Annotated in this window: 56 protein-coding genes and 1 pseudogene (2 of these 57 cut by a window edge); 27 read left to right on the top strand and 30 right to left on the bottom strand. The window is 38.9% G+C overall.

Annotation, left to right across the window (positions count from 1 at the left end; translation table 11 throughout):
• Nucleotides 1–660, top strand: partial view of an AMIN domain-containing protein gene (locus PL8927_RS26955; protein ID WP_083626987.1) — the 3' portion only. It extends 1,674 nt beyond the left edge of the window; only the last 660 of its 2,334 coding nucleotides appear in the window; its start codon lies off the left edge, out of view; it ends in the stop codon at nt 658–660.
• A gap of 185 nt (nt 661–845) precedes the next feature.
• Here PL8927_RS26955 and PL8927_RS26950 read toward each other — a convergent pair whose 3' ends face one another.
• Nucleotides 846–1,718, bottom strand: coding sequence for a type IV pilin-like G/H family protein (locus PL8927_RS26950; RefSeq protein ID WP_197047568.1), 873 nt, complete (start codon nt 1,716–1,718; stop codon nt 846–848).
• 676 nt (nt 1,719–2,394) lie between these two features.
• On the opposite strand from PL8927_RS26950, the gene PL8927_RS26945 reads away from it, so the two are divergent.
• Both PL8927_RS26945 and cobD read left to right on the top strand, forming a co-directional pair.
• Nucleotides 2,395–2,700, top strand: a complete 306-nt coding sequence (locus tag PL8927_RS26945) for an HU family DNA-binding protein (RefSeq protein WP_083626985.1) — start codon at nt 2,395–2,397, stop codon at nt 2,698–2,700.
• A gap of 9 nt (nt 2,701–2,709) precedes the next feature.
• A complete protein-coding gene (gene cobD, locus PL8927_RS26940) occupies nt 2,710–3,801 on the top strand; it encodes a threonine-phosphate decarboxylase CobD (RefSeq protein WP_083626984.1) in 1,092 nt (363 codons plus the stop codon).
• Here the strand turns inward: cobD and PL8927_RS26935 are convergent.
• The gene (locus PL8927_RS26935) at nt 3,798–5,282 is read right to left on the bottom strand and encodes a BCD family MFS transporter (protein ID WP_083626983.1); all 1,485 of its coding nucleotides are present in this window, start codon (nt 5,280–5,282) and stop codon (nt 3,798–3,800) included. The two genes, cobD and PL8927_RS26935, sit on opposite strands and share 4 nt — an antisense overlap.
• Nucleotides 5,283–5,375: 93 nt before the next feature.
• On the opposite strand from PL8927_RS26935, the gene PL8927_RS26930 reads away from it, so the two are divergent.
• On the top strand, nt 5,376–5,978 hold the full coding sequence (locus PL8927_RS26930; RefSeq protein WP_083626982.1) for an alpha/beta fold hydrolase: 603 nt from the start codon (nt 5,376–5,378) through the stop codon (nt 5,976–5,978).
• A gap of 127 nt (nt 5,979–6,105) precedes the next feature.
• A complete protein-coding gene (locus PL8927_RS26925; protein WP_083626981.1) occupies nt 6,106–6,654 on the top strand; it encodes a cyclic nucleotide-binding domain-containing protein in 549 nt (182 codons plus the stop codon).
• Nucleotides 6,655–6,675: 21 nt separating this feature from the next.
• Here the strand turns inward: PL8927_RS26925 and PL8927_RS26920 are convergent, their stop codons facing one another.
• The 7 genes from PL8927_RS26920 to PL8927_RS26890 all read right to left on the bottom strand — a co-directional run bounded on the left by PL8927_RS26920 (nt 6,676) and on the right by PL8927_RS26890 (nt 13,412).
• Complete coding sequence (locus tag PL8927_RS26920) at nt 6,676–7,074, bottom strand: hypothetical protein (RefSeq protein WP_083626980.1); 399 nt, start codon at nt 7,072–7,074, stop codon at nt 6,676–6,678.
• 40 nt (nt 7,075–7,114) lie between these two features.
• Nucleotides 7,115–7,315, bottom strand: a complete 201-nt coding sequence (locus tag PL8927_RS26915) for a hypothetical protein (RefSeq protein WP_156093350.1) — start codon at nt 7,313–7,315, stop codon at nt 7,115–7,117.
• Between the two features lie 301 nt (nt 7,316–7,616).
• On the bottom strand, nt 7,617–9,377 hold the full coding sequence (locus PL8927_RS26910) for an ABC transporter ATP-binding protein (RefSeq protein WP_083626978.1): 1,761 nt from the start codon (nt 9,375–9,377) through the stop codon (nt 7,617–7,619).
• A 117-nt stretch (nt 9,378–9,494) separates the two neighbouring features.
• Nucleotides 9,495–11,897, bottom strand: coding sequence for a GH116 family glycosyl hydrolase (locus PL8927_RS26905; RefSeq protein ID WP_083626977.1), 2,403 nt, complete (start codon nt 11,895–11,897; stop codon nt 9,495–9,497).
• 147 nt (nt 11,898–12,044) lie between these two features.
• Nucleotides 12,045–12,437, bottom strand: a complete 393-nt coding sequence (locus PL8927_RS26900) for a VanZ family protein (protein ID WP_083626976.1) — start codon at nt 12,435–12,437, stop codon at nt 12,045–12,047.
• Between the two features lie 104 nt (nt 12,438–12,541).
• Nucleotides 12,542–12,943 carry a hypothetical protein gene (locus tag PL8927_RS26895; protein ID WP_083626975.1) on the bottom strand — a complete coding sequence of 134 codons (402 nt, stop codon included), beginning with the start codon at nt 12,941–12,943 and terminating at the stop codon, nt 12,542–12,544.
• A 49-nt stretch (nt 12,944–12,992) separates the two neighbouring features.
• Nucleotides 12,993–13,412, bottom strand: a complete 420-nt coding sequence (locus PL8927_RS26890; RefSeq protein ID WP_083626974.1) for a hypothetical protein — start codon at nt 13,410–13,412, stop codon at nt 12,993–12,995.
• A 437-nt stretch (nt 13,413–13,849) separates the two neighbouring features.
• On the opposite strand from PL8927_RS26890, the gene PL8927_RS26885 reads away from it, so the two are divergent.
• On the top strand, nt 13,850–14,065 hold the full coding sequence (locus tag PL8927_RS26885) for a hypothetical protein (RefSeq protein WP_083626973.1): 216 nt from the start codon (nt 13,850–13,852) through the stop codon (nt 14,063–14,065).
• A gap of 3 nt (nt 14,066–14,068) precedes the next feature.
• Nucleotides 14,069–14,431 (top strand): endoribonuclease MazF, encoded by a 363-nt coding sequence (gene mazF, locus PL8927_RS26880; protein WP_083626972.1) that lies wholly within the window; start codon nt 14,069–14,071, stop codon nt 14,429–14,431.
• A gap of 77 nt (nt 14,432–14,508) precedes the next feature.
• On the opposite strand, the gene polA is transcribed toward mazF, so the two are convergent.
• On the bottom strand, nt 14,509–17,394 hold the full coding sequence (gene polA, locus PL8927_RS26875) for a DNA polymerase I (protein ID WP_231506157.1): 2,886 nt from the start codon (nt 17,392–17,394) through the stop codon (nt 14,509–14,511).
• Nucleotides 17,395–17,486: 92 nt separating this feature from the next.
• On the opposite strand from polA, the gene PL8927_RS26870 reads away from it, so the two are divergent.
• A complete protein-coding gene (locus PL8927_RS26870) occupies nt 17,487–17,975 on the top strand; it encodes a J domain-containing protein (RefSeq protein ID WP_083626971.1) in 489 nt (162 codons plus the stop codon).
• A gap of 574 nt (nt 17,976–18,549) precedes the next feature.
• Nucleotides 18,550–19,896 (top strand): P-loop NTPase fold protein, encoded by a 1,347-nt coding sequence (locus PL8927_RS26860; RefSeq protein WP_083626969.1) that lies wholly within the window; start codon nt 18,550–18,552, stop codon nt 19,894–19,896.
• 136 nt (nt 19,897–20,032) lie between these two features.
• Here the strand turns inward: PL8927_RS26860 and PL8927_RS26855 are convergent, their stop codons facing one another.
• Both PL8927_RS26855 and PL8927_RS26850 read right to left on the bottom strand, forming a co-directional pair.
• Complete coding sequence (locus PL8927_RS26855; protein ID WP_083626968.1) at nt 20,033–20,689, bottom strand: HNH endonuclease family protein; 657 nt, start codon at nt 20,687–20,689, stop codon at nt 20,033–20,035.
• Entirely contained in the window at nt 20,676–22,046 is a 1,371-nt protein-coding gene (locus PL8927_RS26850) for an AAA family ATPase (RefSeq protein ID WP_083626967.1), read from the bottom strand. The genes PL8927_RS26855 and PL8927_RS26850 overlap by 14 nt, the downstream gene beginning before the upstream one ends.
• A gap of 165 nt (nt 22,047–22,211) precedes the next feature.
• On the opposite strand from PL8927_RS26850, the gene PL8927_RS26845 reads away from it, so the two are divergent.
• Nucleotides 22,212–23,072, top strand: a complete 861-nt coding sequence (locus PL8927_RS26845; RefSeq protein ID WP_083627080.1) for a shikimate dehydrogenase — start codon at nt 22,212–22,214, stop codon at nt 23,070–23,072.
• Between the two features lie 4 nt (nt 23,073–23,076).
• Complete coding sequence (locus tag PL8927_RS26840) at nt 23,077–23,508, top strand: hypothetical protein (protein ID WP_083626966.1); 432 nt, start codon at nt 23,077–23,079, stop codon at nt 23,506–23,508.
• Between the two features lie 42 nt (nt 23,509–23,550).
• Here the strand turns inward: PL8927_RS26840 and PL8927_RS26835 are convergent, their stop codons facing one another.
• Nucleotides 23,551–25,731, bottom strand: a complete 2,181-nt coding sequence (locus PL8927_RS26835; protein ID WP_083626965.1) for a serine/threonine-protein kinase — start codon at nt 25,729–25,731, stop codon at nt 23,551–23,553.
• Nucleotides 25,732–26,066: 335 nt separating this feature from the next.
• Here PL8927_RS26835 and acs point away from each other — a divergent pair, with 335 nt between their 5' ends.
• Together acs and PL8927_RS26825 are read left to right on the top strand one after the other, a co-directional pair.
• Nucleotides 26,067–28,034, top strand: a complete 1,968-nt coding sequence (gene acs / locus PL8927_RS26830) for an acetate--CoA ligase (protein ID WP_083626964.1) — start codon at nt 26,067–26,069, stop codon at nt 28,032–28,034.
• A 95-nt stretch (nt 28,035–28,129) separates the two neighbouring features.
• Nucleotides 28,130–30,946 (top strand): hybrid sensor histidine kinase/response regulator, encoded by a 2,817-nt coding sequence (locus PL8927_RS26825; RefSeq protein WP_197047567.1) that lies wholly within the window; start codon nt 28,130–28,132, stop codon nt 30,944–30,946.
• 89 nt (nt 30,947–31,035) lie between these two features.
• Here PL8927_RS26825 and PL8927_RS26820 read toward each other — a convergent pair whose 3' ends face one another.
• The 4 genes from PL8927_RS26820 to PL8927_RS26805 all read right to left on the bottom strand — a co-directional run bounded on the left by PL8927_RS26820 (nt 31,036) and on the right by PL8927_RS26805 (nt 33,639).
• A complete protein-coding gene (locus tag PL8927_RS26820) occupies nt 31,036–32,211 on the bottom strand; it encodes an endonuclease NucS domain-containing protein (protein ID WP_083626962.1) in 1,176 nt (391 codons plus the stop codon).
• A 46-nt stretch (nt 32,212–32,257) separates the two neighbouring features.
• Entirely contained in the window at nt 32,258–32,833 is a 576-nt protein-coding gene (locus tag PL8927_RS26815) for a Uma2 family endonuclease (protein ID WP_083626961.1), read from the bottom strand.
• A 248-nt stretch (nt 32,834–33,081) separates the two neighbouring features.
• Entirely contained in the window at nt 33,082–33,393 is a 312-nt protein-coding gene (locus PL8927_RS26810) for a helix-turn-helix domain-containing protein (protein WP_083626960.1), read from the bottom strand.
• A 21-nt stretch (nt 33,394–33,414) separates the two neighbouring features.
• Nucleotides 33,415–33,639 carry a type II toxin-antitoxin system RelE/ParE family toxin gene (locus PL8927_RS26805; protein ID WP_083626959.1) on the bottom strand — a complete coding sequence of 75 codons (225 nt, stop codon included), beginning with the start codon at nt 33,637–33,639 and terminating at the stop codon, nt 33,415–33,417.
• 146 nt (nt 33,640–33,785) lie between these two features.
• Here PL8927_RS26805 and PL8927_RS26800 point away from each other — a divergent pair, with 146 nt between their 5' ends.
• The 3 genes from PL8927_RS26800 to PL8927_RS26790 are packed head-to-tail and all read left to right on the top strand — an operon-like array spanning nt 33,786 to nt 35,888.
• Complete coding sequence (locus tag PL8927_RS26800; protein WP_083626958.1) at nt 33,786–34,736, top strand: thermonuclease family protein; 951 nt, start codon at nt 33,786–33,788, stop codon at nt 34,734–34,736.
• Nucleotides 34,737–34,749: 13 nt separating this feature from the next.
• Nucleotides 34,750–35,331: an NADPH-dependent FMN reductase gene (locus PL8927_RS26795; protein ID WP_083626957.1), complete on the top strand. Its 582-nt coding sequence runs from the start codon at nt 34,750–34,752 to the stop codon at nt 35,329–35,331.
• Between the two features lie 41 nt (nt 35,332–35,372).
• Nucleotides 35,373–35,888: a heme-binding protein gene (locus tag PL8927_RS26790; RefSeq protein ID WP_407947434.1), complete on the top strand. Its 516-nt coding sequence runs from the start codon at nt 35,373–35,375 to the stop codon at nt 35,886–35,888.
• A 34-nt stretch (nt 35,889–35,922) separates the two neighbouring features.
• On the opposite strand, the gene PL8927_RS26785 is transcribed toward PL8927_RS26790, so the two are convergent.
• The 3 genes from PL8927_RS26785 to PL8927_RS26775 form a co-directional block, all read right to left on the bottom strand.
• Entirely contained in the window at nt 35,923–36,729 is an 807-nt protein-coding gene (locus PL8927_RS26785) for an RNA-guided endonuclease TnpB family protein (protein WP_331281865.1), read from the bottom strand.
• A 123-nt stretch (nt 36,730–36,852) separates the two neighbouring features.
• Entirely contained in the window at nt 36,853–37,104 is a 252-nt protein-coding gene (locus tag PL8927_RS26780; RefSeq protein ID WP_083626956.1) for a hypothetical protein, read from the bottom strand.
• 68 nt (nt 37,105–37,172) lie between these two features.
• Nucleotides 37,173–37,733 (bottom strand): GNAT family N-acetyltransferase, encoded by a 561-nt coding sequence (locus PL8927_RS26775; RefSeq protein ID WP_083626955.1) that lies wholly within the window; start codon nt 37,731–37,733, stop codon nt 37,173–37,175.
• Between the two features lie 372 nt (nt 37,734–38,105).
• Between PL8927_RS26775 and PL8927_RS26770 the strand changes: the two genes are divergently transcribed.
• The 7 genes from PL8927_RS26770 to PL8927_RS26730 all read left to right on the top strand — a co-directional run bounded on the left by PL8927_RS26770 (nt 38,106) and on the right by PL8927_RS26730 (nt 46,556).
• Nucleotides 38,106–38,951 (top strand): DUF4384 domain-containing protein, encoded by an 846-nt coding sequence (locus tag PL8927_RS26770; RefSeq protein WP_083626954.1) that lies wholly within the window; start codon nt 38,106–38,108, stop codon nt 38,949–38,951.
• Between the two features lie 179 nt (nt 38,952–39,130).
• Nucleotides 39,131–39,337 (top strand): DUF433 domain-containing protein, encoded by a 207-nt coding sequence (locus PL8927_RS26765; protein ID WP_083626953.1) that lies wholly within the window; start codon nt 39,131–39,133, stop codon nt 39,335–39,337.
• A gap of 37 nt (nt 39,338–39,374) precedes the next feature.
• Nucleotides 39,375–42,476: a CHAT domain-containing protein gene (locus PL8927_RS28200; RefSeq protein ID WP_083626952.1), complete on the top strand. Its 3,102-nt coding sequence runs from the start codon at nt 39,375–39,377 to the stop codon at nt 42,474–42,476.
• 120 nt (nt 42,477–42,596) lie between these two features.
• The gene (locus tag PL8927_RS26745) at nt 42,597–43,202 is read left to right on the top strand and encodes an SRPBCC family protein (RefSeq protein ID WP_083626951.1); all 606 of its coding nucleotides are present in this window, start codon (nt 42,597–42,599) and stop codon (nt 43,200–43,202) included.
• Nucleotides 43,203–43,214: 12 nt separating this feature from the next.
• On the top strand, nt 43,215–44,174 hold the full coding sequence (locus PL8927_RS26740) for a DNA cytosine methyltransferase (RefSeq protein ID WP_083626950.1): 960 nt from the start codon (nt 43,215–43,217) through the stop codon (nt 44,172–44,174).
• A gap of 380 nt (nt 44,175–44,554) precedes the next feature.
• The gene (gene ahcY / locus PL8927_RS26735; protein ID WP_083626949.1) at nt 44,555–45,832 is read left to right on the top strand and encodes an adenosylhomocysteinase; all 1,278 of its coding nucleotides are present in this window, start codon (nt 44,555–44,557) and stop codon (nt 45,830–45,832) included.
• Between the two features lie 115 nt (nt 45,833–45,947).
• Nucleotides 45,948–46,556: a DedA family protein gene (locus PL8927_RS26730; protein ID WP_083626948.1), complete on the top strand. Its 609-nt coding sequence runs from the start codon at nt 45,948–45,950 to the stop codon at nt 46,554–46,556.
• 117 nt (nt 46,557–46,673) lie between these two features.
• Here PL8927_RS26730 and murJ read toward each other — a convergent pair whose 3' ends face one another.
• The gene (murJ, locus tag PL8927_RS26725; protein ID WP_083626947.1) at nt 46,674–48,287 is read right to left on the bottom strand and encodes a murein biosynthesis integral membrane protein MurJ; all 1,614 of its coding nucleotides are present in this window, start codon (nt 48,285–48,287) and stop codon (nt 46,674–46,676) included.
• A gap of 72 nt (nt 48,288–48,359) precedes the next feature.
• On the opposite strand from murJ, the gene sfsA reads away from it, so the two are divergent.
• From sfsA to PL8927_RS26710, 3 genes and pseudogenes are all read left to right on the top strand, one after another.
• Nucleotides 48,360–49,142, top strand: a complete 783-nt coding sequence (sfsA, locus tag PL8927_RS26720) for a DNA/RNA nuclease SfsA (protein WP_083626946.1) — start codon at nt 48,360–48,362, stop codon at nt 49,140–49,142.
• Between the two features lie 190 nt (nt 49,143–49,332).
• On the top strand, nt 49,333–49,665 hold the full coding sequence (locus tag PL8927_RS26715) for a hypothetical protein (protein WP_083626945.1): 333 nt from the start codon (nt 49,333–49,335) through the stop codon (nt 49,663–49,665).
• Nucleotides 49,666–49,710: 45 nt separating this feature from the next.
• Nucleotides 49,711–49,899, top strand: a pseudogene (locus tag PL8927_RS26710) (DNA/RNA nuclease SfsA); the annotation flags it as partial.
• A 64-nt stretch (nt 49,900–49,963) separates the two neighbouring features.
• On the opposite strand, the gene PL8927_RS28920 reads toward PL8927_RS26710, so the two are convergent.
• The 6 genes from PL8927_RS28920 to PL8927_RS26685 all read right to left on the bottom strand — a co-directional run bounded on the left by PL8927_RS28920 (nt 49,964) and on the right by PL8927_RS26685 (nt 53,273).
• A complete protein-coding gene (locus PL8927_RS28920; protein WP_269322039.1) occupies nt 49,964–50,086 on the bottom strand; it encodes a hypothetical protein in 123 nt (40 codons plus the stop codon).
• A gap of 53 nt (nt 50,087–50,139) precedes the next feature.
• Nucleotides 50,140–50,562, bottom strand: coding sequence for a type II toxin-antitoxin system VapC family toxin (locus PL8927_RS26705; RefSeq protein WP_083626943.1), 423 nt, complete (start codon nt 50,560–50,562; stop codon nt 50,140–50,142).
• Nucleotides 50,559–50,819, bottom strand: a complete 261-nt coding sequence (locus PL8927_RS26700) for a hypothetical protein (RefSeq protein ID WP_083626942.1) — start codon at nt 50,817–50,819, stop codon at nt 50,559–50,561. Before PL8927_RS26700 ends, PL8927_RS26705 begins: the two co-directional genes overlap by 4 nt.
• Before the next feature lie 59 nt (nt 50,820–50,878).
• Nucleotides 50,879–51,805: a DUF1517 domain-containing protein gene (locus PL8927_RS26695; RefSeq protein ID WP_083626941.1), complete on the bottom strand. Its 927-nt coding sequence runs from the start codon at nt 51,803–51,805 to the stop codon at nt 50,879–50,881.
• 217 nt (nt 51,806–52,022) lie between these two features.
• Nucleotides 52,023–53,069, bottom strand: a complete 1,047-nt coding sequence (locus PL8927_RS26690) for an SIS domain-containing protein (RefSeq protein ID WP_083626940.1) — start codon at nt 53,067–53,069, stop codon at nt 52,023–52,025.
• Nucleotides 53,070–53,273 carry a hypothetical protein gene (locus PL8927_RS26685; protein WP_156093348.1) on the bottom strand — a complete coding sequence of 68 codons (204 nt, stop codon included), beginning with the start codon at nt 53,271–53,273 and terminating at the stop codon, nt 53,070–53,072. It lies immediately after the preceding gene.
• 216 nt (nt 53,274–53,489) lie between these two features.
• On the opposite strand from PL8927_RS26685, the gene PL8927_RS26680 reads away from it, so the two are divergent.
• Nucleotides 53,490–53,804 (top strand): hypothetical protein, encoded by a 315-nt coding sequence (locus PL8927_RS26680; RefSeq protein ID WP_083626939.1) that lies wholly within the window; start codon nt 53,490–53,492, stop codon nt 53,802–53,804.
• Here the strand turns inward: PL8927_RS26680 and PL8927_RS26675 are convergent.
• From PL8927_RS26675 to acsF, 3 genes are all read right to left on the bottom strand, one after another.
• Nucleotides 53,779–54,879 carry a hybrid sensor histidine kinase/response regulator gene (locus PL8927_RS26675; protein WP_083626938.1) on the bottom strand — a complete coding sequence of 367 codons (1,101 nt, stop codon included), beginning with the start codon at nt 54,877–54,879 and terminating at the stop codon, nt 53,779–53,781. The two genes, PL8927_RS26680 and PL8927_RS26675, sit on opposite strands and share 26 nt — an antisense overlap.
• The gene (locus tag PL8927_RS26670) at nt 54,857–56,707 is read right to left on the bottom strand and encodes a PAS domain-containing sensor histidine kinase (protein WP_083626937.1); all 1,851 of its coding nucleotides are present in this window, start codon (nt 56,705–56,707) and stop codon (nt 54,857–54,859) included. Before PL8927_RS26670 ends, PL8927_RS26675 begins: the two co-directional genes overlap by 23 nt.
• 162 nt (nt 56,708–56,869) lie before the next feature.
• Nucleotides 56,870–57,671 carry the 3' portion of a magnesium-protoporphyrin IX monomethyl ester (oxidative) cyclase gene (gene acsF / locus PL8927_RS26665; RefSeq protein ID WP_083626936.1) on the bottom strand. 275 nt of this gene lie beyond the right edge of the window, so the window shows 802 of its 1,077 coding nt (coding positions 276–1,077); its start codon lies beyond the right edge, outside the window; its stop codon occupies nt 56,870–56,872.

The raw sequence follows: 57,671 nt of genomic DNA, 5'->3' as shown, positions 1-57,671 counted from the left end.
GCTTTAGGTTCAACCACTAATAGTATTTTTCCCTTCTTCCAATATCCTCGCAAGTTCTTATCAACCTTAACCGCTCAAATTGTTAGTGGTAATGCTAAGATTCTCACCGATCCAACCTTAGTGGTTCAGGAGGGTGAAACAGCTACAGTTGCATTGGTTGAAGAAATTGTTAAATCAGTGACAACAACCTTTACAGACACGGTTTCCGGGACAAGGGACAGCAAAGATTTTACCTTTCAAGATGTGGGTTTAACCCTGGATGTTAACGTGGAACGGATTGATGATAACGGGTTTGTTTCCCTGCGAGTTAACCCCACTGTGAGTGCTCCCGGAGATCAGGTAGATGCTGGAGGGGGTGATTTTGCCCGTCAGATTCTCAGCCGGACGGTCGAATCGGGTTTAATCCGTTTACGCGATGGTCAAACCTTGATTTTATCGGGGATTATTCAGGAACAGGAACGAGCTACCGTCAGCAAAATTCCTCTGTTAGGGGATTTACCCATTATTGGCTCATTATTCCGCAGAACCAGTAAGGAAAGTGAACGGGCGGAAGTGATTGTATTAGTCACGCCTCAAATTTTGGATGATAGCGATCGCAATCCCTACGGTTATGAATATAACCCCAGTCCCGATGCTTTACGGATGATGAGAGGACGTTAGGTTAGGAGTTGGTGCTCACGGTTAGCTGTTGATAGATAGTTGACTGTGCAGATGGTAGAGAAGGAGTCAGGAGTTAATTATTTCTCCTGGTCTTTCTCTCCTTTTGTTACTTACTCTTCTAATCAGACTTCAATAAATTTGATCAATATTCTGTCTTGTTGAACAGCCTTAGTTTTGATCAATATTTACTCCGTTACAACAGAATACCCCGCCGGACAACTAACCCCACGACTGGTAAAGAAAGACGGTTGAGAAGGTAGTTGCTGGGTCGGCTGATTACTTTCACAAAGGATTGATTTGGTGGTGATATTACTACCGGGTGAAGGTTGAATAATATAAACAATTCCAATATAACTTTTTAATCCTGTCCGTTTAGCTTGGGCTACGGATTGAACCATACTTTTTTCATCAATAATTCTAATATTATATAGATAATTTCGGGTTTCCACAGGCAGACCTTTAACAAATTCTTCTAAATTAGGTTTAAACATATTATATTGAGCATAACTCGTTTGATGACCTCGGTTCATAATTTCAATATACTGTTTTGCTTCTGATTGTGTATCTTGATCGGCTTGTTCCTTCAATTCTGATGCTGTTGGAGTCTTTATCGTGACTGAAGTTGGAATTCTAGAACTATCAGACGTTTTTTTAAAGAGTAGAGGTTGAGAGTGAAAAGTTGTAATAGCAGGTTGTTCCTCTCCACTAATATTTAAGTCTAATTGCAATTCTCCCGTCTCAGTAAATTCAAAAATTGCGGTGCCTACAATTTTCCCTTCCGCATCACGAAAAATCATAAATCCGGGTCTAAAATTAGGATCTATTGTATATTGTAATTCTAGGGCTTCAATCGGCGTTGTAAAAATATAAACTTTTCCTTCCCCTGTAAATATAATACCGGATGAAAGATGAGTAGGAACTTGCCATTTCCCAACAATTTTTTGAGCATCTACCTCCTGGGGTTGAGCCGCTAACATTACACTTGAAATTGTTGGTTTTAGCCATAAACTCTCGACGGTCAAACCCATTAAAGTTAAGACGATGGTTGAGATGATCATCGATGTTTGTTTAGGGGTAAGTATCAGCTTTTTTACTCCTCTTTTTAAGCTCGATAAATAAATTGACATAACTGAATAAAAATGATGTTAGACTGAGGCAATTGTCAAGAATGTTATTCAATATAGCAAATTTAAACCCCATGAGATGATTTCCCCTAAAAGCATCAGGATTTTCCTGATTGTTTGGCCCCAAGTCTTGTTTGACTTTTGGATTCTCTTAGCATTTCTTAATTAGGGAAAGAGAACCCAGCTATAAAGGCTACAATTCTCTCTCGAAGGGGTTTCTTGCTTTTTTACTCCCCAAAAGCAAGTTGACTGATCTGCTGCTCAGGCTTGGGAGCGCGACATCCCTGTTCCAGTTGCGTCAGTCCTGAATCTCTATAAATTATGGGTTTAAGTCTTCCCTATTGGGTACATACCCCTTAGAATAAATCATTGCGAATTAGATTCTGTAGGGATCGCAGCGTTTAGAAATTAAAATTTTGTTGCCAAGATTTACCCTAAGCAGAATGACTTTGCAGTTTTGGGTGGGGAGACCCCGCCCCTAACAGGTTAGATAGGGGGTTAGGCATAGCCAGTTGTGGTACTGCACCTAGCCCTTCTGTTCCCTGAACTCAGCTTTTAACAGCTTCTGCTGTCGATTGCTTCAAGCCAACCTTAAGGAGTAGAAACTCAGATGAACAAAGGTGAATTAGTGGATGCCGTAGCAGAACGGGCCAGTGTGACCAAAAAACAAGCTGATGCAGTATTGACGGCAGCTTTAGATACGATCATGGAAGCAGTTTCCAATCAAGATAAAGTGACACTGGTTGGCTTTGGTTCCTTTGAGTCACGCGAACGCAAAGCTCGTGAGGGTCGTAACCCCAAAACCGGTGAGAAAATGGAAATTCCAGCAACCAAAGTCCCGGCTTTTTCTGCTGGGAAACTGTTCAAGGAAAAAGTTGCTCCCTCCCAAGCAGATTCAGAAGATGAGGAGGATTAATTCCTAGGCGTGGAAGCAACCCATTCACCCCAACACGGGGGAAATTTAATTTGGGCTGCGACCGTAGCCAACTGCTCTCCCTTGGATATTCTGGATTTTTCCGCCAGTATTAATCCTTGGGGGCCGCCTGTGTCTGCCCTAACTGCCATAAAAGGCCATCTTAGGGATTTGAACGTTTATCCTAATCCTGACTATAGACAATTGAGACAAGCGATCGCTACCCAGGTAAACGGCGAAATGTTGCATGAGTCCATAGAAGCGGATTGGATTTTACCGGGGAATGGAGCAGCGGAGTTACTCACCTGGGCTGGACGGGAACTAGCGCAGTTAGATGCGATCTATTTACTGACTCCTGCCTTTGGGGACTATTGGCGGACACTCAACACTTTTGATGGGAATGTAGTTGAGTGTCCGCTTTCAATTTCTGCTGTTGATGTTGATTTGACTCTGCCTCAACCGTTGAATTCTCGCTCAGGATTATTAATTAATAACCCCCATAACCCCACCGGAAGATTGTTTTCTAGTCAGATTTTATTAGAAGCACTGAAAAAGTTTGCTTTGGTGGTAGTTGATGAGGCGTTTATGGATTTTTTACGACCCAACCAACAGCAAAGTTTAGTCTCTTGGGTGAAGGAATATGAAAATTTAGTGATTTTGCGATCGCTAACGAAATTCTATAGTTTACCGGGGTTACGTTTAGGATATGCGATCGCCCATCCCCAACGCTTACAAAAATGGCAACGGTGGCGCGATCCTTGGCCTGTGAATAGTTTAGCGGAGGCGGCGGGAATTGCTGTCTTAGAAGATGAAAAATTTCAACAGCAAACCTGGAATTGGTTAGAACAATCTCGCCCCCAACTCTATCAAGGTTTAGCTAATATATCGGGGTTAAAACCCTATCCCAGTGTAGCTAATTTTATCTTTATAGAATCAGATTATTCTGTTTCTAAACTACAATTAAATTTGTTAAAACAGCATCGAATTTTAATTCGAGACTGTTTAAGTTTTCCGAGTTTGGGCGATCGCTATTTCCGCGTTGCGGTTAGAAAACCCGCCGAAAATCAACGATTAATTCAGGCGTTAACATTAATCACCTCCTAATCAAATTCCTGTTCTAATACCGTTGCGATCGCTTGTTTTGCTGTCGCGTTAAATTCGGCAATATTCACCCGATTTAATAATCCAATTGCCAAGATCATGCCAATAGCTTGTATAGTAAAAACAGTGCTATAGGCTAATAAGGGAACTTGAAAGATAGCCCGTCCCAAATCTAAAATCCCCCCGCCTAAAACCGTTGCAATTCCTCGCGCCATAGCTTGAGCTAAACCCCAAGCTCCAATAAAAGTTCCGGCCGTTTCCGCTAAGGTTAAATCTAACATTAAATTAATCGCTCCGGCTGTTAGAATTCCCGAATTTAAACCAAAGCATAATAACGCCCCTTTTAAAAACCCAGGGTTAGCAGTAAAACCCGCCATAATAAATAATCCTAAACAAATTGCGACTCCAATACAACCCATTTTGACCGTATTTTTTTTACCGATACGAGGAACAATTAAAAATCCCGTTGAAGCAATTCCCATTAACGTTCCTATCCCAAAAAACGCATTTAATTTAGTCGTTTCCGAGACACACATTCCAAAGACTTCACCCCCATAGGGTTCTAAAACAGCATCCTGCATAAATAAGCTAATCGTCATCACCAATAAAAAGCTAAAAAATAACCCCGTTTGGCGACTGGCGGTTAAAATTTTCAGGGCGCGATTTAACGTAATTTGATCTTCACGTTCGACAATAGTGGAGCGAATTTTGTAGCGAGAAAACCGACGTTCAATTCCCACTGTGGCTAAAAAACATAAACCGATTACCATTAAGGGTATAATAATAAATAACGGGGTGACAGAAGCTTGTAATTGAGATAAATTTGTAGCCGTTTCCGTGACGGTTGGCTTATTCGTTAAAATAGCTGTACCACAGAGTTCAGGACGATGGAGAATTTTGGAACTAATTATCGCCCCAATCACAATACCCACCATCAACATTGACCAAACAATGCTAATTAATTTGGAACGATTATCTTCATCAGAAACATCAAATAATAAAGCTGTAAACGGTGTTGAACTTGCACTTAACGCTAAACCATATCCAGCAAAAATTAAGGCTAATAAACCCGCCCATAAATAAGCAACACCATTGAATCCGTTAGCTTGAATACTAGCACCTAACTGCCAAACTACTTGAATCGCTAAAAATGACGCACTGGTGAATAAAACTAACCCCATCCATACATAACTACTGCGATGATATCCCCATAAAGGTTTAGCATCAGACATCTGACCAAACCACACCCTAGCCGGAGAAACTAATTGGTGCATCGCAATTGCTCCCGCCGCAATTAACGCCGGAACTTTTAACTCATCAATCATGATGCGGTTAATCACACCCAAGGCGAGTAGAGAGATAATCCCTAACCCCATTTGATACAGACCTAAGCGAAACATGGTAAACAAATTCAGCGAAGGTAATGGTTTGCCATCTAAGGGATTAGAAGGAGGGAATTGCTCGGAGGAATCATCGATTTGCATAATTCTGATTAGACTAAGCCGTAATTTACCATTATAATAGAATGAGTTGTTGATTTCAAGTTTGATTAAAATTATAATCTTCTTTGATCAAATATGCCTAAAATTTTATCCAAATTTATCAAAATTCGAGGTGCAAACATTCATTTTTTAGAAGCAGGAGATCCCCAAAATTCATCGATTCTTTTGCTTCATGGAGCCAGTTTTAAAGCTCAAACTTGGCAAGATATTGGCACCTTAGAATTGATTAGCCAAAACCATGATCATGCTGTTGCGGTTGATCTCCCCGGATATGGTGAATCTGAATCCTTCTCTGGTAATCCAGTTAGCTTTTTAATAGAGATTATTGACGGTCTGAACTTATCCAACTGTGTGCTAGTCTCTCCTTCGATGAGTGGAAATTATAGTTTACCCTTTATCGCTCAACATTCAGACCGTTTACGGGGGTTTGTGGCTGTTGCTCCGGTTAAAATACCTCAGATGGCAGAACATTTGCAAGGAATTTCGCTGCCAACGTTAGCAATGTGGGGAAGTGATGATAAAATTGTTTCATTGGATCATGCGGAGTTACTTCAGCAGTTCATGTTAAATGTGCAGACCATTATTTTAGAACAAGCGGGTCATGCTTGCTACATGAAAGCAACTCAGAAGTTTCATACACATTTCATAGATTTTGTGAACGGTGTCAACCCCAATTGATAAAACTTTATTCATACAGTTTTTGGGAGTTGATTCTTGTTCGCTTTCTCAGCAGAATAGAGTCATATACTCAAGCTGAGATTCAACAAGGTTGTCTCTTAATTACTAATAGGAATACTATTTAAAAATGACCCAAAAGACAGAAAAAGCACTTTTTCTTTTAGGCGGACTCAGTGATGATGATCTACGCTGGATTATCAATAAAGCAAAAATAGAAAAACTTCCCCCAGGGGAAAGGTTGATTTATGAAGGACGTCCGATTAATGCCCTCTATTTCGTATTGAATGGGTTGTTAACAGTGGTTATCGGTGCAAATGAAGACCGAGAATTAGCTAAAATCACCAAAGGGGAAGTTGTTGGAGAAATTTCTTTTATTGATAGTCGCCCGCCTTTAGCAACGGTTAAAGCCTTAGAAGCTACTCAAGTTTTAGCGATTTCTCGATTTGAACTCAATAATAAAATTCACAGTGATTCTAAATTTGCTGCTCGATTTTATCAAGGTTTATCACTTTGTTTAGCCAGTCGAATGCGCGGAACAATTCGGCGTTTAGGTTACGATGATTTTTCAGAATATGAAATCGATGAACCGGAGCCCGAAGAACTCAGTGAACATACAAAGGAATTTTTAGTTTTAGCTCAAGCTAAATTTAACTGGTTAGTTCAAAATCTGAGTTAACTGAACAGAATCGGAACATAATTACTCGTCCTTCGTGGAAATCACCCACTTCCAAAAGGGATGAGTCGGCCCCTGTTTAATAATTTTCATGACTTGCTGTTCTAAACGGTGTTGATAGGCGGGAGAAACCCCGAATAAAATATTGCGACTCTGCCAAACTAACGTTGCTATTGTTAGACCAATACACAACCCCAAACCCATTGCTGCAAAGCGGTTATAAGCTAAACCATAGCGAACCGCAGACCAAGTAAAATAGTTTTGCCAAAGAGCAATTTCTCCTCGCAACGCCCACAAACTCAAAGGTGCTACTGTTAACCATAATATCGCAATCACAAACCATCGAGTATAAACGGTGAGTCGATGTAATTTTTGCACTTGAGCGTTAAAAATTGCATCATCTGGCGAAGGGTTTAATCCCATTTCCTTTCTACCTCCTCCCTTTTTACTCCTATTTGGCGTTTCATAATTGAGCTAACTTTTTCTGAATCCAATCTATTTGAGTATTAAACCCTAGGGTTTCTATGAGCTTACGGTTCTCCTCGCTCATCGTATTCAAGCGTTCATGAATTTCAGTTAACATTTGTTCTATTTTTTCAAGGCGTTGTCGTCTTTGCTGAGATTGGCGGTAGAAAGGAGGCATTATCTGGGGTTCTTGCAGCATAATTAAAACCATTCGATTAAAATTAAGTTAGCTGGAATAACAATATTTTACCACTCAATAAGGACAGTTTTAAGTCTGGATCAATATTGAAAGATAGTTTGAGATTTTTCCTCTATCTCAGGATAGGGAATAGGGAATAGGGAATAGGGAACAGGGAACAGGGAACAGGGAACAGGGAACAGAGGGAAAAAGAAAATAGGGAATAGGGGATAGAAAAAAGTGATTAGCCACCCGATCAAGTATTTGTGGCTAACATTAAAGGATGGAATATAATTCGTAATTCGTAATTCGTAATTCGTAATTATGAATCAAATTGTTGAGCATAAAATTGAGCATAACGCTCACCTTTTTCTAATAACTCTTGATGGGTTCCTGATTCCACAATTTGACCCTTTTCTAAGACTAAAATTCGGGTAGCACGTCTGACCGTTGCTAAACGGTGAGCAATAATAAAAACAGTTCTATCCTGCATTAACCGTTCTAAAGCTTCTTGAACTAACGCCTCTGATTCTGAATCTAAAGCTGATGTAGCTTCATCTAAAATTAGAATTCTAGGGTTTAATAAAACGGCTCTAGCGATCGCAATTCGTTGTCGCTGTCCTCCCGATAAATTCACTCCTCGTTCTCCAACAATAGTTTGATATCCATTCGGAAACTGCCGAATAAACTCATCCGCATTAGCTATTTTGGCGGCGGCTTCCACATCTGTTAATTCATAATAAGCTTGACCAAAAGCAATATTTTGAGCAATAGTTCCTGAAAATAAGGTAATATCTTGAGGGACAATTCCAATTTGTCGCCGTAGACTTTTTAAAGTCACATCTTGAATATCAATATCATCAATTTTAATCGTTCCTGACTGGCGATCATAAAATCGCGGTAATAAAGTCACTAATGTTGTTTTTCCGGCTCCTGACGGCCCCACTAAAGCCACCATTTCCCCTGATTTAACCAATAGATTCAAATTTTCTAAAACGGGTTTATTGTCTTCTTGACTCTGGGAAAAATCGGTTTTAGGATAAGCAAAATTAACATTAAAATATTCGACTTTTCCGGTGACATGAGGTAAAATAAAAGCATTGGGTTTTTCGACCACAGTTTGTTGCACTGCTAACAGTTCAAAAATGCGATCGCAAGACGCTTGACCCTGTTTAAAATCACTATAATTACTGGTGGTTAAGGAAATCGGATCAATTAATAACGCCACCGCCGCAATATAACTAATAAACCCACTTCCGGTTAAATTACCTTGGGAAATTTGCCATCCTCCTAAAAAGAATAACAAAATTACACTCATGGCTTCTAAAAAGCCAACAACCACAAATTGCAACGCTTTAATTTGTTCAGCTAAATATTTAGCTTTACGGTTTTGTTCCGCTTCTAAACTAAAGCGATTAATTTCATACTCTTCAGCCGCAAACGCTTGGACTAAACGAATTCCGCTAAACACTTCTGTTAATAAAGAAGCTAAATTAGAAACTCGGTTTTGACTATGGCGAGTAAAGATTAATAATTTTTCTCCAAACCAACCAATTAACACCGCCATAAACGGTGCTATAATTAACGTAGCGAGGGTTAATTGCCAATTGAGATAAATCATATATCCCAAAACCACAATTAACTGCAAAATACAGGGAATAAATTGATGAAAAAATTTATTAATCACTTCGCCAATTCGATCAATATCTTCCGTCAGACGATAGGCGAGATCCCCTGTTTTTGCCGTTTCAAAATAGCCAATATTCAGCCCTTGTAAATGACGATAAACCTGTTTTCTTAACTCCAGAGAAATCGTTAACGCGGCTTTTGCCATCAGGGTATCCTGACCATATTGTACCGTTCCCCGCACCAGGAAAACAACCGCCGCCACCCCTGCTAATTGAGCAATAGCGGTCACATTTCCCTGACCAATATATCCCGCCATTTGTCCGGCTAACCACGCTAATAACGGCCAAAATACCGTAAAAGCAATAGTACACGCGAGCGCTTTGGCAATGGTTTGTCCTTGAGTGCGAATATAAGGAATTAATTCCCAGTAACTAGAGGATTGTTTTTGGTTCAAGTTGTGCTCATCAAAACGCCTTTTTTAACCTATCATATTTTAGAGCAGGGAACAGGGAACACCGGAGGAAAAAACTTCACTTGAATTATCCTTCTTCGTGTCTTCGTGTCTTTGTGGTTACAAATATTGGTAATAAATTGCCCAAATTGCCATAGCTCTTAAATAATGACTAGCGCGGAAAGTTCCAACGGCTGTAATCGCTTCTGGAGTCCGAAATTGTAAGCCATTTTCATAGATTTGTTTAACTACAACTTCCGTTAATTCTAACGCTTCTGCTTTCATTCCCATTTGTAATAAAAAGGCAGCTAACCCAAAATTAATTCCTGTCCAAACTTCTAAAGGATGGGTATCTTGAGGATTAACCGCTTTTCCAGTCGGTCTAACACCATTCGCTGCGCCAAATTGTCCATTATGAAACTTTTTAAAACAGGAATCATAAACCGTTTTTAATGCCGAAATTGTACAATCTGGGGGAACAATATCCGGCAATCCTAATAATCTAGCATAGAATTGACCACATAATTGATCTGCCATAACCACATCAGAACCACTATCACTATCTAAACGATAATATTGACCATTCCAGAGGGTTTGATGATAGAGAGGTTTAGCTATTTCTAACCAAGTTTGATAGGTAGAAATCACCGTTTTAGGATCAGGTTGAACTGTTTCAGATAATCCCGCTTTTTCTAAGGTATTCCCCATAGCAATTACCGCTTCTAATGCCGCTAACCATAACCCCCCACAATAGGCACTAATTCCCTGTAATCTCCAATCATCAAAAGTTTGATCCGGTGCACCGCTATTTTCAGGAATTGAATCTTGATCTAAATCAAAAGTTTTGAGATAATCCAAGGTTTCAACCATTGCTGACCAACAATCTTTTAAAAACTCATAATCTGTTCCCCCCGTTAATAGAAAATCTCGATAAACTTGCAGAACAAAATCACAGGATAAATCCTTCCAGAGATTACAATCTTGATAACTGGTGTAATTGGTTTTTTCCCAAGGATGTTCATTTGGTGCCCCTAAATCATGGGGAGTTGCACCTACGGCTTTTCTAATAGCAGAGGCTTGATTATAACCAATAATTCGAGGCGTATTATCTCCTTGAGAAATCGCACGAGAATAGGCAATTAATATCGATTTTTCTAACTCCGGCCATAACATTAATAAAGAAAATGATCCATATAATCGTACATCTAAACTTTCATACCAACGATAATCTAAACATTCTAAAACCCCAAATTGACCGATAGGATCACGTTCATCCGCCGCGCTCCAAATCGCTCCCCCATCAGTGAGTAAATATAACTCATTAAACAGCGCCATTTTAAACCAATTCGGTAAATCTTGACGCTGTAAAATTGGATTTTGCCAAAGTTCAATTTGTTCTCGCCAAGTGTCAGAATGTTTCATCGCCGTGCGAATCATTGACCAAGCATTGTGACCATTGCGACCAAAAAAATCAGTATAACGTCGATAATAATTAATCCCTGATGCAAATTCTGTAACGGGTAAATCCCAGGATAAATAAAAGGGAATCTTGCGAGTTTTTCCCGGTCTAATTGTAAATTTAACCGCTAAAGCAACGGCAAGTTGTTCACCTTCTTTAGCGGGATGTTCACTTTCTTGATCTAATAGTGTGCCATCTTCTGAAAAACAATGCCAAATGTCTTCTCCGCTTCCTGTGGGGTTCCAACGGGTTTGATAATACACTTCAACCGCAGGATTTATAATCGTTGCGATCGCTATTTGTCCTTCCCCTTCCTGCACTTCTTCATTAGTGCTTGGGTGAGTCATTAAACAGCCAATGCGATGAAAATCTTCAACTAATCGATTCACATTTCCTGCACTTTTTCCCCAGCGAGGTTGATATTCATAAACCGGACTCCCATCATCTCTAACGGTGACTTCTGGACTGGCTAAACTATTAGTAAACCATCCTATTGTATTTTCCCAAGTTAATAAAATACTTAAGGTAATCGGTTCATCCGTTGGATTATGAGCAATCCATTCAAAAATTGCAATCGGATAACTACTTTCTTGATAGTTTTTAGCCCAAATCGGAGAAAATTGTTCACAACTTAATTGTGCAGAAAAGACATTTTCATAAACAAACCAACTGCGGGGATATAACGCATGATAGGTTCCCGTTTGTTCAGGATAATTTGTAGGATTAGGATACCAATTCCACGCCGATAAACTCCCATCTTCTGGGGGTTCTGTTGATAAAGCATAAGCTTTTTTATGACCGTTTATTTCTTCAAAAACGCTAAATTGACAAGCGGGAATTGTCCGAAAAATATGTTCACCCCCGTCCAAATGCCAAAGGTTAAAATCTCCGCGTGAAGAACGTCCAATACAACCTGCACCCAACCCCCCTAAAGGCATTCCGTGCCAAGGGCCATCATCTAAATTACTGGCGTAACGAACCGTATAGGGTTTTTCCCAGCCTAAACCAATGGGACGACTCCAAGTATAATCAGGAATATTGGGAATGGGGCTTTGATTGCTCATGCCGTTAAGGATAATTCTGTGAGATTGAGTGAACTTCAAACGTTTTATTATAGAACGAAATTCACCCTTGGAATCTTTGGGATTTTCTCACAATCAAGTTCAACAAGCAAGAGTAATTTTATTTGATGATTATAATTTGAGCAAATTTTAGTGATTTTTATAATAAAAATAGTAACATAATTCTCCTATATAGTAAAATACAATAATCCCGATTAAACTTGCGCTTAAATCGAGTAAACTAAAGGTACGACTCGGAAAAAGAGTTTGCATCATTTCTTCTGCAATTGTGACTAGGGCAAATAAAAATGGCCCCAAGGGAAGAAAAATGTTATAAATTACAAGCTTCTGTCTTCCTAATGCTTGATGGCTGAGGACAGATGCAATTCCATATAAAATAAAGTGTCCATAAACATCATAAAAGGGAAGTTTTTCTAACCAATAATAAGGTAAATTCCCCAAATCTGCTGTAATTACAATTAATAATAACATCAGGAAATAGAGGAGGCAGGCAATTCTCCAAGATTTTTGAAATCGGTTCATTGTTAACTGATTGATTGAGGAATTACCCTAAATCTACCACCGCCTCCTGGAGAATTTCGGATGATTAACAGTAGAGACGCAAAATCTTGCGTCTCCACCTGGAATTATTGGATTGCTTCTTCATCTACTTGGTTTTTAATTTGATTCCAAACCAATAAAACACCCGCCATCCAACTGTTCACAAAAGCTGCCTTATTATCATCATCACAGGGTAAAAGATTGCTGACTGCACCCTTGTCTAATCGCATCTCTTTTTGATAGTGGCGAGAGTCTAATAACTCCCACATTTCAGCAAAAGCTTCAGAGTCTGTATTTACACCTGCAACGCTCAGACATTCAATCCGATGAAATTCTGGATAAGAAAGGCTACTGGCAGATTTAATGCCAAAGTTAAATCCTTGTTCTCGGACTTGTTCTAATACCTCTTTTTTTTCCTGACGTAGCCGTTGTACCAGCGATTCAGAATCAAAATATCCAACGATTTGTTCTTGGAGACAAATAGCCATGTTCAAAGCCTCCCGGCTGCTGCTATCTTTGTTAATTAATCGGCAAATTTTAGTCTAAATCTGCATCATTCACTTCGTCTTTAATTTGATTCCAAATCGATAATACTCCTTCAATCCAACCTTCAACAAAAATCGTTTTATTTTCCTCATTTAGAGGGATAAGTTCGCTTAATTCGTCATCTACAAATTGCATGGAATTGTCTGTTTGACGAGACGCTAACCATTGCCACATATCTGCAAATGAACTAGCGCAGATTCTAGCATGACCTCGATGAAGATATTCAATCCGTTGGAATTCTGTATAGGAAAGACTCAGGGCTGATTTTAAGCCTAACTGACAGCCTTGTTCTCTAATCTGCGCCGTTAACAGTTTTTTTCCGAGTTTCAACCGTTCAATTAACTGTTTCCGGTCGAAAGTTTGGGTTTGAATTGGAGTTTGAGCTTGGGTTTCTTTTAATGTAATTGCCATATTCAACGCCTCCTGGCACAAGCCAGATATGTTGATGTCTTTTTTGACGTGCTGCAACCGCTCATACAAGGAGCCTGGGATTGCAATGGTCAGTCTTTGAGAACACATTGTTTGTGGGCTTTTCTGTGTATAGGTATACAATAACCCAAGTCATTGCATAATAAAAGTGGTTTTGACAACTCGTTACATAACATTTACGTTTCTTAATACTTGTTATGTACTTCTGCCTCGATACCCCTCCCCCAGGATACCCCCCCAGGGCTGTTTCATTTTTATAGTCCTACGCAAAGCCGGAATTATGTTCAATTTCACCGTGAAAATTACGATTTGACCGAGCCGGGGTTATAATTCATATATAGTATTGATCGGGTAAATAATCTTTAATCTGTACATTATTCATTTGAAAACTGGTAGATTACGAAATAAGTAGGTGTTAAATGAATAGCCACAAAGTAACATTAGAAATTTCGGAAACCCTTTTTGAGCAACTCTCTTTACTAGCTGACCTAAAAGAAGAATCAATAGAATATTTAGCTATTCAAATTATTGCTGCTAAATTACCTTGTTTAATTCAAAAAGAGAGTCAATTGAATCAATTATTAGCAGCAATCAAACCTGATAGCATCCATAGTGAGATTGGACTGGAAACATAATATATGAAATCCGATGATTCTCAGTTGTATATTCCCCGTCAAGGTGATATCATTTGGATTGACTTTATTCCGCAAATGGGCAGGGAACAGGCTGGTCGCCGTCCAGCTATTGTTATCTCAAAAACAACATATAATCGTCGAGTTAGACTAGCTTTAGTCTGTCCAATTACTAGCCGAATAAAAGGTTATCCTTTTGAAGTACCAATTCCCGAAGGATTGGCAGTATCAGGAGTTGTTTTAGCCGATCAAATTAAATCATTTGATTGGCAAGCAAGACAAGCAGAGTTTGCTTGTAAAATGCCTCCAGAAGTCCTAGTTCAAGTCGTGGCTAAATTAATGAACCTATTACCTGAAATAGAAATTTAGTTCAATAAATATGACTTTAGAAAATGTCGATCTTACTCCAGAAAAACTCAGTAGCTACGATAATCGTAAAAGCATCATTACTTCGCTTCCATCCAATTCTGTCCAGCGTGAATATCGACAACCAAAGGCACACTTAAGGGAAGCACTTGCTCCATAATGTTCTTAATTTTAGGTTGAATTTCTTCCCATTCCGTCTCAGGAATTTCAAAGACTAATTCATCATGAACTTGTAATACTAATCGAGATTGATATTGGGTTAAAAGTTGATGCACTTGTACCATCGCCATTTTAATAATATCAGCACTCGAACCTTGAATGGGAGCGTTAGCAGCGGCTCTTAAGAGTTGGGAATCATTTTGACCCATTTTTTTACTTAATTGAGTTAAATTAATCGAATTTATATCAACTCCTTTTAACCCTTGAAGACTGCTTCCTTGGAATTCAAAATAACGTCTTCGTCCTAATATCGTTTCGACATATCTTTGAGAAATGGCTTGTTTTTTAACATATTCTAAATACGCAAAAACCTGGGAATAGCGTTGGTTAAAGCGTTCAATAAATATTTTACCTTCTGCACTGCTTACTTTTGCTTCTCGCGCAAATCGTTGCGCCCCCATTCCATAGATTACCCCAAAATTAATCGTTTTCCCTAATCGTCTTTCTTCCGATGTTACGGTTTCTTTTTCAAATAATAACTTAGCCGTCACCGTATGAACATCTTGATTATTTTGATAGGCTTCTAATAAAATCGGTTCTTGACTTAAATGGGCTAAAATTCTGAGTTCAATTTGAGAATAGTCTGCTGAAACTAATAACCAGTTCGGTTCGGTCGTAAATGCTTTTCTGATTTTTCGAGAAAATTCAGTTTTAATCGGAATATTCTGTAAATTAGGATTAGAAGAAGATAACCGTCCCGTTGCGGTAATGGTTTGGTTAAAACTGGTATGAATTTGTTGTTGTGAATCAACTAATGTCGGTAAAGCATCCACATAAGTTGACTTCAGTTTAGCTAAGGTTCGATGTTCTAATATTATATCAATAATGGGGTGATCTCCTTGTAATTTTTCTAAAACATTCACATCCGTTGAATATCCTGTTTTAATTTGTCGGGTTTTTTTTATATCTAATCCTAACGTTTCAAATAAAAGTTTACTGAGTTGTTTAGGCGAACCTAAATTAAAGGTTTCTCCCGCTAGTTTATAAGCTTGATTTTCAATACTTTCTAACTGTTTATCTAATTGTTCGGCTAAGGTCTGTAAGTATTCAATATCCAGATGCACTCCCCAATATTCCATATCGGCTAAAACACATTCTAAAGGCTGTTCAACTTCTGTTAGAAGTTTCAATAATTGAGGTTTATCTATAAATTCTGCTTTAATTTTATCCACTAATTGAAAAGTGACATAAACCTGCATTCCACAATATTCGGCTACTTGAGCAATATTAATATCTGCAATAGTTTTTCCTTTGGGTACTAATTCCTTATAGCTCGGCGCGATTAATTCTGTACCTAAATATTTTCGGGTTAAATCAATTAAATTATGATTATCTTCAGGATTTAATACATAATTTGCTAACATCGGATCAAAGACAACTCCTTTTAATTCTATCCCATGAACTCTAAAAATTAATCGATCATATTTAGCATTTTGAAAGGTTTTCGGATAGCGATCGCTTTCTAAAATCGGACGTAAAAGATTTAAGGTTTGAGTTTTTTCTAAATTCGTTCCTTGAGTATGATTTAATGGAATATAAGCCACATCCGTTGGCTCTGTTCCCCAACAACAACCAATTCCCACTAATTCCGCTTCTCGATGTTCTAAAGAGGTTGTTTCCGTATCCCAAGCAACAGGAAAGTTAGGATCAGTATGACTTTTTAAAATATCAATTAACTGTTCTAAGGCTTCTGAGGTTTGAATTAAACGTAATTGAATTTGAGATTTGGGACTATTTTCTAATTTTTTTTGTCGATCAATTTCCGTTTCTTCCCTGGTATAAAAACTTGTATCTTCCTCGATATTAACCGAAGGTTCAGATACTTCGGGTTGAATATTTCCTTTAAATTGCTTTTGAATTTGATTAATTTTATCTAAAAATGTTTGCAATTGTAAATGTTCTAAAATTGGTTGAATTTTACCTTGATCAAACCCTTGCAATTTCAAATTTTCTAAAGCAACCTCTAAGGGCACATCTTGAATAATTCGCGCCAAGGTTTGAGAATGATCCGCATCGGCTTTTCCTTCCTCTAATTTTGTGCGAGTTGCGCCTTTAATTTCCTCAATATGGGCATAGATATTTTCTAAAGAACCATATTCTGCTAATAATTTAACGGCTGTTGTTTTGCCAATGCCTTTCACCCCTGGAATATTATCGGATTTATCCCCACACAAGGCTTTATAATCAATGACTTGATGGGGATAAATCTGTAATTTATCATAAACCTGTTGAGCCAAAAATTCTGTAGTGCTGCTACCTTTTCCCGGTTCCAAATGTAAAATACTAATCCGTTTTTCAATATCAATTAATTGAAATAAATCCTGATCTCCCGATAAAACTTTAACCCGATATCCCTCCTGACTTCCTCGGCTCGCTAACGTTCCTAAAATATCATCCGCTTCATAACCCGAAGCCGTGACAATGCTTAAATCTAAGGCTTGTAATAACCCTTGTAAATTTAGTATATCCTCAATAAAATCTTGAGGGGTTTCCGTTCGATCTGCTTTGTAGTTTTCATCCGCTTCATGACGAAAGGTTGGGTCTTTTAAATCAAAAGCGATCGCTAAATAATCCGGTTTTTGACTCGCCATTACATCTAATAACGACTTAAAAAACCCAAAACAAACGCTCGTCGGAATACCCGTTGAGGTGCGTAACCCCCCTTGGCGACTTTTCCCAAAGGCATAATAGGAACGAAACGCCAACGAATGACCATCAACCAAAAGCAATAGAGGATGTTCCAACACTGTTTTAATCCAAGCGCAATACAATCCCTATTTTAGCGATCTGTCTTCTCCCTTTGTAGGTCAAAATAAGAAAAGATCAACAGATTTCAAACGTGGAGATCGAAAAATACTATAAAATTTTAGAGCTAAAACCTGGAGCCTCCTTAGAGGAAGTGAGACAAGCCTATCGCTATCAGGCGTTAATTTGGCATCCCGATCGCTATCCCCAAAATTCTCCCTTACAAGCTCAAGCTGAAGAAAAATTTAAACAAATTAGCCAAGCTTACGAAACCTTAAAAACCTATCTCAGTAACCCTCCCCCTGTATCCCCTGCTCCCTCTGTATCCCCTGTATCCCCGGCTTCCCCGCCTCCCCCTGTATCCCCGGCTTCCCCGCCTCCCCCTACTTCCCCAACAATTCCTGTGGGTTGGTTAACGGGGGTATTTGTCTGTTATACCGTAATCACTTGGATTTTAAGCACTTTGAAGATCCCCTTTTGGGTGGGAATAGTTGCCCTGATCGCTTGGTTTACTGTTACCCTGGTCGCTAGTGAGGATTCTGATTCTTCNAGGGGCGATGGCGGGTTCAGAAACCGCCTCTAAAGGGATAATTGGGCTATTAGCGGTGATGGGAATTGCGGCTATTGCGGGGCTTGTCGCCGGAAACCGCACCGGAAATTGGTTAGGTTCGGTTTTTGGGGGGTGTTTTGGAACAATTATGGGATTGATGTTAGGAATTATTTTAGATGCTCTGTTTCGCTCCAGAGCCAAACTGGGAACCGGGAGTTTATTCGGATTAGTCTTAGGAGGATGGATCGGCGCCTGGATCGGGGCGGGTAAAAAAGCGATGATCCGAATTATAGAACGAATGCAGCCAGAGGTAATTATTGGGGCTTGGGGTGCGATCGCTGTCGTTGCAGGCGTCGTGGCGCAAATGGTTGCGGGAGAAAAATTACTTGCGTCCTACAATGGGTTTTACACCTTTCTGATTTTAGCGATAACTTCCGGTTTAGGCTTTAGTTTTGGGTGGTGGTTAGCCCACTAATCCCGTCAAAACCTTCGGTCTAAGGTCTAAAATACAGACGGAATTGTCAGTATCTCTTCCGAAAGAGATCGAAAAGTCCTGTCTTAGAAGCCAGATTATCTGGAATTTAATGATCTATAATAGTCAACAACAATGGAACTTGATTTATCTCGTTTTTTTAAAGCTTCTAATCCGGCTGAAACCCTCAATGTTGAAGACCCAGAAGATCAACAATATTATATTGATTTTTCTACAGCACGCGGGGGAAAGCTAATTGAACAAATTTCTCGAACAATTACTCGGTTGTCTCCCGATCGCCCCACCTGTCAACTCTTTACAGGTCATGTTGGTTCGGGGAAATCAACGGAATTACTGCGACTCAAAACTCAATTGAAACAAGAAGGATTCCATGTCGTTTATTTCGAGTCTAGTAAAGACTTAGATATGGCGGATGTGGATATTACGGATATTTTATTAGCGATCGCCCGTCAAGTTAGTGAAAGTATTGAAAGCCTGAAAATTAAATTACAAGCCAAGGGCTTTAAAAGTTTATTGAGTGGAATTGTCAGTGTTTTAAATACGGAAATTGACTTAAAAGGAGATGTGAATTTACCCGGAATTGGCACATTAACTGCTAGTACCGAAGGCGAGTTTTCTCTGTCAACGGGAATTGGTAATATTACGGCTAAAACGAAAGATAGTCGAGATTTACGGTCTTTATTACGTCAATATTTAGAACCTCGAACCAATAATATTTTAGAAGCCATCAATAAAGAATTATTGGAACCTTCGATCCAACAATTAAAACAGATGGGAAAACAGGGGTTAGTGGTAATTATTGATAACTTAGATCGAATTATCAATACCCAAAGCAGCACCGGACGTCCGCAACCTGAATATTTATTTATTGATCGGGGTGAACAACTGAATAAACTTAATTGTCATGTTGTTTATACGATTCCCCTCGGTTTAATTTTTTCTAATGATTTAGGACAACTGATGAATCGCTTCGGTAGCGACCCCAAAACTTTACCGATGGTAACGATAAAATTAGAAGATGGAACATCCTATGCAGAAGGAATTGAATTGTTACGACGGATGGTGATGGCGAGAGCATTTCCAGGTCTTGATCCGAAAGAATATTCGAGCTTAGTCACGAAAATTTTTGATAGTCCTGAAACCTTAGATCGGCTTTGTACGATTAGTGGGGGTCATGTTCGCAGTTTATTAATTTTGTTATATAGCTGTTTGCAAAAAGAAGATCCTCCTTTAAGCAGAGAATCCTTAGAGGAGGTAATTTTACAACGTCGTCATCAATTAACTCTTGCAATTGAAACGGAAGAATGGGAAATGTTACGTCAAGTGGCGACTACTAAAAAATTGAGTGGTCAGATGGAATATCAAACCTTACTCAGAAGTTTATGGGTGTTTGAATATCACCATGCTCAACATTTTTGGTATGATATTAATCCTGTTTTGGCAGAGGCTAAGGAATTTTGATCACGGATTTTTTTTAAAGCTAATGTAGAATCCTGGTAATCGAGATCGCCTCAACAATTATCTTTTAAAGTTTATTGGAGGCGATCACTTCTTTCCTGCGGCAAGTTAGACATTTCTTCCCGTAAATCAGCGACTTCTATTTAGAATTCTGCCTTTGAGCTATTGACAATTGAAGCCAATTCTGCAAGATATTGATTACTACTGGAGCAAAGGCATCCAGTTGACCCTCTTGGGGTTGTCCTAGTTCGTCGATCAAGACTTTCAAGAGTTCTTCGTCCTCTAGCCCTTGGTCGGGATTTATACCGTTTTTCCATAACAAGGTGTTGGACAATTGCTTGCGTTTTTCGATCAGGGCACGGTTATTTATTTCCTTGTCTCCCAGATTTAAGACTTGAATCGTGGTGGTTGCTCGATCGCTCAATCCCTCTACCCGACCACTAATTTTAAATCGAAGTTCTGTTTCACATTCCGCCATCAAGGGGGTGAGGGGTAATTCTTGGGATTTATGGGCATTGCCGCATTGATTGTGGGTGTTACAACTCCCAACAATATTTGTAAAATCGAGAGATCGTTGAGGATTCAGTTTTTGAGCTTCTATATGCTCATTATGGCAAGCGTCAATATCTTCAATTTTCTGGCAGCAATAAGCGCAAAGGTAGAATTGTTCTTTTAAGGCATACTCTCGAATATCTCGACGAATATCTGCGTCTAAATCTTCGTAATGCCCATTTGTTTTTTTCCGTTTCCAATCTCTCAAACTAGGCGGTTCTGTTCCTTTACTAATGGTTCGCATGACGTAATTCTTGTTTACGAAGTAATAGTTTAGCCTTAATTAGTTCGAGATGATTAGCAGGTAGTTCAGAGGTTAATTCTGCTAGTAATTGTTGGGCTTTGACTGGGTTTGAGTCTTGGATAGCATCGAGCAAATCGTTAAGCCTGCTGTCAATTTCTTCGTTACGGATGCTGGTATTCATGACATCTAGTAAGACGGTATTTGCATCTTGCCCATATTGGGATGGTAGTTCTTGTAATTTACCATCGGTTAAGATGTAAACCAAAACATTCTTACAGTCACTGATCACCAGAGGCGAATGGGTGGTCAGCACAAATTGGCAACGGGGGAAAGTTGCGATTAGGCGATCACATAGGCTCCGTTGCCAAGAAGGATGCAGGTGTAGATCTACTTCATCAATCAAGACAATGCCATCACCGGTTAGGGGGTTATCTAGGGCGGGGTTTAGCATGGCTAAACGGCGAGCGATATCACCGACGAGAGCCATGAGGGATTTTTCCCCTTGGGAAAGTTGGGTAACATTAAGGGTTTCACCGTTTTTATCAATCGCCATATAGAGGCGAGGTTTACGGTGGACTCTGAGATTATCCATTTGGGGCATAAAATGACGAATGGCAGTGCGAACTGCGGTTAATTGTCGATCTTTGGCTGAGGCCTGTAGTTGTTTTAATTGTTGCCATACGTCTGAATTTGTACCAAATCGTGCTCTTAGTTCACTCAAGACATCTTCAGAAATGCCCGATTCATTTTCTGTATCTTCCCGTTCCCGAAACCATTCAAAAAAGCGGCGGAAGTCAACGCCTTGGCTGAGGGCGTTGTCGTAACCATCCAGTTGCAAGAAGGTATGTCTAGTCCTGATTTTTAGCGGAATATCGATTACGCTGCGCTCGACAGGATAAAACGCAATCAGGGGCAGGCTGGTTTTGTCATCGTGGGTAAGGGCATTACGGTAATAATTAGCGAGTCGGGTGCAGTTGTTTAGGTTACTGGCGTATTGGGATTTACGCCCTTTCCGGGTTTTGGCTATAGTCCAATGAAAGCGATCACTTATCTCGCGTTCATTTTGATGAGCTAATGCCCCAAGGGAGTCACAGATATCTATTTCTATAGCAGCACCATTCGCGACATTGAGGATGACATCTTCGGGAATCGGGCTGCCGTTGCCTTTTTCTGTGCGTAAACGGGCAATAAACCAACTAAGGGAAGTGGCTAAGGCTTCCAGTATCGATGTTTTGCCAGTGCCGTTGTTACCGACAAAGACGGTGACGTTACTAGGATTTTTCTCGGTGGGGGCTAGGGGAATTTCTACGGTTCCAAATGGCCCGACATTATTTAAAGTAACCCGTTTGATTTCCATATCGGTAAAGTTTAATCCTCTAAGGTCTGCGACAGTAACGATAGTTTTTCCGACGGTGTTAAACCAACTGCTGAGATATTATTATCTAACAACAGCAATCAACTGCTATTAATAAACTTTGGATCACCACTATAATTAAATATATAGTGAACTCAGGTTATTATGATCATTAAAGGAACAACAAAACTCTTAGGGGTAATCGGTTATCCGATTGAACATTCTCTTTCTCCGGTGATGCACAACGCCGCCATCGCCCATTTGGGAGTCGATTATGTTTACCTGCCTTTTGCGATTTCCCCCAGCGATTTAAAAACGGCAATTGCCGGATTTACTGCTATTGGAATTCAGGGATTTAATGTTACGATTCCTCACAAACAGGCGATTTTACCCTACTTATCGGAAATCACCACCTTAGCCCAGGCTGTGGGGGCTGTTAATACGGTTTGGTGTACTCATAACGGTTGGAGTGGTACTAATACGGATGTTGTGGGTTTTCTTACCCCTTTACAGGTGTATCATCAACACTGGGATGATAAAGTTGCGGTGATTTTGGGATATGGGGGGGCGGCGAGGGCTGTTGTCGCCGGATGTGTAGAATTAGGGATAACTGAAATTTATGTTGTTGGCCGTAACCCCCAGAAATTAGAAGCCTTTCAACACAGTTGGATCACGTCTCCTTTAGCCGTTTCCGTCAAAACCTGTGCTTGGGAACAATTATCGACTTTGCTTCCTCAAGCGGACTTGCTAGTGAATGCGACGCCGATCGGAATGTACCCCCATATTGAGGAATCTCCCGTGGATGGGTCGGTGATGGACAAGATTAAATTGGGTGCGATCGCCTACGATTTAATTTATATTCCTCGAACGACAGAATTTCTGAATTTAGCCGCCGCTAGAGGTGCGATGATTTTAAATGGACTGCCCATGTTAGTACACCAGGGTGCCGCCGCCTTACAATTGTGGTTACAGCAACCTGTTCCTATCGAGATCATGCGTCAGTCTCTACAACAACATTTAGAATCATAAAAACATGAAATTTAAAATTTTATCCGTTATTGTTTGCGCTTGTTTCTGGGTTTTAATTACCAGTTTTTGGACTCCTCCGGCTTGGGCATTAATTCAGATTCAACTGCAAGATTTAAGTTATAAAGATTGTCCTCCCGAATTAGCAGAAGGGGCAATATCCAGTGGCTCTAGCGACGATGCCTATTGTTTTATTGTGATGGGAAAAGCCAATAATACAACCGGGAAAGTTGTTGTGGATGCTGACATTTTTGGTCGGATTTACGATGCTAATAGTAATTCAGTTATGCCTAATCGCGGACGGTTAGGTAATATTGATACAGTGCCTCCGGGTATCAGTGATTTTGAATTTAGAATTTCGATTCCTTCTAACCTGGAACTTCCCCTGCAACTCAAACAATTTAAAGCCGCAGGTTTTAGCCATCGAATTGGCAGGTAAACTTGACTATTATTTTCAGAATTCTACCCCCAAATTAAACCCTTATTCCAGGCGTTTAATTTGGAACTGGGCATCTTTATAACCCCCTGTTAAGCCTTGTTCTAAATAGAGTTTTCCAGCCTGTTCAAAATCACTAATCGCACCACTTTTATCGCCGATTTCAACCCGAATTAATCCCCGTCCATAATAAGCACCTGCATAATTGGATTTCAGACGAATGGCTTGGGCATAATCGGCGATCGCTTGATCATAATTTTTCATTTTAACATAGACTTGGGCGCGATTTCCGTAGGCTTCGGCATCGTTAGGATTAATATTAATCCCACTGGTATAATCAACAATTGCTCCTGGATAATCCTGGGCGGCAAAACGGGCTAATCCTCGATTACTATAGGCTTTATAATCATCTCCTTTAATTTCAATGGCTTTTGAGCAATCTGCGATGGCTTTGGGATAATCTTTGAGGTTCAAATAGGCAATACAACGGTTATTATAGGCAACGTCATTGGGAGTACGATTAATCGCTTCTGTGCAATCTGTAATGGCTTGATTATAATCCCATAAATTGATATTAACACTACAGCGATTAGCGTAGGCTTCAGCATTATTGGGATCGAGTTGAAGTACAGTATTATAATCCGCTAAAGCCCCTTGATAATCGCCTAAATGAAATCTTGATCGACCTCGATCATAATATCCGGCTGGATTTTTGGGTTCGAGGCGAATGGCTTCGGTATAATCTGCCATTCCTGCTTGTAAATTCCCGGATTTTACCCGTGCAGTTCCTCTAGCACGATAAGCTTTAGCTTGTCCAGGTTGTAGTCTTAAAACGGTATTATAATCCTGAATGGCACTTTCATAATCTTCCCGATCATAATAGATTAAACCCCGTTTATAGAAGGCATCTCCGTCTTGAGGTTGTTGTTTAATCACTTGATTAAAATCCGCTAAAGCCCCTGATAAATCATTCAGATCATACCGAGTTAAACCCCGATTAAAATAGGCATTGGTATAGTTAGGATTCAATTCAATGGCTTTTGTATAATCTGCTAAGGCTTGATCATATTCCTTCAAATCATAATAGGTATTGGCGCGTTTATGATAGATTTCGGGATTAGTTGGATTGAATTTAATCGCTTGATTAAAGGCTCGAAGTGCACCTTTTAGATCATCTTTTTCGGCTTTTTCTATGCCTTTTTTAAAGGCATTTTCAGCTTTAATCGGATCGGGTTGATTTAAAACTTGGATCAATCCAAAAATTACGAATAATCCCACTAATCCTGTAGCCGCGATCGCAACAATTTTACCCCAGGGAATCGGGGCTTTTTCTTCCGGGTAAGCGGGAAAGTTTTTTAACTTATTAATATTAAATCCTGAACGTCCCGTTGCCTTTCTTAAATCATCTAAAACATCGATTACAGTTAGATAACGTTTGCTATAATAAGGATGTACCATCTTATCAATAACTTGGGCTAATCCCGTACTGACTTTAGCATAATTTCGCCAATTCAGTTCTCCGCTATTTGATAAACTCGGATCTTGTAATTTAGGCAAATCTGAAGCTTCTAAACCTGTAATTGCTTGAATGGCAATCATGCCAACAGCATAAATATCGCTATTATATTGGGGATGACCTTGGAACTGTTCAATGGGCATATAAGAAGGAGTTCCCGTTGCAATTGTTCTCAACCCTTGTCCATTACCCTCTGCTAGTCGGGTACTCGCTTCTTTGACGGAACCAAAATCAATTAATACTAATTTTTCATCAGATTTACGACGAATTAGATTAGAGGGATTTACATCTCGATGAATCACTAAGTTTTCATGAACAAAAACCAAAATTTCTAAAATATCTTCGATTAACAAAATCACTCGTTCTTCTGACCAAGGACTCCCCGGAACTAACTCTTTCATCAACGGATGTCCACTTACAAATTCTTCGACTAAATAAAATTGATTATGATCTTCAAAATAAGCTAATAATTGTGGAATTTGATCATGTCGTCCTAAGCGTTCTAAGATTTCTGCTTCTTGACGAAATAACCGCAACGCCGTTTTTAACACATTAGAATTATTACTCGGCGGACGTAATTGTTTGACCACACATTGAGGATGACCAGGGCGACGAGTATCGGCGGCGAGATAGGTTTGTCCAAACGCCCCCGAACTTAAGACTTGCACAATTCGGTATCTTCGATCTAACAGTTGACCAATCATTTCCATAATCAATGTTCAGTAAAGGTGAACAGTCAAAACATGAACCCAGAGTAAATACAAACCGATGAAAAATAATATATAAAGTCAAATGTACCTGAATTTTAATTAACTTTAACTCACCCCGATTCTTACTCCAGCTATCTAACATCTTATCAACACACAGGGTTGAGCCCCCGATTGACTAAATCCATCATACCTGTCTTCGTGGGCTGTCGGTTGATTATGAGCACTTCATCTGTCAACCGTCAACCGTCAACAAACTTCAAAAAAATATAGATTCGCCAGCGTCAATCTGAGTTAACAATGGATCTTGAGTGATTATTCCAGTTACAGCAATAAAAATGTCACAACCTACGATAGAATCCATTTTGCAAGAAAATCGGTTATTTCAACCGACACCAGAGTTTTCCCAGAATGCTCATATTAAAAGCTTAGAAGAGTATAAACAACTCTATGAAAAAGCCAAAGCCAACCCGGAAGCGTTCTGGGCAGAATTAGCGGAAACAGAACTGCATTGGTTTCAAAAATGGGATCAAGTGTTAGACTGGCAGCCGCCCTTTGCCAAATGGTTTGTTAATGGCAAAATTAACATTTCTTATAATTGTTTAGATCGGCATTTAACCACCTGGCGGAAAAATAAAGCTGCCTTAATTTGGGAAGGAGAACCGGGTGATACTCGAACTTTAACCTACTTTCAACTGCATCGGGAAGTTTGTCAAATGGCAAATGTTCTCAAACAGTTAGGCGTTCAAAAAGGCGATCGCGTTGGCATTTATATGCCCATGATACCCGAAGCCGCCATCGCCATGTTAGCCTGTGCCCGAATTGGTGCACCCCATACCGTTGTGTTTGGGGGGTTTAGTGGAGAAGCCCTCAAAGATCGGTTAGTGGATGCTAAAGCTAAACTGGTGATTACCGCCGATGGGGGCTGGCGAAAAGATGCCATTGTGCCCTTAAAAGAACAAGTTGATAAAGCTATTGAAGCCGGAGCGAATAGCGTTGAAAACGTTTTAGTGGTACAAAGAACCGCCCAAAAAATTAATATGGAACCAGGACGAGATCATTGGTGGCATGATCTCAGACAAGGGGTTTCTGCCGACTGTCCCGCCGAACCGATGGATAGTGAGGATATGCTGTTCATCCTCTACACCAGCGGCACCACAGGTCAACCCAAGGGCGTTGTTCACACCACAGGTGGCTATAACCTTTACACCCACATTACCAATAAATGGGCGTTTGATCTCCAAGACACCGATGTCTATTGGTGTACAGCCGATGTCGGTTGGATCACCGGACACAGTTATATTGTCTATGGGCCGTTATCCAATGGGGCGACAACCTTAATGTATGAAGGAGCGCCGCGTACCTCTAACCCCGGTTGTTTCTGGGATGTGGTGGAAAAATACGGAGTGACAATATTCTATACCGCCCCAACGGCAATTCGGGCGTTTATGAAAATGGGTGAACATCATCCCAAGTCGCGGAATTTATCGTCTCTGCGCCTATTAGGAACCGTTGGAGAACCCATTAACCCGGAAGCTTGGATGTGGTATCAACGAGTCATTGGTAACGGGAAATGCCCCATTGTCGATACTTGGTGGCAAACTGAAACCGGAGGGTTTATGATCACACCCTTACCCGGTGCGACTCCGACCAAACCCGGTTCGGCGACTTTTCCCTTCCCTGGGATTTTAGCGGATATTGTGGATACGGAAGGAAACCCCGTCACCGATGACAGTGGTGGGTATTTGGTGGTGCGTTATCCCTGGCCGGGAATGATGCGGACGGTGTATGGTGATCCCGATCGCTTCCGCCGCACCTATTGGGAATATTTGAAACCCAAGGAGGGCAGTTACCTCTATTTTGCGGGGGATGGCGCCCATCAAGACCGGGAAGGCTATTTCTGGGTTATGGGTCGAGTGGATGACGTGATCAATGTGTCGGGACACCGTTTAGGGACGATGGAAATTGAGTCGGCGTTAGTGTCCCATCCGGCGGTGGCTGAGGCGGCGGTGGTCGGGAAACCCGATGAAATTAAGGGTGAGGATATTGTGGCGTTTGTGACCTTGGAGGAAGGGAAAGAAGCGTCCGATGAGTTAGCGCAGGAACTTAAGAAGCACGTTGTCAGCGAAATTGGGGCTTTAGCTCGTCCTGGGGAAATTCGGTTTACGGATGATTTGCCTAAAACCCGGTCTGGGAAGATTATGCGGCGCTTATTGCGATCGCTCGCATCCGGTCAGGAAATTACCGGAGATACCTCTACGTTACAGGATCGCAGTGTATTAGAAAAATTGCGGGGTGGCGCGTAATCAGTGATCAGTTATCAGTGATCAGTTATCAGTGTTAATTTGGTGATCTTCCCTGGTAAACCAGGGATTTTTTATTATATTTAAAATTTATCCAAATGATGACTCGCGATCGCACCTCAAAATTGCCAAAATCTCGACAAATTCCCCTGAGATTAGTATTAATAATCCCCTTTATTTTACAAATTGTGGGAGCCGTAGGATTAGTCGGTTTTCTCTCCTATCGTAGTGGACAAAAAGCTGTAGAAGATATGGCAAACTCTTTGATTTCAGAAATCGGCGATCGCATTGAACAAAGCTTAAACAGCTATCTCAATGCACCCGAACAAGTTGTTCAAACGAATACTTCTCTCATCCGTCAAGGAATTTTAGATTACCAAAATTTACCTAAACTACAAACACACTTTGCCCAGCAATTGCAAATTTTTCAGAGAGTCAGTGGTCTGATGATTGCTGACGAACAGAAAAACTTTTTAGAAGTTTCACGATATACATCTGCTGAACTTACCGTTAGAACTTTGAAGGGTTCAAAAAGCAAAAACTTCTATTGTTACCGAGCAGATCTCACAGGTAAAATTCATCAGTTACTACAGATTAGAACTGACTTTAATCCCCATAATGACCCACCCGGAGGTAAGGCTTGGTATAGTGCAGTACGGACAGCCAAGATGGGAATTTGGGGCATTTTTGTCAACTTGTCACAGGGAAAAGATCGCCCAGTTCTGGTCGTTTCCTATACTCTACCATTTTATGATAACAGAGGCGAATTTCAAGGGGTACTCGGTTCAGGTCTATATCTGATGCAGGTTGGAGATTTTCTCCAACATCTAAAAATTGGGAACACAGGAAAAGCATTTTTAATAGATCAACAAGGACAAATGATTGCCAATTCCATTAATGAAGTCCCATTTATAACGACCGCTAAAAGTGAGTTATCTCAAAATGTTAATGCGAGTTCCCGGCGATTAAAAGCAACAGCTAGTAAAAATAAACTGATTCGATTAACCTCCCAATATTTAACAGATCACTTTAAACTACAAGATATTCAAAAAATTCAAAAATTAAATTTATTAGTAGATGGTCAGAAATATTTTGTGCAGGTTTTACCTGTAAACAAACAAAATTTAAACTTGCTAACCGTTATTGTTATTCCTGAATCTGACTTCATGGAACATATTCAGAAAAATGCCTATTTGACAATTGTATTGTGTGGTATAACTCTTGTTGTTGCCACAGTAATTGGTATTTTTACTGCTTGCTGGATTACTCAACCGATTTTAAAATTAAGTCAATTAAGTCGGGTTTTAGTCTTAGGGAAAGGGGAAAAATTTTATCCAGAAAATGAGATAATAGAAACTAAAAGTATTACAGAAATATCGACTCTTGCCCAGTCATTTAAGAAAATGGCTTATCAGTTACAAACTGCTTTTGAAACTTTAGAAAATCGAGTCCAAGAAAGAACAGCAGAATTAGTGATTGCTAAGGAAAAAGCGGAAGTGGCTAATCAGACTAAAAGTGCTTTTATTGCCAATATGAGCCATGAATTGCGGAGTCCATTAAATGCAATTCTGGGTTTTTCTCAGTTAATGTTACGCACAAAAGATCTACCTTATCAACAATATGAAAATGCGGGGATTATTCATCGTAGTGGGGAGTATTTATTAACTTTAATTAATAATGTTCTCGATTTTTCTAAAATTGAAGCCAAGAAAACGACTCTGAATCAAAAGGATTTTGATCTCTATCAATTGTTAGAGGATTTAGAAGATATGCTCCATTTAAGGGCGGTTAATGCCGGGTTAGAATTAATTTTCGTTCTGGGGGATAATTTACCTCGTTATATTTACACTGATGACGTTAAATTACGTCAAGTTTTACTTAATTTATTAGGGAATGCGATTAAATTTACATTAAAAGGTGAAGTTGTTTTAAGGGTTAATAGCCAGGAAAATGAAGATCATCAAAATCAGACTTTAAACTTTCAAATTAGCGACACCGGAAAAGGAATTTCTGAAGAAGAGTTAACTCAATTATTTGAAGCTTTTTCTCAAACAGAATCAGGACGAGAAGCCCAAGAAGGAACCGGATTAGGATTAGTCATTAGTCGTCAATTTGTGCAGTTAATGGGGGGAGATATTACGGTAGAGAGTGAATTAGGCAAAGGCACAACTTTTCAATTTTCGATTCCGGTACAATTAGGTCAAGAATCAACTAAAATTGAACAAATTAATCCCCAACGAGTATTAGCACTAGCACCCGAACAACCGACTTATAAAATCTTGACAGTAGATGATAAAGCGATTAATTGCCAATTATTAATAAAATTACTTTCACCTTTAGGATTTGAAGTGAAACAAGCCAGTAATGGACAGGAAGCGATCGCAATTTGGGAACAATGGCAACCCCATTTAATATTTATGGATATGAGAATGCCTGTCATGGATGGTTATGAAGCGACTAAATATATTAAATCCACTACTCAAGGTAATACTACCGCAATTATTGCTTTAACTGCCAGTGTCCTAGAAGAAGAAAAAGCAATTACTCTGTCGGCTGGATGTGATGATTTTATGCGTAAACCCTTTAAAGAATCTACAATTTTTGAAGTATTAACTAAACATTTAGGAGTCAAATATATTTATGAAAATGTGACAGATGGGAATAGTCAAACAGGAGAGATAATTAATGAATTACCCCGACTAACGACAGAACAATTCCAAATCATGCCCCAAGAATGGCTGCTGAGATTATATCAAGCAGTTCTGGAAGCGGATGATCAGCAAATTATGAAATTAATCCCAGAAATTCCCGAAACCGAAGCTGCTTTTGCTAAAAGCTTGACTAAACTGGTGCGTCAATTTCAATTTGAGCAAATTATTGATTTAATAGAACCTCTGGTTGGGGATTATAATTAATTAGAGCGTATTTTCATCGGGATGTATTATAAAAATTGCACGGTGGTGGGTAATTAGTTATCAGAATCAATAATTTTATTGGTTATCTTCTAAATTCTAGCCAACCATTTTTCTAAAGCTAAATCAATTAAAGAGTTCAGAGATTTATAAGGAGATTTCTCTAATTCTCTTTCTATGCCTGTCTTTCCTTTAATTATTTCAATATCAAGTTCAATGAGTTTCATTTCTTCATAAGTAACAGGTTTAAAAATCATAATTTTTTTGCGAATCATATCAGTTTGCTTAACATAATTATGGGTATATTTTCGAGAACATTGTAGCTGAATATATCTATTATTATAGGAAAAATAACTTAAAAATCTATTTTCTTGAGACTCATATCCATCCTTGATTTTTTCAAATAAGTTTTTTATTAATCTTTTTCTTTGATTAATCTCAGTCCCCATACCCCTCGCAACATAACCCTCAATTAATGCTTTTTCATCCCAATCTGTCCAAATTCTACCTCGACTGATTCTATCGCTTTCTCCACATTTTAAAGGAATCCACAAAAACAAGATTATATCTCCTTGAGGAAGACGGCAAAATTCAGCACAATATTTACTGGTTTTACCATTCCCATTTCCATATAAAATACTTCCTGCGCTGGAAAATTCCTGCATTCTTTGATCAAAACTTAGTAACTTTTGCCGAATTTCTAAGATTTTATTTTTTTGCTGTTCATCACTATTTTTAATCAGCTTAAAAAAGTTTTGAGATGGACTAGGGATGTCAGAAAAATTGGGTTCTTGATACGGAATTTCAACCGATGATAGAGTTTGAGTATCAATATCTTTTAAATTCAAATAAAAGTGATCAGCGTTTTGAATAACTGCAAACTGTAAAAACTGAAACTCTAGTTTATGATACTTTCGATCCGTTAAATTATCTCGATGAAATGAAGGCGCGATCGCTATTAAGTGAACAGGTTTATAATAATCAACGATTTGAGCATAAGGTTTTTCTTCTAATACCGCATCATAATAACGAGTTAACTGTTGAACAATTCCTCGATCTTCAACATTTTTTAATTCTAATATGACTAATCGTTGATCAGTGTCAACCGCCAACAAATCACACCGTTGACCCTGTACAATATATTGACGATGTAAAACAGTTAAACTGAAAATAGGTTGTAAACGAGTAAATAGAAAATCCTCTAAGGTTTCCTCTCTTTCAAATTCCCATCGAGTTCCCGTTTTTCGCAAGTTGAAATAATTTAACATTGTTCAGGATGCAATTTCAATAGACTATGATCTTATCAAAAATTAATTAATCATCAACTTCTGCTTCTGTAAAAATAGGAGGCCATAGGTTAGAAATTGATAATTCCCAACCGGGGAATAGTTCGGGTAAAGTTAAAATATCTTCGTTTGCTAATATGATGGTTTCTCCAGTTGGTCGATAAACGGTAACAGTCAATTCATCAGGGTCAATTAAAATTCCCACAATTGCCCCTAATTCTAAAAACTTTTTGAGCTTTTTTTCTAGTGTTTTAACTCGATCACTTTGAGATTTGATTTCTACAACTAAATCAGGAACTAATTCGGCAAAATAGCGGACACTTTGTTGTAACTGAGATGCACGAACAAAAGAAACATCGGGTGCTTTTAAGTTAGTATCGGGCATGATAAAACCCCCTGCGGAGTCAAATATTCGCCCTAAGCGACGAGGTTCAACCCAAGCGAATAGAAAAGCAATTAAACGGACACCTATTTCGCTAGAGATAATATCTGATGGCCCCATAACGATAATTTTACCATTTTCAAGTTCTAATTGGTAATCCTGTCCAGCTTCTGAGAGAGTTGCTTGTAAATTTTCTAAATCTTTTATTGTCATCAGTGTCATAAGAAAAATTTCCTTGTCTAACTGAATTGATTAATATTATATCTTGAAAGTTAGGGAAAAACTTGATAGAATGCGATCGCACTCTAACAATCTTCCTTTATATTGATTATTCATGTTAATTGATTGTGATCAGTAGGACACTATTTTATCGCAACTTGAAATAAGTTAACATTTATCAAGATGCAAGTTGAATCAATTATGGTATTATGGCGACATCTATAGCAATCCTAGAGGTGATTAAATTATGATCAGGACAAGCCGCGATCGCTATTGGATTCTAAGACAAATTCAACTTTTAATTTTTTACCCAATACTGATGCAGCTTTAGTAATTGTTTGTAAATTTAAAGATGAATTTTTAGGATCAAGAAGCCGTTGTAAAGAAGATCGGCTAGTGTTCATTTGTCGAGCCATTTCGCTTTTTGAAAGTCCGGCTTGATTCATGGCTTCTTGAATTTGGTAAGCAATTACCCTTTTGATTGCTATTGCTTCTACCTCTGATAATATTCCTTCTTCTTCAAGAAACGTATCAAAATCACTGCCAATATATTGATTGTTCATGTTAATTGATTGATAAGTTATTTAATCTATTTTATTATCTAAAGATATTCTAACTTCCCATAAGTTGGCTACCAACTTTTTAACCAAGGGCATTCCCATCAGCCAACCAAACTGCACGGTTTTAACATCTGTCCCAATAATTTTCTTTTCATTAGGAGATAAGGACTTTAGCCATTCTCTAACAGGCTCATTGCCAAGTTCTGATTTGTAAAAAACAACCTGTAAAATCAGGTTAGGATCATTCATCTTTAATAATTATACTCAATAAGTTTCATCTTAATCAATATTGAGGATGCAATTTTAACCAACTATGGTATTATTATGACGACGATGATTAATGCCAGTACCAAAATAAATTGTATCAATTATAACGAAAAGGACAATCAAATATTGTGGGAACTCGGATTAAGAACTTACAAGTCACAAGAGTCGTGGATGGGGACACCATCAAAGTCTTACTCAATGATAAGCGGGAATTCTTAAGACTCGATTGTGTGGATACAGAAGAAATACTCAACCATGATTCTAAACCCCGAACAAATGCGGGAATTGCTGCGGCGGAAATGGCACAACAATATTTTATGAATGAACATGGTTTTTTAACAAAAGTTGATATTGAATTTGATGGCAATGAACCTGCTGAAGTGTGTTTAGAAAAATATCGAGATCATCACGGACGGTTAATTTGTTATGTGCATAAATATGGAGAAAATTTTAACTTAAAATTAATTAAGGAAGGCTGGAGTCCCTATTATATTAAATATGGAAGCTCTCGATTATATCATCAAGAAATGATGGAGGCTGAAGCCGATGCTCAATCCCATAATCGCATGATTTGGAATCCCCAAACCAATGAACATAGTGCCTTTAGAAACTATACAATTTTAATGCCTTGGTGGTCATTAAGAGCTTCAATTGTAGATGATTTTCGTCGCTATGGACAACCCAATGGCGTGTTATCAGTGCGTTTAGATTACCCCCAAATTTTATTAGCTGCTATGCAGCAACAAAAGATTACGGTTTTCTGTGATTTACAAGAAGGAATTACGAAATGGATAGGCAATAGTGCCATTATTCATACCGGAACAAAAGACCACAGTTTAAAATTATGGATTCCTGAAGCCACTGATGGAAAATATGCTCCCCTCGTTTATTTAATTAATAAACGCTATACCGGGTTAGGACGGGGTTATGTTTATGTGACGGGACAAGTAACGATGTATCGAGATAAACCCGAAATCACTCTAACCAGTCTGCAACAATTATCGGATTTCTCCCCGATGTTTCAATCGGCGAGTTCGACAAATTCCCCGACTTTCATTTACAATAAAACCCAGAACTGATGAGGATACAATCATGGCAAATCCCCCCAAAATTCTCGCGTTTGCTGGTAGTGCTAAGGAAACTTCCTTTAATAAAAAGTTAGTTCAAATTGCCGCATCAGGGGCAAAAGCAGCCGGGGCAGAAGTGACCTATATTGATTTACGGAATTTACCGATGCCCTTATTTGATGAAGATTTAGAAGCGCAACAGGGAATTCCGGCGACTGTCCGTGAATTTAAAGATTTAATGTTAGCGCATCAAGGCTTATTAATTGCCTGTCCTGAGTATAATAGTTCGATTACGCCCTTGTTAAAAAATGCCATTGATTGGGCATCTCGTCCTGAACCTAATTTACCCGGATTAGCCTGTTTTAACAATAAAATTGCAGCGATTATGAGTGCATCCCCTGGAGGGTTTGGGGGAATGCGAGGATTAGTTCATGTGCGGGCAATTTTAGAAAGTATTGGAGTGTTAGTTATTCCTGAACAACGTTCAATTTCTAAGGCGTTTGAAGCCTTTAATGAAGATGGGAGTTTGAAAGATTCCCAACAACAGCAAGATGTTGAAAATTTAGGGGCAAAAGTGGCAAAATTATTGATTAAACTTTCGGCTTAAATTGTTGTTTTGAGGTGGGCATAGCCCACCCTATCAAGATTATGGCATCTTTACCCGAAGGATTTCCACAACCCACTCCCGTTGGGGTAATTGAAGTGAAACAATATCCCGCTTATCGAGGGGTAACTTATTTACATCAAGGGGATTTAACTCAAGCCACTCGCAAGGCATTTAATCCCCTGTTTCAACATATTAGTAGTAATCAAATTGCGATGACAACTCCTGTGGAAGCTCGGTATTTACAGGAGTCTGATTCTCTCAATCAAGCTGAGGTTTCTTTTCTCTATTCTCAGCCTGAAATTACCCCTCAACAGATAGAATCTGATGTCAATGTCACCGATACCCCAACGATGAAAGTGGTGAGTATTGGTATCCAAGGAGCTTATACTTGGGAAAGTTATCAAATTCATTTACAACGGTTAAAAAATTGGTTAAAACAACATCCTGAATATAAAATAATCGGTTCTCCTCGTCGATTATTTTATAACTCTCCTATGACTCCTGAAGATTTAAAATATAGCGAGGTGCAAATACAAATTCAGGATTCTTTAGCATAAAATATCTGACGAGGTGACAAGAGAGGTGAACTACCTACACCGCCCTAATCGGGTCGGTGTAGGCTTCCGAATTCACAGACCGATGCCCCTTACTTTTACTAGCAGGTGGACTTACACAGCCTCCATCGGCAAAGACGGGGTTCCCTCCGCCTTCAGTCAATATCCTGATCCCTTCATTCCTGATGTTGAGTGCAGCGTTTTCGTCACGGTCATGGTGAGCATGGCAATTAGGACAGTCCCATTCCCTGATATCCAGAGATAACTCATCTAAGACATGACCACAACAGGAGCAGGTTTTGGAACTAGGGAAAAAGCGATCAATTTCTACAAGTTCACCATTTTTTTGCTTCAACTTGTAATCAATAAAGTTGACGAATTTTCCCCAACCTACATCAGATATTGCTTTGGATAGCTTCCGGTTTTTAACCATTCCCTTGACGTTGAGGTTTTCAACGACAATCACTTGGCTTTCGTTTACCAATTTTCTTGATAATTTATGCAAGAAATCTTGGCGGGAATTAGTTATCTTCTCATGAACCTTAGCTACAGTTTTTCTAAACTTCTCTCTCGAAAAACTACCTTTAGTTTTTCGGGAGAGCTTTTTCTGTTTTTGGGCTAAATTTTTCTGATGACGATATAAATGTTTAGGGTTGGCGTATTTAGTTGCATTTTCTCCATCATGAGTAATTGCAAAATCTTTTAACCCCAAATCAATCCCAACAATATTGTCTCCCGACTGTTTAATATCAGTTCCTTCTACCTCACATAAGATGGAAGCAAAGTATTTATCAGTCGAAGTCTTGGAGATTGTTACTGTTTTAATTTTCCCCGTAATNAACATCATATAGCAATCCGTGTAGGATTTGTGATCAAAACCTGTAGGGGTTGGGTCTCCCAACCCTCTTTGCGCCTGGGTTGGGTCTCCAAACCCCTACGATAAAATATTACAACCTATTGAGAATTTCTAAGGATGATTGCTATCAACATACTCAAGTTGTAACTCAGAATCAGATTTTGATCCCGAATAACGCACTTCTACAATTGCATTAACTGTCCAAACCATGAACACTAAACTTAGAACTAACCAGAATAGATTACCCCAATCTTGATTATAGCGATAATCTCGTTGAGGGCAAGGATAGGAATAGGGGCAAGTTCTATTTTGAGAACAGGGGGAAACGCCACAGGGATAATTATTGTTAAAATTGCAAGACATAATTTTTTTCTCCTCTAAATTAAGCATTAAAAACGGGGGATAGGTTGAAATATCCCCCAAGGGGTGAGTTAAGACGCTTGACGAATTTCTAACATTTGAAAATAGCGTTCTTGAGTCAAGCTATATTGGCAATAGTCCCGATTTTCAAACAACAAATTATCGTTGTCGCAGCGAAAACCAACTTTTTCTAAGATTCGCCGTGAGGGGTGGTTTTGGACTCGTGCATAAGCTGATAATTGGGTTTGGTTTAAGATTTCAAAGGCAATATAAAGGGCAGTTTCAGCAAATTTTGTCCCTAAGCCACGACCTTGATAGGGATTATCAACGGCATAACCCAGTTGGGGGAAAGGAGAGCGATCGCTATTATAAATTTTGACAAAACCTAACAAAGTTTTTTCTTGTTTATCGGTAACAAAATAGTTACCATAGCCATATTTTTGCCACTGTTTCTGCCACTGCTGCAACTCGTTTTGTGCCTGTTCGGGAGACAGTGCGCCTGCTAAAACCCATCTCATGATTTTGGGATTTTCCAACAGTTTAGAGGCAGGATTCCACCAAGTTTGATCACAGCACGTTAACAGCTTAAAGGAATCTATGTTTAGTTTTTCAGGGGCTTTTCTCAGAAGCATTGTTTTGTCCTCAAGTGGTCTATATCCCTAATTTATTCGGTTTAAACTGACCTGTAAATCGAAGGAAATAGAGTTAAGTAGAAAGCTAGAATTAATAGAATTAACTAGAATCAAATAGAACGAACTAGAATCAAATAGAATTATCAATTAAACCTATTGATAAATTTTAAAATATGCTCTATATTGAGAGTTCAGAAACCGGGTTTTTCCCCAAGGGTTTAGATGAAAAATCAGAGTCTTTGCTAAAAACCCGGTTTCTATAGATCGGGGTTGTCAGAAACCGGGTTTTTTCCCCAGGGTTTAGATGAAAAATCAGAGTCTTTGCTAAAAACCCGGTTTCTATATTGTAAAATCAGGATATGGAGGGAATTTATGCTTTCTACCCAATATCAAGATAATGAAAAACAATTCCTTGAAGAAATAGCCGAGGAATGGAATTTTAACGATAGAAATAAATTAGTATTTGTTGAACGATTTATCAGCAGTAATCAAGATTTAGAAAATAATGATCTGGCTGATGTTTTAGAAGCTAATTTAAAAAAGGATAACTCTGATGTTGATCATCAAAACGTTTTAAAGGACTGTCTCAGCAAAACCATTTGGAAAAAAATGGTAGAAAAAGGTTGTGATTTTAATGGGGCGCATAAAGATAAATGTCCAATTGCTAAACAGTGGTTAGAAAAAACCGTTTATCCTCAATGGTTAAAACAAACCCTTTGGAAGCAATTAAAAACAAAAACAACCGCTAGGAATAAAGTCGGGCCAGTTTTAGCGGGGTCTGTGGGAAATTTGGGACTGCGACATCAAAAACCCTTTCTCGATGAAGTTCCCCTGAATAGTGATATTTTGTTTAAAGTTAATTTAGATCAACCCGGACATTTGATATTATTAGAACGGGAACCTTCTGGGGGAATGTGTTGTGTGTGTCCCTCGGAATATGCTCCAGAATTTCAGGTGAAAGGAGGAGAGATTACTTTACCTCAATATCCCCCGTCTCCTTATCCGGCTTTTACCGCAACGGAGGAGGGACAAGAACAAATTTTAGCGGTTATTACTCCCGATAAACCGTCTTTAAATTGGTTAGCAAAAAGTCAACAGGAAGCGTTAGAACTGGATCATGAACATCTCTTTGAATTGTTAAGTTATTTAGAGAAATGTTCAACCTCCCAGGTGTTTTATACAGAATATCAGGTTGTTGATCTTCTAAAGGGGATTTGATCCCCCTAAATCCCCCTTAAAAAGGGGGACTTTGATTCTATTTTCCCTCTTAACCACTTAAATCTTAATTCCAGTTTATGCTTAACAAGGAAGACTGGGTTTCCTGTTCCCCCCTTTTTAAGGGGGGCTAGGGGGGATCTCTAATAGAATACAATAATAACGATTAACAGGAAATAACAATGAAACCGTTAACAAGAATTACAATTAATCCTGAAGTTATGGGCGGAAAACCTTGTATTCGAGGTTTACGAGTAACCGTTGGAACCCTTATCGGGTTGATGGCTTCAGGACGGACACCAGAAGATATATTGAAAGCTTATCCTTATTTAGAATTAGCAGATATTGATGCAGTGTTAGCTTATTCTATTTCTAATTTAGAGCATTAATCGCCTTTCCTAACCTTTAATAATATTTAGGTGCAAGATGGAACACAACAGCGAAGAATTATGGAACCAACTCAACGCACAAGCTTTTCAACTTTATCAACAGGGTCAGTTTAATCAAGCGGTCATACTTGTAAAACAAGCTTTAGAATTAGCACAATCTATCTATCAAGGCGATCACCCCAATATTGCCACAAGCCTGAATAATTTAGCAGGACTCTACGACTCCCAAGGCAAGCTAAGTCAAGCCGAACCTTTATACCAGCAAGCCTTAGCCATGAGGCAACGACTATTTGAAGGTGATCACCCTGATATTGCATTAAGCCTGAATAATTTAGCATTACTCTACAAGTCCCAAGGCAAGTTGAGTCAAGCCGAATCTTTATCCCAGCAAGCCTTAGCCATGTGGCAACGACTGTTTGAAGGCGATCACCCTGATATTGCATTAAGCCTGAATAATTTAGGATATCTCTACTATTTCCAAGGCAAGCTGAGTCAAGCCGAACCTTTATACCAGCAAGTCTTAGCCATGCAGCAACGGCTGTTTGAAGGCGACCACCCTCATATTGCCACAAGCCTGAATAATTTAGCAGAACTCTACCAATCCCAAGGCAAGCTGAGTCAAGCCGAACCTTTATACCAGCAAGCCTTAGCCATGTGGCAACGACTGTTTCCAGGCGACCACCCTGACATTGCATTAAGCCTGAATAACTTAGCAGGACTCTACAACTCTCAAGGCAAGCTAAGTCAAGCCGAACCTTTATACCAGCAAGCCTTAGCCATATTCCAACGACTGTTTCAAGAGGATCACTCTGGCGTTGTATCAAGCATGAATAATTTAGCACTCTTATTGATTAAAAGCGATCGCCCAACGGAAGCTTTAGAATTAATGCAGCAAGCGATAGTAATGGATGATCGCCTTTTGCGTGCTAATTTTGCCTATAGTTCAGAACGCGATCGCCTCATTTATATCGACAATATTAGGAATAATTTTGATCTATTCCTTTCCTTAATTTCAACTTATTTCTCCGACTCTCCCGAAGTTGCAAAAATCGTCTTAGATGTTGTTCTTCAACGTAAATGTATCACCGCCACTGCCTTAGCTGCGTTTAATTTTGCCATTTATAGTGAACGCTATTCCCACCTGCAACCCGAATTTCAACGGTTACGATCCTTGCGAGAACAGTTAACCCATCTGATGTTTGATCCGCCTTTTATCCAACCCCAAGAACCCCAAGAACAGTATCGCCTCCGCCGCCGTGAACATCAAAAATTAGTCACAGAATTACAACAGGAATGTGAACAAATCGAAAAACAACTCGCTTCCCAAGTGCCAGAAATTCAACTCCAAGACCAAGAAACCGACAGACGGGCGGTAGCGTTGGCATTACCCGAAGGTTCTGCATTAGTGGAGTTTGTGCGGTTTAATGTCTATGATTTTAAAGCAGATCAATGGCAACCTGCTCAATATTTGGCGTTTGTTTTACCTGCTCAACAACCCGATGCAGTGCAGATGATTTTATTAGGAGATGCGGAACCTATTGAACGGTTAATTAAGGTATTTCGAGAAACGATATCTGAACTGAGATTAAAAGATTTAGGACTACGCCAAAAAGCAAAACCTCCTCAACAGAAATCTTATCAAGAAGCGGGGATGAAATTACGAGAGGCGATTTATAATCCGATTTTAAAACAAGTGAATTTAGCCGAATATTCCCATTTAATTATTGCCCCAGATTATGAATTATGTCTCGTTCCCTTTGGGATTTTACCAGAGGAGGGACGGCTATTAATTGATCGTTATCAAATTAGTTATTTGAGCACGGGGCGAGATATTCTCCGGGGAACTATTGAAACAGAACGCCCTGCATCTCCTCCTTTTATTATGGCTGATCCTGACTTTAACTTATCCCGTAGTGAGGGCTTCAGCCCTCAGAAAAGCCCTCAGAAAAGCCCTCAGAAAAGCCCTGAAGGGCTTACTACTAATTTTAATTTATCTCGTAGTGAGGGCTTCAGCCCTCAGAAAAGCCCTGAAGGGCTTACTACGAATGGGGATGAAAGCCCTGAAGGGCTTACTACGAATGATGTGATTAAACGCTTGGGTGGGGAATATTTTGATCCGCTTCCAGAAACGGGAATATTAGCGGAAACTATAGCGGAAAAATTAGGCGTTAAACCCTATTTGCAACAACAAGCTTTAGAACCTTTGTTCGGTCGGGTGAATTGTCCTAATATTTTGTTAATTGCCACTCACGGTTATTTTAACTCTGGGGATAATCCCTATTTTAAGTTAATTGAATCGCTGTTACAGTGTCCCCAGGGAGAGGAACAGGAAATTTTACAAAATCACTCCGATTTGTTAAATCAAACCTTGATTAATTGCCTAGAAACGGTTATTGATAGTGTGAATAAACAAGGAGATAAAAATACAGCAACTAGGTTACAGAATTTTATTCCTATTGTTCAAAAAATTATCCAAAATTCCGAAACCAAAACTTCACCTATTCCACCTTTATTAAGTGGGGTTATGGGTAATCAAATTCAGGGTTTCAGAAATAGCGATCGCTTTTCTACTCCTACTATTGATAACTCCCTCATGCGTTCCGGGTTAGCCTTAGCAGGCGCGAATACTTGGAAATTAGGAGGCAATTTACCCCCCGAAGCCGGGAAAGGATTTTTATTCGCCCAAGATGTCGCCGTATTAGATTTATGGGCAAATGAATTAACAATATTAATTGCTTGTGAAAGTGGGTTAGGAGATGTTAAAATTGGAGAGGGAGTATTGGGATTACGTCGAGCGTTTGCCGTTGCAGGTTGTAAAACATTAGTGATGAGTTTATGGTCTGTTCCGACCAAAGCCAGTATTTTATTAATGAATCAATTCTTAGATTTATTAAAATCCGGTTATGGTCGGTATGATGCTTTAATTATGGCTCAAGAGTATATTCGTTGTGTTAATATTCAAGAATTACAACAATTTTCCCTCGGTGAAGAAATCCTAGCAGAATTAGTTGAACACCGATCATTAAGATTAGATGATATTAAAAATTCTCCTAATTTTCAACCCTTAGCTCATCCCTATTTTTGGGCGGCTTGGGTTTGTCAAGGAAGCACAACTCCATTTCCTCCAGGGATATTATAGCCGAATATAAATTATATTTTAAAGATCATGGTTTTAGGGCGGTTTTTTATGTTATAATAAACAAAACCTGTGGAAACGTAAAATTTTGCGTCTGTCCTCAATAACCGAGTTTAAATCTTAATGCCTTTTAATTTTACTCCACAAAAACCTAATCCAGTTTTGACAACATTCGTTTCTGTCTTAGGTTTAGGTTTAACCTTGATTAATAGCCCTCTAGCTATTGGTGAAATCCTTAATCCTACTTTAATCGCTAGTCAACCTCAAGCAGCAACAGTAACCGGAAAAGAGGGTCAATATGTAGCTAAAATTATTGTTAATAGTTCTGCGGATACGACTTGGAAAGTCTTAACTGATTATAACAATTTTTATCGGTTTTTGCCGAATGTTATTAGTAGTAAAGTCTTGAAAACGGAAGGAAATCAGAAAACATTTGAACAAATTTATCAAGTTCAAGCGCTTGTTTTTAAACAACAAACTAGAGTTGTGATTGCGAGTACAGAAACCTATCCTCAACAAATTGCTTTTAAACGGGTTGATGGGGACTTAAAAGCATTACAAGGAACTTGGAAAATTGAACCGATTTCTGCTAAACAAGTTTTAATTGAGCATCAAGTGACTGTTGACCCCGGTTCAACTCCCAGTCTAACTTTATTCTATAATATCTATGAAAATAGCTTGAAACAAACTCTAGGAGCGATTAAAAAAGAAGCTGAAAGTCGCAATTAGTTTTTTGAGTCAATGAGATATATTGATTTATTTTGTGGAATTGGGGGATTTAGAATTGCGATTAATCAAGTATTAATCGCTAAAAATATTAATCCAAAATGTGTTTTTTCCTCGGATATTGATGCTGATGCTCAAAACATCTATCAAATGAATTTTGGGGAACAACCCGCCGGAGACATTACCCAAATTGGCGCTGAGGATATTCCTGAGCATGATATTTTATTGGCGGGTTTTCCTTGTCAACCCTTTAGTATTTGTGGACAACTGAAAGGCTTTGAAGACACCAGAGGAACGTTATTTTTTGACATTGCTCGAATTTTGGCTTGTAAACAACCTGATTATTTTATCTTAGAAAACGTTAAACAATTAGTTGGACATAACCAAGGAAAAACCTTAAAATCCATTATTGAAGTTTTAGAAAAATTAGGTTATACTGTTGAATATAAAGTTTTAAATGCCTTGCATTTAGGATTACCTCAAAAACGAGAACGGATTTTTATTGTCGGTTATCGTCAACTTTTGCCGTTTCGGTGGGATATTCAAAAAATACCGATGAAACCCTTAACGGAAATTTTAGAACCGCAAGTTTCAGAGTTTTATTATGCGTCTGAAAAAATCCGTAATAGTCGTTTAGTTAAATATCAGGGAAAAACCCATATTGAGCCGACAATTTGGCATGAAAATAAAGCAGGTCATATTAGTGCTTATCCTTATTCCTGTGCATTAAGGGCTGGAGCATCCTATAATTATTTATTGGTGAATGGAGAACGACGGTTAACGGAACGAGAAATGCTACGTTTACAAGGATTTCCCGACGAGTTTAAACTGGTTGCGTCCTATTCGACAGCGCGTCGGTTAATTGGTAATAGTGTTCCAGTTCCTTGTGTTGTTTTTATGTTGAATTGTTTATTGAATGCTATCAAAAATTTCACGACCGATAGAAACCGGGTTTCTTTGAACTCTAACGGGTGACTGTGTAGGGGCGACGCGCGCCCAAGGAGTGTCAACAATCGCGCCAAAAGCCTTGAAATAAATTTCAGGCTAAAAGCTTAAACCCGTTAAAACGGGTTAAGAAAGACTTGTCTTGAGTCATCTTTAGATGACTTGAGCTTCTTAGCCCGAAATTTATTTCCGGGCTAACGTGGGTTAAGTTGACACTAATGAACACACCTCGCCCCTACGAAGCTCTGGCCGAATGACAAGTTTCGCGCTAGGCTTTATTTGAATAATTGCAACAATTGCGCTAATTCTGACGAGGAACCCTAAGTTGCATTAGGACGTCAGCAACAGGGTGCTGAAGTTTAGCATCCTCTTGAAACTGGAAACGACTTTTCTGTCTAGGAAACAACTACATGACTGCAACAACTGCCCGTACAAACTACGAAATTAAAGACCCCTCCCTCGCGCCGAAAGGAAAACAACGCATTGAATGGGCAGGACGTGAAATGCCTGTGCTGCGCTTGATTCAAGAACGCTTCGCCAAAGAAAAACCCTTTGCAGGTTTGCGGTTAGCCGCCTGTTGCCACGTTACAACGGAAACGGCCCATTTAGCCATCGCTCTGAAATTGGGTGGGGCTGATGCGGTGTTAATTGCCAGTAACCCTCTGTCTACCCAGGATGATGTTGCAGCGAGTTTAGTTGTTGACTACGGAATTCCGGTTTATGCGATTAAAGGGGAAGACGCCGAAACCTATACTCGCCATGTTCAATTGGCTTTAGATCATCATCCTAATATTATTATTGATGATGGTAGTGATGTGGTGGCAACTTTAATTCAAGAACGTCAAGGGCAAATTAAAGATATTATTGGCACAACGGAAGAAACCACAACGGGAATTGTGCGTTTAAGAGCGATGTTGAGAGATGGGGTTTTAACCTTCCCCGCCATGAACGTTAATGATGCTGATACCAAGCATTTTTTTGATAACCGTTATGGTACAGGTCAATCCACTTTAGATGGAATTATTCGCGCTACAAATGTTTTATTAGCGGGTAAAAATATTGTCGTTGCGGGTTATGGTTGGTGCGGAAAAGGTACCGCACTGCGGGCGCGAGGTTTAGGCGCTAATGTGATTGTGACGGAAATTGATTCTGTTCGCGCTATTGAAGCGGTGATGGATGGTTTTCGGGTGATGCCGATGGAAGAAGCCGCATCTATTGGGGATATATTTGTTACGGTGACAGGGAATAAGCACGTTATTCGCGGCGAACATTTTGATGTGATGAAAGATGGCGCAATGGTGTGTAATTCCGGTCACTTTGATATTGAAATTGACCTGAAAACTTTGGCATCTAAAGCGACAGAAATTAAAGAAGTTCGCAACTTTACCCAAGAATATAAACTCAAAAACGGTAAATCTGTTGTTGTGTTGGGAGAAGGTCGTTTAATTAACTTGGCGGCGGCGGAAGGACATCCGAGTGCGGTGATGGATATGAGTTTCGCTAACCAAGCGTTGGCTTGTGAATTTTTAGTTAAAAATCAAGGCAATTTGGAGCCCGGAATTCATTCTATTCCGACGGATGTTGACAAAGAAATTGCTCGTTTGAAACTGGTGGCAATGGGGATTAAAATTGATAGTCTCACCTCAGAACAAATTGAGTATATCAACTCTTGGACATCAGGAACATAAATTGATTTTAGGGTGAATTTCACCCGATATACTGGGTTTCTAGCCCTCGATTTACGAGATAAAATCGTTTAGAAACCCGGTTTTTTCTTTTAACAACTTTTTTTAAAAAAAGATTATGACTGAATGGATTACGAATACAATGGTTTCCCTGGGTTATCTGGGAATTGGCTTATTAATGTTTTTAGAAAATTTGTTTCCCCCCATTCCTTCTGAGTTAATTATGCCCTTAGCGGGTTATACGGTTTCCCAGGGAAAAATGGAACTGATACCTGCTATTTTAGCGGGAATTATCGGAACAATATTAGGGGCATTTCCTTGGTATTATGCGGGTAAATTCTTTGGAGAAGAACGCTTAAGACAGTTAGCGGATAAATACGGAAAATGGATTACGGTTTCGGGTGCAGATATTGATAAAGCGAATAATTGGTTTACTCGATATGGCGGCAGAGCCGTTTTTTTATGTCGTTTAGTTCCTGGGGTTAGAACTATCATTTCCTTACCTGCGGGTCTTAACAATATGCCATTAATTCCTTTTCTGATTTATTCTACCATTGGCACAGCCCTTTGGGTAAGTTTCTTAACAGGTGCAGGCTATTTGTTAGGCGACCATTATGAGTTAGTTGATGAATATTTAGGCCCGGTTTCTAAGATTGTATTATTAAGTTTAATCATTTTGTTTGGACTTTGGGTGATTCGCAAAAATATGAGAAAAAGTGCAGAATAGTATATCCCGTAGGGGCGGGGTCTTCCCGCCCAAACAAAACCCCGCCCATAACCATTGTTTCTAAAATTGTGTTATTAAGCGTTGATTAATATGGGCGGGAAAACCCCGCCCCTACGATTATCTTTGAAATTTTTGGCGGAGTCGGGAGACTAATAAATCAACTTCAGGTAATCTTAGAAATAAAATTAATATCGCAAAAACCAATAGTCCGACAATACCGGGAAGCACTAATTCCATTAATAATACCACAAAGTCATTACTGCTGATTAATAATCTTAACCCTTGTAATGTTCCCCAACTGACCGCCCCAGAAATTAAACTAATAATTGTTAATCCTAAAAAGGGTAAACTCCACTCTCGCCAAGGTAAACCATTTAATCTAATATGTAATAGCCATAAAAACATCACCATTGAGACAATATTAACCCCAACCGTTGCTAAGACTAAACCCGGTGCGCCCCAATATTTAACGAAAATAAAATCTAATACCCCATTTAAGAAAATATTAAAAATACTGACTCTAAAGGGTGTTTGTCCATCTCCTAACCCATAGAATACTCGGACTAATACATCTCGTCCCAAATAAAAGAACATCCCCACTGAATAGGCAACTAAAACTGAGGCGACAAATTCAGAAGCTTCTAAATTAAAGGTATACCGTTCATAAACAATTCTTACCGTTGGTAACGCTAAGGCTACCATTAATGTACTTAACGGTAACATCGTAATTGCGGTTAAAATTAACGCCTGACGAATCCTATCTTTTAATTCTGGCCATTTATCTGGATCTCTTAAACGGGAAAAAAGTGGTAAAAATGGAACCAAAATCATATTAGAAATGATTCCCAAGGGTGTTTGAACTAATAACCCAGAATAGCCCATCGCCGATGCAGCTTGGGGAATATAAGAGGCAAAAAATAAATCGGTATAGACATTTATTTGTAACATTCCTGATGATAAGGTAGCAGGTAACATCACCTTCATCACATCTTCTAATCCCGCAATTTTAAAATTAAATCGTAGACGTAACGTTCCTAACCCCGATTTCCACATCGCCGGAACTTGAATAATCCATTGTAAAACCGCTCCTCCTAAAGTTGACCAAGCTAAAACTTTCCCCCCTAAAACCATATATTTTGGGCTATCAACGGCATCCCCTAAAATTCCAATTAACACCCCTAATCCTAAGATTAAAGCCGCACTGGAAAATAACGGACTAATGGAGGGCAACCAATACATATCCGCCGCATTCATTGTGCCAAATCCAATGCCAATTAATCCGGCAAATAATGCCATCGGAGCCATGATTTTTAACTGTTCAATGGCAATATTTCGAGTTGCTATTCCTTCCGGTGTTAGCATTAAACCCGGAGCCATTAAATCAATTAATGGGGTGGCAAAAATGACTAATCCTACTGTTATAATTAATAAAAATATTCCGACTAATGTAGAAACCGTTTCAACTAAAGCTTCCGCATCTTTGCGGTCTCGGTTGGCTAACGCACTGACAATGGCACTATGAAAGGGGCCGTTAATTCCCCCTAATAATATTAATAAAAATCCGGGGATAACATAAGCATAATTATAAGCATCAATGGCTGGCCCCACACCAAAAGCCGCCGCCATGACTTGTTGACGAACTAAGCCAAAGACTTTACTAATGAGGGTAGCAACTGCAACAATGGTGGCAATTCCGACTAACGAACGAGAGCGTTTTGGTTCTTCTGACACGAAACATCCACAGGGGTTAAAATGCAAACCCTAGTTTAATCGGGAATTGACCAATATTCAAACAAGTTCATCATGGATTCTTATTTGTATCGCTATCCGTCCCTTGAGTCTGGGGTTTTGTTGAAACGCTATAAACGATTTTTAGCGGATATTGAGTTAAGCTCTGGGGAGGTGATCACCGCCCATTGTCCGAATACTGGGCCCATGACTGGGGTTTGCATCCCAGGAAACCCGGTGAGGGTGTCTCATAACTCCGGGAAAACTCGCAAATATCCCTACACTTGGGAGTTAATTCACTTAACGTCGGAGGTTGACCCCCTTAATAATCAGTTAACTTGGGTCGGAATTAATACCGCTTTACCCAATAAAGTGATTCATTTAGCCTTAATAGAAAAATTATTTCCCGAATTAGGAAATTATAGTGAAATCAAGAAAGAAGTTCCCTATGGAATGAATTTAAAAAGCCGTGTTGATTTTGTGTTGAAAGGGGAAGATAAAGCGATTTATGTAGAAGTAAAAAATACGACTTGGTGTAAGGGGGAAATTGCTTTATTTCCTGATACGGTGACAGAAAGAGGACAAAAACATTTAAAGGAATTAATTGAAATTGTTAGACAAGGCGATCGCGCGGTGATGTTATACTTTATTAATCGGGGAGATTGTACCGAATTTGCTCCTGGAGATATTGCTGACCCGGTTTATGGTCAACTCTTAAGAATAGCAATTTCAGAAGGTGTTGAAGTGTTACCTTGTCGGTTTGAAGTTAACCCGGAAGGGATTAAATATTTAGGATTAGCAGAATTATCATTTGATGGGACTGAGGGACTTTCTAGCATAGAAACAAAAAAGCAATGATTGATTTTGCTTTTTATTGAGTATTTTATGTAGATCAATCTCAGGTTTTAATAAAATGAAACAAAAGCAAACATTCTTGATATTCATTCATAAAATTTAAGGCTAGACTTTGGAAAAAGCAATTATAATCACTCTCAAGGAAAGAATAAGCCTTCTATAAGAACAAAAAAGTAGGGTTCGAGGACTAAATATGGACACAAGTAGATTGGTAGCCGCCTTGGATGGACTCATTTCCCAAAATCGCCCTCGTGAAGAAAAAGTTTTTCTAGGACTTCTAAAACAGGTTTGGCGAGTAGATTGGACGGTAGCACCTTACGATGTTTGGACTCACATGATTGAGGGGGATGTTCCTTATTTTGCGAGAGTTATGATGTTTGATCAGGGAGACGAAGGAGAAGAAGAAATGTTAAAGCGAGATATGATGATCATGCACCTGAATCCAGGCACTCGCTATGATTGGAGACCCAGGATGATGGGGTTGATTAATGAAGTTAATTGCTTGCGGATTGACTTAACATTTTAAATGGAGTTAAGCTAATCTTTTTTATAAATTTTCTCTGTTTTTTAAGCGGTAATGTTATATTTTATTAATCGAGGCGATTGTACCGAATTTGCCCCCGGAGATATTGCTGACCCGGTTTATGGTCAACTCTTAAGAATAGCAATTTCAGAAGGTGTTGAAGTGTTACCCTGTCGGTTTGAAGTTAACCCGGAAGGCATTAAATATTTAGGGTTAGCTTCTGTTGTTGTGCTTTAGCACCTGTTAAAAAAGCGGGCTCTGATCTGAAATTATCATTTTTAGGTAAAAATTAGAAATGATATTATTCCGATTTCTTTTTACCGTTTAAAACTCCCCAAATCACAAATAATAAAAAACTCAAATATCCGAAAACGGCTAACCAGTCGAGGATTCTACTATCAATAATAAATGTTGTATTTTCCATGAATTAATGAGCAAATTTATGCTGAAAATAGAAAAAATATCAATAGCTTGATATTATAATTGATCGGGAATAATTAAGTCAATAATTTCATTTTTATTTTTACGATAAATCCGAAAATCACTATCTAAGCTTAATACCGAACTTCCGGGTATTAACTCGTTCATTCTAACTAAACAAGCATCTGCTAAAGACATCGGTACATTGTTATATTGTTTCATTAACTGTCTAATTTCTGAGATTTCATAGCTCAAATTAAAATTAATAGTAATTACTCCTGAATCTAAAAGAGCCATCACGGTATCTTGACCCCCCGATACTTTTCTTAACAAAAAACACGCTTCAGAAATAACAGCTTCACAGGTTAGGAAAGGGGGTACTGTTGTTTTCCAAATTTCAATCGCCCAAGTATGAAAACGATCACTTTTATCAAGGGAAGCAACTAAAGGACTGGTATCTAAAATCAGGGTTTTCTTCATGCTTTTGAGACTCCTTGAAGATACTTTTTATTATAGGATAAATCTCCGATCCCACTTTCAACTGAGCCGAGCCATTGTTTAGCAACTTCATAAGCAGAAATCGCTTCTTTCTCCTCTGGCTGTTCAACAATTTTTTCTGGTTTTTGAGCTTGAAAGTGCAAGAATTCAATAAAATCAATCACTTGCTGTTGCTGCTGTGGATTTAATGTTTTTACTAATTCTACAATCGTTTGTTCAGAATTGATCAGGGCAGTCATGGCTAAACTCCTAGGATTTTAATCAGAATAAAAAAGGTGGGCATAGCCCACCCTACGGATTAAACTAAGGTTAAATTGGGATAGTACGCCAACATATCATCGGTACTGAGAGTATCCCCACTGGCTTGAGGTGTCCAGAGAATTTCTACTGCTAATAATTGTTCGCTACCAACGGAACCCAAACGACTTAAGGCTTGACGTAAGGTTTCAGGACTATTCACCGTTGGGAGTTGAATTTTTCCTAATGTTCCGACTACTAATGTCACCACAATATATTCGTTGTCTGTTGGGGTTAAATCTCCCGTTTGACTGACTAAATTTGCGTTATCTCCAGTTAAACTAGGAGCAACCCCACCGATTAACTGATTGTTAACATTAGACAGAGTTTCTTCGGTAAATTTACTCCGTTCTGCTAAGGCCCATTGATTGAATTTAGCCTCCGCAGAATTCATTGCAGTTTGTTCTGACTGGGAATCACCATAGGCCCAATATTCGGGATGGCGTAACAATGCTAAGGTGGCTTCCTGTAAGACTTGGGCGCGACCAGCAGCAGAACCCGTATCGGCGGTTCGGGCCATGCGGTCTAAATCCCCTTGTAAATTCCGGGCTTGAGCCAGTAAACCCACTTGTAGACGGGCGACAGATACCGTTGGGTTGCTGGTGTATCCCAGTTCATCTTGTCCCATCGTTGACCGAAAACTTTTGAAGATGAACCCCGCAATTGCCATAAAAATCAACAGGGAAAATAACCCGCCCCCGCCAAACCCAAAGAAGGGAATTAGGAAGGGAAAGCCAAAACCACCGCCACCATAATATCCTCCCCCAGCACGGCCTGGACTGGGATTATAGGTTCGACTGGGTGATCTAAACGAACCGCCCCCCATGCGTCCCCCGCTTCGAGCCGCTAACGCCCCATCGACTTGACTAAAAAATAAAACAGCAACCAAACTGAAAATCGCTAAAGGTTTTAAAAGTTTTTTGAACATAAATCACATCTCATTTCTTAGAACTGGAAACTGGAAAATCCCTTTCACAGAAGGAAACAGACGCTCTGCTGATTCCGGTTGACGGATTTCCTGACTGTTTTAATTGTGGGAGTTTTTCAGTTCTTTTATCTATAATGTAACGTTTTTTTAATTTTGCTTCATCCAGATTCAGGTACGGGATTTACCCTCAAAGGGTGGGAATTTTCTCCTGGTGTTCCTAGCGGGTTTCCGTTACTTTTTGCAGTCCGCGAGGGTGATCAACATTATAATTGCGGGTCAGGGCTAAATTCAAGGCAAATAATTGACCGGGAATAATAGCAAGAATAGGAGAAATCCATTCAGGAATATTAGGCGTTAAAATTAACGGAGTTTGAGCTAATTCTAAGGTTTTTTGATCATCGCTAATGATAATTAATTCTGCTCCTTTTTCCTTTAAGGTTTGCATTAATTGTTGTAATTCAGGTAAAACCTTTCCCGATGGCGCAATTACAAACACCGGAAATCCAGGTTCAACAATAGCTAAGGGCCCATGCCAAAAGTCGGCACTGCTATAGGGTTCAACGAGGGTATAGGTTAATTCTTTGAGTTTTAATGCGAGTTCAAAAGCCGTTGCATAGTTATAGCCTCGACCCAGAACAACGCAATGTTTCATATAGCAATATCGTTGAACTAAACGATTTATTTCTGGATTTAAGGTTAATGTTTGTTCAACTAAATTAGGAAGGGTATAAACGGTTGTTAATAAGGATGTATTTTGAGCTAATTCGGCACTTAAAAGAGCGATCGCTAATAATTCACTGGTATAGGTTTTTGTTGCTGCAATAGATTTTTCTACTCCTGCATTTAAGTTAATCACATAATCGGCTTGTTGTGCTAAGGGAGAATCAGAAAAATTAGTAATTGCAGCCGTTAAAACCTTTTGACGACGAGCTTCTGCTAATACAGCGACTAAATCAGGACTCTGACCACTTTGGCTAATTCCTAACACTAAAGTATTCTGGAGTTGAGGAGGTTTTTGATAAATACTATATAAACTCGGTGTTGCTAAACTAACTAAAAAACCATTCACAGAACCCAATAAATATTGAGCATATCGAGCCGCATTATCGCTACTTCCCCTAGCGGCAATCAGCACTTGAAAAATCCGACGTTTTTGCAATTCTGTGACTAACTGTTGAATAATTGGACGTTCAGAGGTTAACAGAGTTTGTAAAACCTGGGGTTGTTGATAAATTTCTTGTTCAAGATGGGAAGAAATTGCCATTTATTCAACATGAGGATGATCGGGTGCAGCTTTCATTTTATAATAAAAGTCCCAAATGGGTAACAGCCCAGTTATAGACCTCAAAGCAGTCCCAGCATGACTTGAGCCAATGACTCTCAAGAATCTTAATACCAGGGTATAGAAAAATTTTGCGATCGCTGCTACAATTAAAAATAACTGATAACTGATAACTGATCTAGCCACAGTTGCTATAAACTAGCGACTGTGGTATTTCTATGGCTATCAACGTTCAACAATCCCTTATGACCTCATCACTGAACGTAACCTCCGTTACCAACCCCCAAGAAGCTCAACAACTCGGTGAAATTTTAAGTTAGTGTTTTAGCTTTCAGGAATGGGATCAGTATAGTTGGTAATCTTAAAATCATGATAAACCCTTGTTGACGACATCAAAAAGCCATGGCAGTTTCTCTATTGATCAAAGTGATATCGACTATTTTGTTGACCAGTGCATTAGGTTTAGAATTGTGGAATTTTCTAACCGGATTTTTTAATACCGCCCACCTCCATTGGTTGAACTGGGTTGTGATTATTGAACGTTTAGCGATTATAATTCATGGCGCTGAAGCCTTAATTGCCAGTTATTATGCCCGTTCAAAAAATCAACATCCGCTTCAGTATGGAATTTATACATTTTTTGTAGGTACAGTTGGTTTAGTTGAATTATTTCAAGATCAAACTAATCAAATTAACTGGAAATGGTCGATAAAATGACTCGCACAATTGTTGTTTTTCCTAGGGTACTTTCAATTTCTATATTTCCTTGATAAAACTGGACTAAACGTTTGACTAAAATTAATCCTAATCCCGATCCTTGTTGTTCATAAATACCCCGTTCAAATTGCTGATATGCTCCTATTTGAGCAATTTGTTCTGCTGTCATTCCTCGTCCTGAGTTAATAAATTCAAGATAATAACGATTAAAAATTTGATATCCTTTTACACAAATTGAGGTATTAATAGCCGAAAATTTAATCGCATTATCAATTAATTCTTCTGTAATTTTTTTAAAAATTTCTTCAGGAATATTCAGGGTTAGTTTTTCTATTTCCAGGCAAAAATCAGGAGGCTTTTCATTACTTTCTTTGATTTTATTTTCAATCACACTTTGAATGACAAGTTCAGGATTTGAAATGACTCCTTTCGGGAAATATTGGACTCGTTGGGGATCTCGTTCTAATAATTCTAAATCAGCATAGAGGAGAAAGTTACAGGTCAGTCGGTATAAACGAGCAGCAGATATACTAATATTTTCTAACATCTCTTGAATTTCATCAGGCGGCATTTCCTCAAAATCAGAAATTAACAATTGTGTTGTCCCGATGATTCCATTCAGAGGGGTTCTTAATTCATGGGGGAGAGATAGGGTAATTTTATGACATAACTCATCGAGTTGTTCTTGTGCTTTTTGTTCAATTGCTTTATGTTTTTGAATTCGACTATTAATTGCTTCTAATAAATCTTGGTGAGTAAAGGGTTTAGTCAGGTAATCATCAGCCCCTAAATTCATGCCATACCGTAAATCAGTTGTTGTTGATTTAGCTGTTAAAAAAATAAAGGGAATTGTTGTAGTTGCTTTATAATTTCTAAGTTCTTCTAATACTTGATGTCCATCTAATTCCGGCATCATCACATCACAAATAATTAAATCGGGTAAAATTTCTTTAGCCAGTTGTACCCCTATTTCTCCATTCTCTGCACCAATTCCTAAAAAGTCTTCAGCTTCAAGAATATCTAAAATAATTGATCGAACATTGAGATCATCTTCAATCACTAATATTTTGTTCATCGGTTATTCTCTCTCCTGATAAGGGAAAAATGACAGTTACTGTTGTCCCTAAGCCAATTTTACTCTGGACTTGAATCATACCCCCCTGAAGTTCGACGGATTTTTTGACGATGGTTAACCCTAATCCTGTACCGGGAATCACCCCAACATTTTTAGCTCGATGAAAGGGTTCAAATAAATGGGATTGATCTTCTTTGGGAATACCAATTCCTTCATCTTTTAGGGTTAAAATGGCTTGACTTTGATTATAATCTAATTTTAATTCTATGTTTCCTACGGGAGAAGAATATTTAATCGCATTACCAATTAAGTTATATAAAATGTGTCGTAACAATCTTTCATCTAAATAAACTTGAGTGGGTGAGGTCAAGGAATCCATGCTTTGGGGTTCAGGAGGAACAAAATGTAGCTGTTTTGTATCTTCTAAACCAATCTGCATCTCTTGAATTAGGCTAGAACAAAAAGTTTCTAAATTCATTAAACTGGGATGAAATGGGATTTTTTGGGCTTCTCCTTGACCGATCAGCAGCACATCATTTAAAAGTTCTGTCAGATGATGAACGGTTGTTTGAATGCGTCGCAAATAGGTTAGTTTTTTATCTTCATCCCATTTATAACTATAATGTTCTAAAGCTTCTGCCGATGCTAAAATAGTGGTTAAAGGAGTACGAAATTCATGGGAGATCATCGATACAAAACGAGATTTGAGTTGATTTAATTCTTTTTCTTTATGTAACGCTTTCTGAATTTCTTCTTCAGAATATTTTCGTTGGGTAATATCTTTTACATCTCCTTCATAAGCGATAATTTTCCCTTTTGAATCTCGAATTGCTCTAGCATTTTCAGAAATCCAAATAATACTCCCATCGGCGCGATAAACCTGAGATTCAAACCCTAATACTGTTCCTTGTTGATTAATTAAACAAACAAATTCTTGCCGACGTTTAGGATTAACATAAATTTGATCGGGGATATGGGAAAGATTCTGAATTAAATCTTCTGGGGATAAATAACCATAGATTCCAGCGAGCGCTGAATTCGCGCTAATAAAACGTCCATCAGGAGTGGACTGAAATAAACCCTCTAGGGAATTCTCAAAAATGCTGCGATATTTTGCTTCGGTTACGGTTAGTTGTTCATAAGCTTGTTCTAGTTTTTTTCTGGAGTTAAACCAAGTCCGTTGTAAATTTTCATAAAGGTAAACCGAAAGGTTACAAATTAAACAAGTCCAGAATAAGAATAACAATAACATCAAAGAATCAGAGTTAGGAGGAATAATTTTATGACCGAATAATTTATTGATTCCAAAATAATAGCCTAAGATAATAAATTGTGAGATTAAATGCCAGATTAATTGCACAGGAATTAATGTGGCTTGACTGACAAAGGTTAACACCCATGCAAATAAATCAGGCTTGACATTTCCATGCGCCGTTTGAATAATTTGTTTACTGAGTTGTAGAGAAACTCCTAAGCCTAAAAATAATACGCCTAAATGTTGATTTCCCCAGGATGTTTTTAACAACTTTAAACAAATTAATAATCCTAAAGAAGCAAATATTTGTAAGTATAAATTTTGATCTAAAAAAGGTTCATCCCAGAGAATAAATCGTAATAAATTAATAAAAATTGCACTAGAATAAATACAGATTCCGATGGAAAATGCCAGATGTAACCGCACCAATAAAAAATTATGTCGCCATCGTTCATAGGACAAATGCTTAAGAGTATTGTCATATTCAGGAACGACATTAACAGATTTTAAATAGTTAAAAAGACCTTGAATAATCCGTAGCTGTGTGAATTTATTCCTAAGCGTTTCCAACATGGATAAATCAGGGAGTAGGGGGATCTGGGGAAAAATTACAGAAGTTAAGAGTAACTATCGTCCATTTAGTATAAACGAGTTCAGTCAAAATCATATCCAAAAAAAGAGGCTCTGTAAAACACAGAACCTCTTTCAGCTTAATTTAGATGTTTGGAATCGCTATTAATAAACAGCACCTTGAGAGGCTGTAACATCAATCGGTTTCATAAAGTACAGTTTCATCAACTGCCATCCATTAGACAGATAGTAGGGCAGTTTTTGGAAAAACTGGATAAATTTAGGACTGTCGGAATTAACAATCGCCGTTAACTGTTCGTTATTCTGGAGACAGATATCCAATCGTTCATAGAACTCAGGTTTATCCACATCCAGCATCACGGGGAACACACGACCTGCGGTTTGATTGGTTTTTTCAATCACTTCCATGTCATATTCGCGTGCATTTAACCCAATGGCGGTGTAGAAATCTGCCCGTTGCAAATCGTTTAAATACATGGTGGCAAATACCGACAACAGGAAGAAACGACACCACAGTTTCGCCTTCCAATCATTCAGCATTTGGGGTTGAGATTGCATGATGGCATCGAAGAAATCGCCATGACGGTTCTCATCCTGACACCAGTTTTCAAAAAAGCGGAAAATCGGATAAATCCGGTCTTCAGGATGCGCTTCCAAATGCCGATAAATCGTGATATAGCGCCAATAACCAATTTTTTCTGATAAATAGGTGGCGTAAAAGATAAATTTAGGTTTAAAGAAGGTATACTGACGGCTTTTGGTCAGAAATCCTAAATCTAAGGAGAGATTAAAATCCGACATCGCTTTATTCAGAAAACCCGCATGACGAGCTTCATCCCGGGACATCAGTTGGAAGCACTCTGCTAAAACAGGGCTTTTATCCTTGAGACGACGGCTAAGTTCTTTATAGAGCAGGAAACCCGAAAATTCGGCGGTACAAGAACGT

The sequence above is a fragment of the Planktothrix serta PCC 8927 genome, from assembly GCF_900010725.2.
In the GTDB taxonomy this organism is placed as follows: Bacteria; Cyanobacteriota; Cyanobacteriia; order Cyanobacteriales; family Microcoleaceae; genus Planktothrix; species Planktothrix serta.
This window is presented reverse-complemented; position numbering and strand designations above follow the sequence as displayed.

What these genes read in the sequence shown, in the direction of transcription:
- PL8927_RS26905 (WP_083626977.1), bottom strand. Translation starts at nt 11,897, where the DNA reads ATGAGCAATCAAAGCCCCATTCCCAATATTCCTGATTATACTTGGAGT.
- PL8927_RS26780 (WP_083626956.1), bottom strand. Translation starts at nt 37,104, where the DNA reads ATGTCTTGCAATTTTAACAATAATTATCCCTGTGGCGTTTCCCCCTGT.
- ahcY (WP_083626949.1), top strand. Translation starts at nt 44,555, where the DNA reads ATGACTGCAACAACTGCCCGTACAAACTACGAAATTAAAGACCCCTCC.
- PL8927_RS26890 (WP_083626974.1), bottom strand. Translation starts at nt 13,412, where the DNA reads ATGGCAATTACATTAAAAGAAACCCAAGCTCAAACTCCAATTCAAACC.
- PL8927_RS26790 (WP_407947434.1), top strand. Translation starts at nt 35,373, where the DNA reads ATGGCATCTTTACCCGAAGGATTTCCACAACCCACTCCCGTTGGGGTA.
- PL8927_RS26945 (WP_083626985.1), top strand. Translation starts at nt 2,395, where the DNA reads ATGAACAAAGGTGAATTAGTGGATGCCGTAGCAGAACGGGCCAGTGTG.
- PL8927_RS26730 (WP_083626948.1), top strand. Translation starts at nt 45,948, where the DNA reads ATGACTGAATGGATTACGAATACAATGGTTTCCCTGGGTTATCTGGGA.
- PL8927_RS26775 (WP_083626955.1), bottom strand. Translation starts at nt 37,733, where the DNA reads ATGCTTCTGAGAAAAGCCCCTGAAAAACTAAACATAGATTCCTTTAAG.
- PL8927_RS26670 (WP_083626937.1), bottom strand. Translation starts at nt 56,707, where the DNA reads ATGTTGGAAACGCTTAGGAATAAATTCACACAGCTACGGATTATTCAA.
- PL8927_RS26825 (WP_197047567.1), top strand. Translation starts at nt 28,130, where the DNA reads ATGATGACTCGCGATCGCACCTCAAAATTGCCAAAATCTCGACAAATT.
- PL8927_RS26810 (WP_083626960.1), bottom strand. Translation starts at nt 33,393, where the DNA reads ATGAACAATCAATATATTGGCAGTGATTTTGATACGTTTCTTGAAGAA.
- PL8927_RS26680 (WP_083626939.1), top strand. Translation starts at nt 53,490, where the DNA reads ATGGCAGTTTCTCTATTGATCAAAGTGATATCGACTATTTTGTTGACC.
- PL8927_RS26675 (WP_083626938.1), bottom strand. Translation starts at nt 54,879, where the DNA reads ATGAACAAAATATTAGTGATTGAAGATGATCTCAATGTTCGATCAATT.
- PL8927_RS26925 (WP_083626981.1), top strand. Translation starts at nt 6,106, where the DNA reads ATGACCCAAAAGACAGAAAAAGCACTTTTTCTTTTAGGCGGACTCAGT.
- PL8927_RS26920 (WP_083626980.1), bottom strand. Translation starts at nt 7,074, where the DNA reads ATGGGATTAAACCCTTCGCCAGATGATGCAATTTTTAACGCTCAAGTG.
- PL8927_RS26855 (WP_083626968.1), bottom strand. Translation starts at nt 20,689, where the DNA reads ATGCGAACCATTAGTAAAGGAACAGAACCGCCTAGTTTGAGAGATTGG.
- PL8927_RS26860 (WP_083626969.1), top strand. Translation starts at nt 18,550, where the DNA reads ATGGAACTTGATTTATCTCGTTTTTTTAAAGCTTCTAATCCGGCTGAA.
- PL8927_RS26770 (WP_083626954.1), top strand. Translation starts at nt 38,106, where the DNA reads ATGCTTTCTACCCAATATCAAGATAATGAAAAACAATTCCTTGAAGAA.
- PL8927_RS26745 (WP_083626951.1), top strand. Translation starts at nt 42,597, where the DNA reads ATGCCTTTTAATTTTACTCCACAAAAACCTAATCCAGTTTTGACAACA.
- PL8927_RS26820 (WP_083626962.1), bottom strand. Translation starts at nt 32,211, where the DNA reads ATGTTAAATTATTTCAACTTGCGAAAAACGGGAACTCGATGGGAATTT.
- PL8927_RS26740 (WP_083626950.1), top strand. Translation starts at nt 43,215, where the DNA reads ATGAGATATATTGATTTATTTTGTGGAATTGGGGGATTTAGAATTGCG.
- PL8927_RS26950 (WP_197047568.1), bottom strand. Translation starts at nt 1,718, where the DNA reads ATGATCATCTCAACCATCGTCTTAACTTTAATGGGTTTGACCGTCGAG.
- PL8927_RS26705 (WP_083626943.1), bottom strand. Translation starts at nt 50,562, where the DNA reads ATGAAGAAAACCCTGATTTTAGATACCAGTCCTTTAGTTGCTTCCCTT.
- PL8927_RS26935 (WP_083626983.1), bottom strand. Translation starts at nt 5,282, where the DNA reads ATGCAAATCGATGATTCCTCCGAGCAATTCCCTCCTTCTAATCCCTTA.
- PL8927_RS28920 (WP_269322039.1), bottom strand. Translation starts at nt 50,086, where the DNA reads ATGGAAAATACAACATTTATTATTGATAGTAGAATCCTCGACTGGTTA.
- PL8927_RS28200 (WP_083626952.1), top strand. Translation starts at nt 39,375, where the DNA reads ATGGAACACAACAGCGAAGAATTATGGAACCAACTCAACGCACAAGCT.
- mazF (WP_083626972.1), top strand. Translation starts at nt 14,069, where the DNA reads ATGAAATCCGATGATTCTCAGTTGTATATTCCCCGTCAAGGTGATATC.
- PL8927_RS26915 (WP_156093350.1), bottom strand. Translation starts at nt 7,315, where the DNA reads ATGCTGCAAGAACCCCAGATAATGCCTCCTTTCTACCGCCAATCTCAG.
- PL8927_RS26695 (WP_083626941.1), bottom strand. Translation starts at nt 51,805, where the DNA reads ATGTTCAAAAAACTTTTAAAACCTTTAGCGATTTTCAGTTTGGTTGCT.
- PL8927_RS26765 (WP_083626953.1), top strand. Translation starts at nt 39,131, where the DNA reads ATGAAACCGTTAACAAGAATTACAATTAATCCTGAAGTTATGGGCGGA.
- PL8927_RS26815 (WP_083626961.1), bottom strand. Translation starts at nt 32,833, where the DNA reads ATGACACTGATGACAATAAAAGATTTAGAAAATTTACAAGCAACTCTC.
- sfsA (WP_083626946.1), top strand. Translation starts at nt 48,360, where the DNA reads ATGGATTCTTATTTGTATCGCTATCCGTCCCTTGAGTCTGGGGTTTTG.
- PL8927_RS26700 (WP_083626942.1), bottom strand. Translation starts at nt 50,819, where the DNA reads ATGACTGCCCTGATCAATTCTGAACAAACGATTGTAGAATTAGTAAAA.
- PL8927_RS26900 (WP_083626976.1), bottom strand. Translation starts at nt 12,437, where the DNA reads ATGAACCGATTTCAAAAATCTTGGAGAATTGCCTGCCTCCTCTATTTC.
- PL8927_RS26715 (WP_083626945.1), top strand. Translation starts at nt 49,333, where the DNA reads ATGGACACAAGTAGATTGGTAGCCGCCTTGGATGGACTCATTTCCCAA.
- PL8927_RS26885 (WP_083626973.1), top strand. Translation starts at nt 13,850, where the DNA reads ATGAATAGCCACAAAGTAACATTAGAAATTTCGGAAACCCTTTTTGAG.
- PL8927_RS26840 (WP_083626966.1), top strand. Translation starts at nt 23,077, where the DNA reads ATGAAATTTAAAATTTTATCCGTTATTGTTTGCGCTTGTTTCTGGGTT.
- PL8927_RS26795 (WP_083626957.1), top strand. Translation starts at nt 34,750, where the DNA reads ATGGCAAATCCCCCCAAAATTCTCGCGTTTGCTGGTAGTGCTAAGGAA.
- acs (WP_083626964.1), top strand. Translation starts at nt 26,067, where the DNA reads ATGTCACAACCTACGATAGAATCCATTTTGCAAGAAAATCGGTTATTT.
- PL8927_RS26805 (WP_083626959.1), bottom strand. Translation starts at nt 33,639, where the DNA reads ATGAATGATCCTAACCTGATTTTACAGGTTGTTTTTTACAAATCAGAA.
- PL8927_RS26690 (WP_083626940.1), bottom strand. Translation starts at nt 53,069, where the DNA reads ATGGCAATTTCTTCCCATCTTGAACAAGAAATTTATCAACAACCCCAG.
- PL8927_RS26895 (WP_083626975.1), bottom strand. Translation starts at nt 12,943, where the DNA reads ATGGCTATTTGTCTCCAAGAACAAATCGTTGGATATTTTGATTCTGAA.
- PL8927_RS26850 (WP_083626967.1), bottom strand. Translation starts at nt 22,046, where the DNA reads ATGGAAATCAAACGGGTTACTTTAAATAATGTCGGGCCATTTGGAACC.
- PL8927_RS26930 (WP_083626982.1), top strand. Translation starts at nt 5,376, where the DNA reads ATGCCTAAAATTTTATCCAAATTTATCAAAATTCGAGGTGCAAACATT.
- PL8927_RS26835 (WP_083626965.1), bottom strand. Translation starts at nt 25,731, where the DNA reads ATGGAAATGATTGGTCAACTGTTAGATCGAAGATACCGAATTGTGCAA.